Origin of the sequence: Streptomyces sp. 2A115, assembly GCF_052245575.1 — a bacterium.
Classification (GTDB): domain Bacteria; phylum Actinomycetota; class Actinomycetes; order Streptomycetales; family Streptomycetaceae; genus Streptomyces.
In genome coordinates, this window is sequence record NZ_JBQQCG010000028.1 from 1 (window position 1) to 57,671 (window position 57,671).

General features: G+C 70.4%; 47 protein-coding genes and 2 pseudogenes (1 of these 49 running past the window's edge). 29 read left to right on the forward strand and 20 right to left on the reverse strand.

Annotated features, from left to right (window positions below; translation table 11 throughout):
- Positions 1 to 43: 43 nt before the first annotated feature.
- Both ACTWQR_RS24055 and ACTWQR_RS24060 read right to left on the reverse strand, forming a co-directional pair.
- Positions 44 to 1,408, reverse strand: coding sequence for an alpha-lytic protease prodomain-containing protein (locus ACTWQR_RS24055; protein WP_443229213.1), 1,365 nt, complete (start codon positions 1,406 to 1,408; stop codon positions 44 to 46).
- Between the two features lie 231 nt (positions 1,409 to 1,639).
- Positions 1,640 to 3,310: an alkaline phosphatase D family protein gene (locus ACTWQR_RS24060; RefSeq protein WP_443229214.1), complete on the reverse strand. Its 1,671-nt coding sequence runs from the start codon at positions 3,308 to 3,310 to the stop codon at positions 1,640 to 1,642.
- 499 nt (positions 3,311 to 3,809) lie between these two features.
- Here ACTWQR_RS24060 and ACTWQR_RS24065 point away from each other — a divergent pair, with 499 nt between their 5' ends.
- The 5 genes and pseudogenes from ACTWQR_RS24065 to ACTWQR_RS24085 all read left to right on the forward strand — a co-directional run bounded on the left by ACTWQR_RS24065 (position 3,810) and on the right by ACTWQR_RS24085 (position 9,559).
- On the forward strand, positions 3,810 to 5,312 hold the full coding sequence (locus tag ACTWQR_RS24065; protein ID WP_443229215.1) for an ABC transporter substrate-binding protein: 1,503 nt from the start codon (positions 3,810 to 3,812) through the stop codon (positions 5,310 to 5,312).
- A gap of 14 nt (positions 5,313 to 5,326) precedes the next feature.
- A complete protein-coding gene (locus ACTWQR_RS24070; protein ID WP_443229216.1) occupies positions 5,327 to 6,253 on the forward strand; it encodes an ABC transporter permease in 927 nt (308 codons plus the stop codon).
- 29 nt (positions 6,254 to 6,282) lie between these two features.
- Positions 6,283 to 7,203 (forward strand): annotated as a pseudogene (locus ACTWQR_RS24075) (ABC transporter permease); the annotation flags it as partial.
- Positions 7,204 to 7,506: 303 nt separating this feature from the next.
- A complete protein-coding gene (locus tag ACTWQR_RS24080) occupies positions 7,507 to 8,496 on the forward strand; it encodes an ABC transporter ATP-binding protein (protein ID WP_443229316.1) in 990 nt (329 codons plus the stop codon).
- Between the two features lie 43 nt (positions 8,497 to 8,539).
- Complete coding sequence (locus ACTWQR_RS24085; protein WP_443229217.1) at positions 8,540 to 9,559, forward strand: ABC transporter ATP-binding protein; 1,020 nt, start codon at positions 8,540 to 8,542, stop codon at positions 9,557 to 9,559.
- A gap of 123 nt (positions 9,560 to 9,682) precedes the next feature.
- Here the strand turns inward: ACTWQR_RS24085 and ACTWQR_RS24090 are convergent, their stop codons facing one another.
- The 5 genes from ACTWQR_RS24090 to ACTWQR_RS24110 all read right to left on the reverse strand — a co-directional run bounded on the left by ACTWQR_RS24090 (position 9,683) and on the right by ACTWQR_RS24110 (position 15,591).
- Entirely contained in the window at positions 9,683 to 10,981 is a 1,299-nt protein-coding gene (locus tag ACTWQR_RS24090; RefSeq protein WP_443229218.1) for an MDR family MFS transporter, read from the reverse strand.
- The gene (locus ACTWQR_RS24095) at positions 10,978 to 12,111 is read right to left on the reverse strand and encodes a PLP-dependent cysteine synthase family protein (protein ID WP_443229219.1); all 1,134 of its coding nucleotides are present in this window, start codon (positions 12,109 to 12,111) and stop codon (positions 10,978 to 10,980) included. The genes ACTWQR_RS24090 and ACTWQR_RS24095 overlap by 4 nt, the downstream gene beginning before the upstream one ends.
- Positions 12,112 to 13,596: 1,485 nt before the next feature.
- Entirely contained in the window at positions 13,597 to 14,241 is a 645-nt protein-coding gene (locus ACTWQR_RS24100) for a DUF305 domain-containing protein (RefSeq protein WP_443229220.1), read from the reverse strand.
- Positions 14,242 to 14,328: 87 nt separating this feature from the next.
- Positions 14,329 to 14,745 carry a DUF6153 family protein gene (locus tag ACTWQR_RS24105; protein ID WP_443229221.1) on the reverse strand — a complete coding sequence of 139 codons (417 nt, stop codon included), beginning with the start codon at positions 14,743 to 14,745 and terminating at the stop codon, positions 14,329 to 14,331.
- An 81-nt stretch (positions 14,746 to 14,826) separates the two neighbouring features.
- A complete protein-coding gene (locus ACTWQR_RS24110; protein ID WP_443229222.1) occupies positions 14,827 to 15,591 on the reverse strand; it encodes a sugar isomerase domain-containing protein in 765 nt (254 codons plus the stop codon).
- A 268-nt stretch (positions 15,592 to 15,859) separates the two neighbouring features.
- Here ACTWQR_RS24110 and ACTWQR_RS24115 point away from each other — a divergent pair, with 268 nt between their 5' ends.
- The 6 genes from ACTWQR_RS24115 (at position 15,860) to ACTWQR_RS24140 (ending at position 25,452) form a co-directional block, all read left to right on the forward strand.
- Positions 15,860 to 16,744, forward strand: coding sequence for a MurR/RpiR family transcriptional regulator (locus ACTWQR_RS24115; protein WP_443229317.1), 885 nt, complete (start codon positions 15,860 to 15,862; stop codon positions 16,742 to 16,744).
- A 239-nt stretch (positions 16,745 to 16,983) separates the two neighbouring features.
- Positions 16,984 to 21,279: a glycoside hydrolase family 38 N-terminal domain-containing protein gene (locus ACTWQR_RS24120; RefSeq protein ID WP_443229223.1), complete on the forward strand. Its 4,296-nt coding sequence runs from the start codon at positions 16,984 to 16,986 to the stop codon at positions 21,277 to 21,279.
- Between the two features lie 80 nt (positions 21,280 to 21,359).
- A complete protein-coding gene (locus tag ACTWQR_RS24125; RefSeq protein WP_443229318.1) occupies positions 21,360 to 22,016 on the forward strand; it encodes a peptidyl-prolyl cis-trans isomerase in 657 nt (218 codons plus the stop codon).
- Positions 22,017 to 22,157: 141 nt separating this feature from the next.
- On the forward strand, positions 22,158 to 23,528 hold the full coding sequence (locus tag ACTWQR_RS24130; RefSeq protein ID WP_443229224.1) for an extracellular solute-binding protein: 1,371 nt from the start codon (positions 22,158 to 22,160) through the stop codon (positions 23,526 to 23,528).
- A 2-nt stretch (positions 23,529 to 23,530) separates the two neighbouring features.
- Positions 23,531 to 24,577: a carbohydrate ABC transporter permease gene (locus ACTWQR_RS24135; RefSeq protein WP_443229225.1), complete on the forward strand. Its 1,047-nt coding sequence runs from the start codon at positions 23,531 to 23,533 to the stop codon at positions 24,575 to 24,577.
- A complete protein-coding gene (locus ACTWQR_RS24140) occupies positions 24,574 to 25,452 on the forward strand; it encodes a carbohydrate ABC transporter permease (protein WP_443229226.1) in 879 nt (292 codons plus the stop codon). Before ACTWQR_RS24135 ends, ACTWQR_RS24140 begins: the two co-directional genes overlap by 4 nt.
- A 27-nt stretch (positions 25,453 to 25,479) precedes the next feature.
- Here ACTWQR_RS24140 and ACTWQR_RS24145 read toward each other — a convergent pair.
- From ACTWQR_RS24145 to ACTWQR_RS24155, 3 genes and pseudogenes are all read right to left on the reverse strand, one after another.
- A pseudogene (locus tag ACTWQR_RS24145) lies at positions 25,480 to 27,711 on the reverse strand (glycoside hydrolase family 3 N-terminal domain-containing protein).
- Positions 27,712 to 27,916: 205 nt separating this feature from the next.
- The gene (locus ACTWQR_RS24150) at positions 27,917 to 28,972 is read right to left on the reverse strand and encodes an N-acetylglucosamine kinase (protein ID WP_443229227.1); all 1,056 of its coding nucleotides are present in this window, start codon (positions 28,970 to 28,972) and stop codon (positions 27,917 to 27,919) included.
- Complete coding sequence (locus ACTWQR_RS24155) at positions 28,962 to 29,348, reverse strand: hypothetical protein (protein WP_443229228.1); 387 nt, start codon at positions 29,346 to 29,348, stop codon at positions 28,962 to 28,964. The genes ACTWQR_RS24150 and ACTWQR_RS24155 overlap by 11 nt, the downstream gene beginning before the upstream one ends.
- On the opposite strand from ACTWQR_RS24155, the gene ACTWQR_RS24160 reads away from it, so the two are divergent.
- Complete coding sequence (locus tag ACTWQR_RS24160) at positions 29,328 to 30,308, forward strand: glycoside hydrolase 5 family protein (RefSeq protein ID WP_443229229.1); 981 nt, start codon at positions 29,328 to 29,330, stop codon at positions 30,306 to 30,308. The genes ACTWQR_RS24155 and ACTWQR_RS24160 overlap by 21 nt on opposite strands.
- Positions 30,309 to 30,396: 88 nt before the next feature.
- Here ACTWQR_RS24160 and ACTWQR_RS24165 read toward each other — a convergent pair whose 3' ends face one another.
- Positions 30,397 to 31,890, reverse strand: coding sequence for a glycoside hydrolase family 3 N-terminal domain-containing protein (locus ACTWQR_RS24165; RefSeq protein ID WP_443229230.1), 1,494 nt, complete (start codon positions 31,888 to 31,890; stop codon positions 30,397 to 30,399).
- A 233-nt stretch (positions 31,891 to 32,123) separates the two neighbouring features.
- Here ACTWQR_RS24165 and ACTWQR_RS24170 point away from each other — a divergent pair, with 233 nt between their 5' ends.
- Complete coding sequence (locus tag ACTWQR_RS24170) at positions 32,124 to 32,483, forward strand: DUF779 domain-containing protein (RefSeq protein WP_443229231.1); 360 nt, start codon at positions 32,124 to 32,126, stop codon at positions 32,481 to 32,483.
- 83 nt (positions 32,484 to 32,566) lie between these two features.
- A complete protein-coding gene (locus ACTWQR_RS24175) occupies positions 32,567 to 33,796 on the forward strand; it encodes a phosphodiester glycosidase family protein (protein ID WP_443229232.1) in 1,230 nt (409 codons plus the stop codon).
- A gap of 66 nt (positions 33,797 to 33,862) precedes the next feature.
- Here the strand turns inward: ACTWQR_RS24175 and ACTWQR_RS24180 are convergent, their stop codons facing one another.
- The 6 genes from ACTWQR_RS24180 to ACTWQR_RS24205 all read right to left on the reverse strand — a co-directional run bounded on the left by ACTWQR_RS24180 (position 33,863) and on the right by ACTWQR_RS24205 (position 39,212).
- Positions 33,863 to 34,057 carry a hypothetical protein gene (locus ACTWQR_RS24180; RefSeq protein WP_443229233.1) on the reverse strand — a complete coding sequence of 65 codons (195 nt, stop codon included), beginning with the start codon at positions 34,055 to 34,057 and terminating at the stop codon, positions 33,863 to 33,865.
- 123 nt (positions 34,058 to 34,180) lie between these two features.
- Entirely contained in the window at positions 34,181 to 35,047 is an 867-nt protein-coding gene (locus ACTWQR_RS24185) for a phosphatidylinositol-specific phospholipase C/glycerophosphodiester phosphodiesterase family protein (RefSeq protein ID WP_443229234.1), read from the reverse strand.
- A gap of 198 nt (positions 35,048 to 35,245) precedes the next feature.
- Positions 35,246 to 36,331: an acyl-CoA dehydrogenase family protein gene (locus ACTWQR_RS24190; protein ID WP_443229235.1), complete on the reverse strand. Its 1,086-nt coding sequence runs from the start codon at positions 36,329 to 36,331 to the stop codon at positions 35,246 to 35,248.
- On the reverse strand, positions 36,328 to 37,509 hold the full coding sequence (locus ACTWQR_RS24195) for an acyl-CoA dehydrogenase family protein (RefSeq protein ID WP_443229236.1): 1,182 nt from the start codon (positions 37,507 to 37,509) through the stop codon (positions 36,328 to 36,330). Before ACTWQR_RS24195 ends, ACTWQR_RS24190 begins: the two co-directional genes overlap by 4 nt.
- A complete protein-coding gene (locus tag ACTWQR_RS24200; RefSeq protein WP_443229237.1) occupies positions 37,506 to 38,492 on the reverse strand; it encodes an NADPH:quinone oxidoreductase family protein in 987 nt (328 codons plus the stop codon). Before ACTWQR_RS24200 ends, ACTWQR_RS24195 begins: the two co-directional genes overlap by 4 nt.
- A gap of 93 nt (positions 38,493 to 38,585) precedes the next feature.
- A complete protein-coding gene (locus tag ACTWQR_RS24205) occupies positions 38,586 to 39,212 on the reverse strand; it encodes a helix-turn-helix domain-containing protein (RefSeq protein WP_443229238.1) in 627 nt (208 codons plus the stop codon).
- A 77-nt stretch (positions 39,213 to 39,289) separates the two neighbouring features.
- On the opposite strand from ACTWQR_RS24205, the gene ACTWQR_RS24210 reads away from it, so the two are divergent.
- From ACTWQR_RS24210 to ACTWQR_RS24230, 5 genes are all read left to right on the forward strand, one after another.
- The gene (locus tag ACTWQR_RS24210; RefSeq protein WP_443229239.1) at positions 39,290 to 40,255 is read left to right on the forward strand and encodes an NAD(P)/FAD-dependent oxidoreductase; all 966 of its coding nucleotides are present in this window, start codon (positions 39,290 to 39,292) and stop codon (positions 40,253 to 40,255) included.
- 345 nt (positions 40,256 to 40,600) lie between these two features.
- Positions 40,601 to 42,148, forward strand: coding sequence for an ATP-dependent DNA ligase (locus ACTWQR_RS24215; RefSeq protein WP_443229240.1), 1,548 nt, complete (start codon positions 40,601 to 40,603; stop codon positions 42,146 to 42,148).
- On the forward strand, positions 42,145 to 42,612 hold the full coding sequence (locus ACTWQR_RS24220; protein WP_443229241.1) for an NUDIX domain-containing protein: 468 nt from the start codon (positions 42,145 to 42,147) through the stop codon (positions 42,610 to 42,612). Before ACTWQR_RS24215 ends, ACTWQR_RS24220 begins: the two co-directional genes overlap by 4 nt.
- A gap of 116 nt (positions 42,613 to 42,728) precedes the next feature.
- Complete coding sequence (locus tag ACTWQR_RS24225) at positions 42,729 to 44,114, forward strand: NADP-dependent succinic semialdehyde dehydrogenase (protein ID WP_443229242.1); 1,386 nt, start codon at positions 42,729 to 42,731, stop codon at positions 44,112 to 44,114.
- A 25-nt stretch (positions 44,115 to 44,139) separates the two neighbouring features.
- The gene (locus tag ACTWQR_RS24230) at positions 44,140 to 44,379 is read left to right on the forward strand and encodes a DUF6213 family protein (protein WP_443229243.1); all 240 of its coding nucleotides are present in this window, start codon (positions 44,140 to 44,142) and stop codon (positions 44,377 to 44,379) included.
- Positions 44,380 to 44,445: 66 nt separating this feature from the next.
- Here the strand turns inward: ACTWQR_RS24230 and ACTWQR_RS24235 are convergent, their stop codons facing one another.
- A complete protein-coding gene (locus ACTWQR_RS24235) occupies positions 44,446 to 45,150 on the reverse strand; it encodes a transcriptional regulator (protein ID WP_443229244.1) in 705 nt (234 codons plus the stop codon).
- Between the two features lie 180 nt (positions 45,151 to 45,330).
- Between ACTWQR_RS24235 and ACTWQR_RS24240 the strand changes: the two genes are divergently transcribed.
- The 3 genes from ACTWQR_RS24240 to ACTWQR_RS24250 are packed head-to-tail and all read left to right on the forward strand — an operon-like array spanning position 45,331 to position 48,154.
- Positions 45,331 to 46,416 (forward strand): type III polyketide synthase, encoded by a 1,086-nt coding sequence (locus ACTWQR_RS24240; protein ID WP_443229245.1) that lies wholly within the window; start codon positions 45,331 to 45,333, stop codon positions 46,414 to 46,416.
- 2 nt (positions 46,417 to 46,418) lie between these two features.
- Positions 46,419 to 47,627, forward strand: coding sequence for a cytochrome P450 (locus ACTWQR_RS24245; RefSeq protein ID WP_443229319.1), 1,209 nt, complete (start codon positions 46,419 to 46,421; stop codon positions 47,625 to 47,627).
- Positions 47,624 to 48,154, forward strand: a complete 531-nt coding sequence (locus tag ACTWQR_RS24250; protein WP_443229246.1) for a cupin domain-containing protein — start codon at positions 47,624 to 47,626, stop codon at positions 48,152 to 48,154. The genes ACTWQR_RS24245 and ACTWQR_RS24250 overlap by 4 nt, the downstream gene beginning before the upstream one ends.
- Before the next feature lie 104 nt (positions 48,155 to 48,258).
- Here the strand turns inward: ACTWQR_RS24250 and ACTWQR_RS24255 are convergent, their stop codons facing one another.
- Entirely contained in the window at positions 48,259 to 49,488 is a 1,230-nt protein-coding gene (locus ACTWQR_RS24255; protein WP_443229247.1) for an acyl-CoA dehydrogenase family protein, read from the reverse strand.
- A gap of 169 nt (positions 49,489 to 49,657) precedes the next feature.
- Here ACTWQR_RS24255 and ACTWQR_RS24260 point away from each other — a divergent pair, with 169 nt between their 5' ends.
- A complete protein-coding gene (locus ACTWQR_RS24260; RefSeq protein WP_443229248.1) occupies positions 49,658 to 50,302 on the forward strand; it encodes a TetR family transcriptional regulator in 645 nt (214 codons plus the stop codon).
- A 173-nt stretch (positions 50,303 to 50,475) separates the two neighbouring features.
- On the opposite strand, the gene def is transcribed toward ACTWQR_RS24260, so the two are convergent.
- Positions 50,476 to 51,015, reverse strand: coding sequence for a peptide deformylase (gene def / locus ACTWQR_RS24265; RefSeq protein WP_443229249.1), 540 nt, complete (start codon positions 51,013 to 51,015; stop codon positions 50,476 to 50,478).
- Between the two features lie 155 nt (positions 51,016 to 51,170).
- Between def and ACTWQR_RS24270 the strand changes: the two genes are divergently transcribed.
- From ACTWQR_RS24270 to ACTWQR_RS24295, 6 genes are all read left to right on the forward strand, one after another.
- A complete protein-coding gene (locus ACTWQR_RS24270) occupies positions 51,171 to 52,409 on the forward strand; it encodes a MurT ligase domain-containing protein (RefSeq protein WP_443229250.1) in 1,239 nt (412 codons plus the stop codon).
- A 50-nt stretch (positions 52,410 to 52,459) separates the two neighbouring features.
- Positions 52,460 to 53,188 (forward strand): type 1 glutamine amidotransferase, encoded by a 729-nt coding sequence (locus ACTWQR_RS24275; RefSeq protein ID WP_443229251.1) that lies wholly within the window; start codon positions 52,460 to 52,462, stop codon positions 53,186 to 53,188.
- A 164-nt stretch (positions 53,189 to 53,352) separates the two neighbouring features.
- Positions 53,353 to 54,378 (forward strand): 6-phosphofructokinase, encoded by a 1,026-nt coding sequence (locus ACTWQR_RS24280; protein ID WP_443229252.1) that lies wholly within the window; start codon positions 53,353 to 53,355, stop codon positions 54,376 to 54,378.
- A gap of 208 nt (positions 54,379 to 54,586) precedes the next feature.
- Complete coding sequence (locus tag ACTWQR_RS24285) at positions 54,587 to 55,540, forward strand: cytochrome c oxidase assembly protein (RefSeq protein ID WP_443229253.1); 954 nt, start codon at positions 54,587 to 54,589, stop codon at positions 55,538 to 55,540.
- Between the two features lie 211 nt (positions 55,541 to 55,751).
- Entirely contained in the window at positions 55,752 to 57,125 is a 1,374-nt protein-coding gene (locus tag ACTWQR_RS24290) for a DUF6777 domain-containing protein (protein WP_443229254.1), read from the forward strand.
- Between the two features lie 33 nt (positions 57,126 to 57,158).
- A protein-coding gene (locus ACTWQR_RS24295) for a protein kinase domain-containing protein (protein ID WP_443229255.1) crosses the window boundary here: on the forward strand, positions 57,159 to 57,671 show its beginning. The gene runs 1,470 nt beyond the window's last position; 513 of the gene's 1,983 nt are visible here — the first part of the coding sequence; its start codon is at positions 57,159 to 57,161; its stop codon lies beyond the right edge, outside the window.

Here is a 57,671-nt window from a genome sequence, read left to right on the forward strand (position 1 = left end):
CCCCCCCCCCCCCCCCCCCCCCCCCGCGGCATCATCGTGGTCGTCAGACACGCTGCCACAGGGCCGGAGTGAGGGCGGGCCGCCACGCACCCTGCGCCTGATGCGCCTGCACGCACCGGTACGAGACGCCGTCAAGAGTCACCCGGGCTCCGACCTCGTAGACCCGGCTCGCGGCCCAGCCACCCGTCTGGCCGTCCTGGGGAGCCGGCGTACCGCTCTCCCCCGTGCTGGTCTTGAGGGTGAGGCCGTACGCGCTGAGCAGCGGGTTGATGGGCTGGTAGAAGGTTGTTCCGCCGCTCTCGCAGTCGCCGGAGCCCCCCGACGTGACGCCCTGAGCCTGGGTTCCCGAGACGTACGAGCCGCCGGAGTCGCCCGGCTCCGCGCACACCGTCGTGCGGGTCACGCCGTCTACGGTGCCCTCGTTGTAGTCGACGCTGGTGTCGTGCTGCTCGATCGTTCCGCAGTGCCAGCCGGTGGTGGAACCGGACCGGCAGATCGCGGCGCCCGACAGAGCCTGCGCCGAGCCGGCGGTCTGAACGTTCTTGTCACCCTCCCCCTTGACGTGGGGCGTTGCGGTCCAGTCGCTGTTGACGCCCACCCACGACATGTCCTGACCGGGGAAGACGGCGGCCTGGAAGGTGCCCTGGTCGACCTTGTTGAAGCCGGCGGTCTTGGCGCCCGCCTGCCCGCAGTGGCCGGCCGTGGCGAACCCCTGCTGGTCGCCCTTGGTGACGGCGAATCCCACGGAACAGCGGGCGGTGCCGTCGATGTAGTAGGCGTCACCACCCCGGATGTCGTGCAGGGCGCGAGGCCGTTCCGCCGACACCCTGACGGTGACGAGCCCGCGGTCGACGCGGGCGGCCGCGATGAGCCTGTCCGCGGCGGCACGGCTCGTGGCCTGCACCGTCACCCGGTTGGTCCGCACGTCGACGTACCGAACCGGCGTGTCGAGGGCCTTGCCGGTCACGGCGCCGTCCAGCTTCGCCTTGGCGGCCTTCAGGTCCGCCAGTCCGTTCCTGACGACCACCGCCTTGGCCCCACCGGCCTTGATGGCGGGGACGTTCGCGGCGTCGGTGGTCGCGACGGTCAGGTCGGCGGAGGTCGCCCCGCCCACCCAGGCTCCCGCGAAGTGCTTGCCCAGCGCGTTCTGGAGCCGGCCGGCGCGCGTGCCCGCCTCTGCCTCGTTCACCAGGCGCTTCCTGGCCTGTGTGTCCGTCAGGCGCAGGTCACGCATCAGCGCGTGCAGAACCGCGGACGACGGTTTGTTGGCGCCGAGCGTCTCGGCGGCGGAAGGCGCCGGTGCCGGCGCGGGGGGCTCGACGGCCGCGGCCGCGGGTAGCCCCGTGAGCGCGAGCGCGCCGAGCACGGTCAAGGCGGCACAGCCGGCTCCGGCGTGTCTGTGGACCATCAGGTGTCTCCTCGGTTTCGGTGGCGGGAAGGGCCTCCAAACCCTAGGTTTCGCCGATGAAGACTCAGAAAATGCTTATTTCCTACTAGTTCCGCGCTTTGGGAGACATGAAGGGCCCGCCCGGCGGAGTACAGGATGCCGAGGGACCGACGTATCAGGTAACTGGCGCTCGGCGACCGCCCCGGAGGCAGGACGTCGACGAGGAGAGTCGGCGAGGAGAACTGCCCTTCCTCACGCGGGCTTGAGGCCCGGGTCGCCGGCTTCGGTCACGAAGGACGCGGCGGTCGTGATCGGCGCGCCCGGCTTCGTCACGGCGGTCACGGTCCTGAAGTCGGCCCGCGCCGTCTGCCGGTCCAGTCGGACCCTCACATAGCCGCGCCGCCCGTTGTAGAACTTGAGATGCGGGTTGGCCTTGAGGTAGGTGGCCCAGTTGGGGGGCTTCTCGGCGCCGTCCCTGCCGCTCGCGACAGAGGTGGCGACGATCTCCGTACCCAGGGTCTTGGACTCCGGATCGTCGAAGTCGTCCTTGATGTCGAAGGCGTACCCGACGTGCACGTCCCCGGTCATCACCACCAGGTTCTCCACCCCGGCCGATTTCGCACCGTCGAGGATCCGCCGCCGCGAGGCCCGGTAGCCGTCCCAGGCGTCCATGGACATCTTCGCGTTGGCGTTGAGGTCGAGTTTGCGCTGCGAGAAACAGACTTGTTGCGGCATCACATTCCACAGGGCCTGCGAGTCGCGCCAGCCGTCGATCAGCCAGTTTTCCTGCGCGGCCCCCGTCATCGTGCGCGCCGGGTCGTCCGACTCGGCGCCGACAAGAACGTGTTTGGTGTCCCCGTGCAACTGGTCGGAGCGGTACTGCCGGGTGTCGAGGACGTCGAACTGAGCGAGCCTGCCCCACTGGAGCCGACGGTAGAGCTGCATGTCCGGACCATTGGGCCGCTGTGCGCCGCGCAGCGGCTGGTTCTCCCAGTGCGCCCGGTAGGCGGCGGCGCGACGCAGCAGGAACGCCTCCGGCGGGTCGTTGTTCTCGCTGATGGCGCCCGCGTAGTTGTTCTCGGTCTCGTGGTCGTCCCAGGTGACCACGAAGGGGTGTGCCGCGTGGACCGCCCGCAGGTCCGGGTCGCTCTTGTAAAGGGCGAAGCGCAGCCGGTAGTCCTCCAGGGTCATGGCCTCACGGTTGAAGAGGTCGGGCAGCTTGCGGTCGGTGTAGTTTCGCGCGCCGCCCACGGAGTTCACGGCGTACTCGTACAGGTAGTCGCCGAGATGGAAGACCATGTCGACGTCGTCGTCCTGGGCGAGATGGCGGTGCACCGTGTAGTACCCGTCCGTGTAGGCCTGGCAGGCGACGGCGGCGTAGGTGAGCTTCGCGGCGGCGGCAGTGGTGGCAGGCGCCGTGCGCGTACGGCCCGTCTCGCTGATCCAGGTTCCGGTCTTGAACCGGTAGTAGTAGACACGGTCGGGCTCGAGGCCGTCGACGTCGACGTGCAGGGTGTGGTTGTACTCGGGATAGGCGATGGCGATGCCGCTGCGGGCGGTCTCCCGGAAGCGCTCGTCGGTGGCCACCTCCCACTCGACGACGACGAACTGCCGGGGCAGACCGCCGTCCGGCTCGTACGGGGCGGGGGCGAGCCGGGTCCACAGCAGCACGGAGCCGGGCATCGGGTCTCCGGAGGCGATGCCGAGCGTGAACGGATCGGTGGAGATCTTCGCCGCGTCTAGTTCGGCGGAGCCTGCCGCGCCCCGGGCCGGCAGGTTGGTGGTGAAGGCAAGGGCGGCGGCCGCGGCGGTGACGGTGAAAAAGCGGCGGCGCCCGAAGTGCCGGGCGGCCGCGCGTAGTTGGGGGTCGTGTCCTGAAGCGGTGTACTGCCGCAGAGATCTACGACGGCCTGTCGGGGCCATGGGGCCTCCTCTCGCGGTTGATTGCATGAGGACCGATGTGTCGCGTGCGACAAAGTCGCATGAAGCGAACTTCTGAATGCTAAACAGATAAAGATCACAATCACGGCAGGCGCGAGATCCCGAGAGCGTCGGGGCCGCCTCAGCGACGGCTCCTGCGCGGCGGCCGGCGCCTCGATGGCCAGGCCGGTGCGGTCGACGGGTTCATATACGCGAACCCCAACGACGCGCGGGCATGTGGATGTCCGGGTTCTCGCTGCATACCCCTTGACGCGTTCAGCGCTGCCGATCCAATAATGAGCGTCCACATATCTAAACCATGTTTTCGCTTGTGGACATGGATCCTGATTGCGCTCGGCTCGGGCCTGCCTCACCCACAGGGGCAACTGGTCCGTCGGCAGCGGATTCGTACCTTGAACAGCGCGGAGGAACAGTGATCGGTCCAGGCTCGGTGCGAACTCGTTCGACCGCCCGTCTCCGCCGGGGGCGAACGGCGGGCGCGTTGACGTCCGTCATCGCTCTGCTCGCCGTCTCCGGATGCTCTGTGGCGGGCGCCGACCCCATCGGTGAAGGCCCCGACACCTTGCGCGTCGTCCTGCCCGAGGAGCCACCGACCCTCGAGCCCTGCGACGCCTCACTCACCGCGACGGGCCGGGTGACGCGCGCCAACATCACGGAAGCGCTCACCGAACGCGACGCGTCCACCGGACGACTGGAACAGGCGCTGGCCACCAAGTGGACACGCGCCTCACCCACTTCATGGACCTTCACCCTCCGCGAGGGGGTCAAGTTCCATGACGATTCCCCGCTCACGGCCGCGGCCGCCGCGTTCTCGATCAAGCGCGCCACGGATTCGGACCTCAACTGCAACGTCAACGGATACATCTTCGCGGACAGCAAGGTCACCGCCACGGCGGTCGACGACACGACACTCGAGGTCACCACGGCGAAGCCGGACCCGATCCTTCCCTTGCGCCTGTCCTTCGTCGAGATCGTGCCGACGAGTACGGATCCCAAAGCCAGGGTGCGCAAGCCGATCGGCACCGGGCCGTACCGGATCGACGAATGGAGCCAGGGCCGCTTTCTGCGCCTGAAGCGCTTCCCCGGGTACTGGGGCAAGGCCCCCGAGTACGCCGCGGCCAAGTACGTCTGGCGGGCGGAGGGCAGTGTTCGCGCGGCGATGGTGACGAACGACGAGGCGGATGTCGCGATCGGGCTCGCTCCCGAGGACGGGGCCGGCGACCGGGCGGTCGAGTACGTCACGAACGAGGTCTCGTACCTGCGGATGGACGCCGCGAAGGCGCCTCTTGACGACATCCGGATCCGCCGGGCCATCAACTACGCCATCGACAGGGAAGGACTGGTCACGGCGGTCTTCTCGGGCCGGCCGAGCGGGCAGCTCGTGTCGAAGGGCGTCACCGGACACAACCCGCGTGTCCAACCGTGGCCGTACGACCCTGAGCGCGCCAGGCAACTCGTGGCCCAGGCCCGCGCCGACGGAGTCCCGACCGACACCACCATCACCATCATCGGCCGCAACGGCATCTACCCGAAGGCCGCCGAGGCGATGGAGGTGGTGCAGGACGGCCTGCTCAAGGCCGGACTGAACGTCAAGATCAAGATGCTGGACGTCAATGCCTGGCTGGAGTACCTGCTGCGGCCCTTCCCCACCGGCACCGGCCCCACCCTTCTCCAGGCTCAGCACGGCAACCAGGCAGGAGACGCCGCGTTCACCATGGGACAGATCTACGGCAGCAAGGGTGCCCAGAGCAGTTACGGCACCCCCGAACTCGACGCGCTGACAGAGAAAGGGCAGCTGGCCTCGGGCGACGCGCGGCAGAAGGCGTTCGCGGACGCGTTCGCCCACCAGAACGACAAGGTCGTACGGGACGCCGTGATGGCCAATATGACCGGCATCCTGGCCCTCTCCTCGAGCGTCCGATACCGACCGGACTCGGCCACCAATGACGAGATGCGACTCGCCGACATGCACCGCGCGAACTGAGGGAGGAGCGACCGATGTTCACCATGCTGCGCCGCCGCGCGGTCTCCAGCGTCATCCCCCTGCTGGTCGTGGTCCTCGGAGTGTTCTTCCTGGCCCGCCTCACCGGAGACCCCGCCAATCTGTACCTTCCGCTCAGCGCGACGCCCGAGATGAGGGACGAGTTCTCCGCCCGCAACGGCTTCGACCAACCTCTGTTCACCCAGTTCGGTGACTACCTGGTCCAGATCGCCCACCTCGACTTCGGCGAATCGCTGCGCACCGCCCAGTCGGCGAGCGACGCGGTGCTGCGGGCCTTCCCCGCCACCCTCCAGCTCGCCGGGTGGACGATGCTGCTCGCCATCGTCGGTGCCGTGGTGATCGGCAGCCTCGCGGCGTACCGCCCGAACTCGGCGACCGACCGGGTCGCGAGCTTTCTCTCCTCGACGGCCGCCAGCGTCCCCGACTTCTGGTTCGCCATCATGGGGGTGCTGATCTTCGCGGTGACGCTTGGCTGGCTCCCCACCTCCGGGACGAACGGCGGGGCGGCCTGGATCCTGCCCGTGGCCACCCTGCTCATCCGTCCGTTCGGAGTGCTGGTCCAAGTGGTGCGCGGCGCCATGGTCTCCGCGCTCTCCGCCCCCTACGTCAAGGTGGCGCGCAGCAAGGGCGCTCGCGAGTCGCGGGTGGTTTTCGGGCACGCGCTGCGCAACGCGGCCGCACCGGCGCTCACCGTCGCGGGTGACCTCGCCGTCGGGCTGGTCAACGGGGCCGTCGTCGTCGAGACCATCTTCGGCTGGCCGGGCATCGGCAAGCTCATGATCGACTCAGTTCTTCAGCGTGATTTCGCGGTACTGCAGGCCGCCGTACTGCTGACCGCTCTGGTGATCTTCGCGCTCAACATCCTGGTGGACATCTGTCACGCGCTCCTCGACCCGCGTGTGCGGCAGCGGGCGGCGGCGTGAATCAAGGAAGTGACATGCTCCAGAAGCACATGGACAACGGCCACGAAGACAACGGCCACGAGGACAACGGCAAGGGCGACGGCAAGGACATCGACCCGAGCCCCGGTCCCGGAGCCGACGGGGCGGCGGCGCGGCGGAAGTGGTCCGCCCTGCTGCTCGAGGACCGGTTCGCCACCGCGGCGGCCCTCGTTCTGGTCGTCGTCGCGGTGGGCGCCGTGCTGGGCCCGCTGCTCATCGGGGACCTGGCAACGAGCCAGAACCTGCGCGATCCCAACCGGCCGCCCTTCAGCCTGGATCACGGCTGGGCCTTCGTGTTCGGCAGCGACTCCCTGGGCCGCCCCGTCGCCGCCCGGCTGATAGCCGCGGCCGGGACCACCCTGTCGGTGGCCGTGCCCGCCGTGCTGTGCTCACTCGTCGTCGGCTCGGTGTGGGGCATGTGGGCGGGATATCACGGCGGTTGGCGCGAGAACGTGTCCCTGCGGATCGCCGACGTGATCCTCAGCTTCCCGTCTCTTCTGCTGGCCGTGGTCGTGCTGTACGTCTTCTCGCCGAGCGCCGCCAACATCGTTCTGGTGCTGGCCGTCGCCCGGATCCCCGTATATCTGCGCACCGCGCGGGCCGAGTCCGCCGAACTGCGCAGCCGGCTGTTCATGGACGCGGCCCGCACCTTCGGCACCGGCAGTTGGGCGACCATCCGGCGCCATGTCGCTCCCACGGTGCTGCCCACCCTGCTCACCGTCGCCGCGCTCGACTTCTGCTTCGTGATGCTGACCGAGTCGTCGCTGAGCTTCCTGGGAATCGGCATCCAGCCGCCGGACGTGAGCTGGGGACTGATGGTGGCGCAGGGACGGCAGCAGTTGCAGAGCGCGTGGTGGATCGCGGTCTTCCCCGGCCTCGCCATCGTCATCACGACCGTGTCGGCGACCGTACTCGCCGCCTGGGCCCGGCTCGCGACCGACCCGGGGCAGCGCTGGCGGCACGGGCTGCGGCGCGGCGGCCGACGCCCGTGGCGCCGTGGTCCGGCGACCGGTCGCCGTCCGGCGATCGAACCGGACTCGGCCGTAGCGGGGACGGGGACCGAACCGACCACCACCCTGGCCGGATCGGCCGTCGAACCGGACCCGGCCCCAGCCGGGACAGGCGTCGAACCAGACCCAGCTGAAGCGGGGACGGGCGTCGAACCGACCTTCGCAGGGACGAAGGTCGAGCCGACCCCAACCGCCGCAGGCACAGAGCCCGAACCGACCTCGACCATCCCACCGACGCGGGCCGACACCCTGGCAGTGGACGGTCTGTCGGTCGACATCCGCACCCCCGCCGGACCCGTCCCCGTCGTACGCGGCGTCAGCTTCGCCGTGCGCTCGGGCGAGACGCTGGCCCTGCTGGGCGAGTCCGGCTGCGGCAAGAGCATGACCGCCCATGCCGTCGCCGGTCTGCTCGACCCGGTCGCCGAAGTCGTGGGCGGGCAGGCACGGTTGGACGGTGAGGACCTGCTCGGGCTCGGGGCACGGGCCAGGCGCCGACTCGCGGGACCCGGCCTGGCCATCGTCTTCCAGGACGCGCTCAGCGCACTCAACCCCGTCGTCACGGTCGGGGCACAGCTCGCGGAACCGTTCCGTATCCACGAGAAGGTCTCCCGGCGCGCGGCCAGGGCCAGGGCGGTGGAGCTGATGGAGCGTGTCGGTATCCCGGAGGCGCGCTCACGCGCCAACGCCTACCCGCACCAGTTCTCCGGGGGTATGCGCCAGCGGCTGCTGATCGCGATGGCGGTCGCGCTGCGGCCGAAGGTACTGCTCGCCGACGAGCCCACGACGGCACTGGACGTCACCGTCCAGGCCCAGATCATGGACCTCCTCGCCGAACTGCGCAGCGAGCAGCAGATGGCGCTGGTCCTCATCACCCACGACCTCGGGCTGGTCGCCGAGCACGCGGACCGGGTCGCCGTCATGTACGCGGGTACGGTCGTGGAGACCGGACCGGTGGCCGAGGTGTTCGGCAAGCCACACCACCCGTACACCCGGGGGCTGCTGGAGTCGGTACCGGCCGAGCAGTTCAAGGGCTCCCGGCTGAGCTCCATCCCCGGAAGCCCGCCGGACCCGCGCTCCGTGCCCGCCGGCTGTGCTTTCCGTGCGCGCTGCCCGATGGCCCGCGACCTGTGCGCCACGCACCTGCCGACGCTGGCCGGTACGGGCGCCGACCGCGCCGCCGCCTGCCACTTCGGGAAGGAACTGGCCGATGCCTGAGCCCGGAACGAACGCGATGAACGGAACAGACGACACAAACGGCATGAACAGGACACCCTTGCTGGAGGCCACCGGCCTGGCCAAGAGCTTCACGGTGCCGCGCACGGCGAAGGGCAGCACCAGGCTGCGCGCGCTCGAAGGGGTGGATCTGAGCCTGGCACGCGGGGAGACACTCGGCCTGGTCGGCGAGTCCGGCTGCGGCAAGACCACGCTGGCCAGGGTTCTGCTGATGCTGGAGCGTCCCGACGAGGGCACCGTACGGTTCGAGGGAGTGGACCCGTTCTCGTTGTCGGGTGCCAAGCTGCTCGCCTGGCGCCGCAAGGTTCAGATGGTCTTCCAGGATCCGTTCGGCTCGCTCAACCCCCGGCTGTGCGCGGCGGATCTGATCAGCGAGCCCTGGTTCACCCACCGTGACCTCGTGCCCGGCCCGAAGCGAGCGGCGCGCGTGGGCGAACTGCTGGAGATGGTCGGGCTGCGCGCGTCCGACGCGCGCCGCTACCCGCAGGAGTTCTCCGGAGGGCAGCGGCAGCGGATCGGGATCGCCCGCGCCCTGGCGCTGGAGCCCGATGTCATCGTCTGCGACGAACCCGTCTCCGCGCTGGATCTGTCGGTCCAGGCGCAGGTGCTGAATCTGCTGGGCGATCTGCGGGACGAGCTGGGGCTGTCGTACGTGTTCATCTCGCACGACCTGTCCGTGGTGCGGCACGTCGCCGACCGCGTCGCCGTGATGTACCTGGGCAAGATCGTGGAGACGGGCCCGGCGGAGGAGCTCTTCGAGCAGCCGCGGCACCCCTATACCGCGGCGCTCCTGTCGGCGGCCCCGTCCTTGGCGGCCAGGGGCAAGGCGAAGAGGGAGCGCATCCTGCTCACCGGTGAGATCCCTTCACCGGCCGACCCACCGTCCGGGTGCAGGTTCAGGACCCGGTGCTGGCGTGCGGAGGACGTATGCGCCGAAGCCGTCCCCGCACCGCCGCTCGGAGCACCGCTCCACACGGCGGCATGCCACTTCCCGTTGGAGGAGACGCCCGCAGTCACGGCCGGTCACCGGGCAGGGTCCGCCTGAACAGGCAGGGCCCGCACCTCAGGCGTCTCCATCCGCCGCTTCGGAGCGGGGTGGGAGGCGACTGGTCGCGGGAAGCGGGGCGAGCGGCTGGATGCCGCCCGCCCCGCGCGGGGATGTGCTCGGTCAGGCCGCGGCGGGCTGGGGTTCAGGGACCGCGCGCGTCAGGTGGCCGGTTCGGTGCAGACCGTAGAGGGATCCGGCGCAGGCCAGGCCGAGGACGAGCAACGCCAGCCAGGGCAGCGCGGACATGCCGGCCGACCGGGCGGCGTCGAGGGCGGCTCCGGTGAGGAGGTTGCCCAGGGTGATACCGATGCCGCAGATGGTGTTGTACAGCCCGTAGTGGGTGGCGACGAGCCGGTCACCGGAGAGCCGGACGATGGTGTCCATCTCGAAGGGGTACGCGATCATCGTGCCCAGCGCCAGCAGCAGCGCGGTCAGCGTCGGCGGCACGGCGGCCAGTACCCAGCGCCCGATGCCCTCGGCGGGAACAGGCACGGCCGTCGCCACGAGCAGCGGTACGAACGCCACTCCCATGCTCAACAGTCCCCAGACCAATGCCTGTCCGGGCTCCAGCCGTTCCTTGCACCATGCGGTCACCCGGGTCTGGCCGAAGATCGTGGCCAGGCCGGACGCGGCGAAGAGCAGAGCGACGGCGGCCGTCCCGAACTCCCCTTCGCCGCCCAGGCGTCGTACCTCCAGCGGCAGCGCCAGGTAGACCTGGAAGGACAGGACGTACGAGCCGATCATGGCCACGGAGAAGAAGAGGAACGCGCGGTTGCGCACGATGCTCCGCCACTGCGCCAGCACACTCTCCCGCTTGCCGACGTTCTCGCCGCCGGAGTCGTCCGCCCTGCGGGCCGGGAGTGCCCGGATCTGCACGATGCTCAGCACGGCGAAGATCGCGGCCGAGACAAGGCAGGTGACGCGGAAGTCGAGGCCGGTCAGCAGCATTCCCACCAACGGGCCGAGCAGGATGCCCGCCTGGTAGAAGACGTTGAACAGTGCGAAGGCCTCGACTCGGCGCTCGCCCGCGTCGGCGGCGAGATAGGCGCGTACGGCCGGGTTGAACAGCGCCCCCGCGAAGCCGGTGGCCGCCGAGGCCGCGAGCAGCGCGGGAACCGAGTCGACCAGACCGAGCGTGGCGAAGCCGAGGGTGCGCAGCACGCACCCGGCGACGATCAGCGGCTTGTAGCCGAACCGGTCGGCGAGGGTGCCGCCGATCAGGAACATGCCCTGCTGGCTGAAGTTCCGTACGCCCAGGACCAATCCGACGAGCCAGCCGGCCATGCCGAGGGTGCCGGACATGTGCTGGGCCAGGTACGGCATCAGCATGTAGAAGCCGAGGTTGATGGTGAACTGGTTCACCAGGAGCAGTTGGACGCTCCGGTCGTACGAGCGGGCCTGTGCGAGTGTCGTCCTCACCGCGCACCCTCTTCCGCACCGGCCGACGCGCTGGTCGCCGCGCCGGTCGTCTCCGCCAGCGGGGAGAGCGGGTCACTGACCGTCGCGCAGCGGGTCCAACGAGTGAACTCCTTCTCGTCGGGGCGTCCCACGACCTCCGGTTCGGGTGCCGGGGGCAGGCCCGACAGTCCGTGTTCGACGCAGTAGGCGTCGTCGTAGATCGTCTCCAGATAGCGCTGGGGCCCGTCGGGGAAGATCGCCGCGATCCGGGTGCTCCGAGGCGTCGTACGGGCGAGCCAGCCCGCCACCAGCGCCACCGCGCCGACGCTCCAGCCTCCCGTGGCGTAGTGCGAGGTGGCCAACTGCCTGCAGGCCCAGACGGATTCGGCGGGCGCCACCCAGTGCACCTCACTGAAGTTCTCGTACGCGACGTTGCGCGGATAGATGCTGGAGCCGAGTCCGCGCATGAGGCGGGGCCGGGCGGGCTGGCCGAAGATGGTCGAGCCGACGGTGTCGACGCCCACCAGTCGCAGCCCGGGGTACAGCTGACGCAGAACGCGCGAGATGCCTGCCGAGTGGCCGCCGGTGCCGACGCTGCAGACCAGTATGTCGATGTGGCCCATCTGCGAGGCGAGTTCGAGGGCGAGCGGAGTGTAGGCGGTGACGTTGTCGGGGTTGCTGTACTGGTCGGGACACCAGGCGCCGGGCTGCTGGGCCAGCAGTTCGGTGACCCGGTCCCGGCGGGCCTGTTGCCAGCCTCCGGTCGAGTGCGGCTCGGGCACCATGTCGACGGTGGCGCCGTACGCGGTGAGCAGGCGGGTCATGGACGGTTCGAGGCCGGGGTCGGTGACGAGGGTGACGGGGTGTCCGTAGACCATTCCGGCCAGGGCCAGGCCGAGGCCGAGGGTGCCGCTGGTCGACTCGATGATCGGGTCTCCGGGCCGCAAGTCCCCCCGCGTGCGGGCCCGTTCGACCATGTGCAGTCCCGGGCGGTCCTTGATGCCACCGGGGTTGAAGCCCTCCAGTTTCGCCCAGAAGCCGCGGTCGGGCGGAGTGAAGGGCTGGGACACATGCAGAACGGGGGTGTTGCCGACGAGCCCTTGGAGGCTGGATCCGGCGGGGATGGAATCACTCATGGTCAGGGAGTGCATCGATTCGCTCTCATTCGGTTGATGCGTGCGGATGCTCATCTCGCGCGCCGCCTGCAAGGCAGGGCGCGCGCGGCGGATCGGACGGGGCCGACCGCCGACCGGCGGCTATATGCGCCACCGGCAGATGGCGATGAGAGCGGGCCGGCCACCCGTGAGCGGCAGTCTTCGTGACGCGTTGGAGGGGGCGAGCGTGAACGTGCCCGTCGGCGGCGCGGCGGTGAGGTTGGGCGGTAGCACGCGAGCGGACGACGGTGAGAACGCGACGGATCCAGGACCAGGGTCATGACACTGGTCCGGGGATTCGGCGGCCTCGAGGATGTCCTCCTTGAAGCTCTCCAGCGGTAACGGGACGTCATGCGACGCATCGGCCGAGCGGCCGTACGACTGTTCCGAGACGTAGAGCTGATCGCCGAAGCAGGCCGGCGCCAGGAACAGCAGGACGAGATACAGCGTGGTGCGGACGGCTCCGACCTTCAGGATCTTCCGGAGCGATCCGGCCCAGGGGGCAGAGACAGAAGCCCGGGAGGCAGGAGCAGAAGGCGAGGCAGGGCAAGGCGGCACAGATCCTCCGCGCGGTGACTGCCCTGGCCGGAACACTCACGGCGCGGGGCAGCGATCAGTGGGGCGTGGTGGAACGAGTCGTCGACCATCCCCGCGTCGCACCGTGGAACGCCACGCGCAGGAGGTCAGACGCCGTGAACCGATCGCCACGGAGGCGGGCGGCACGACCTCGGCTTCGAGCCGAGTCGGCCGGTCCCCGTAACGTGTCGACCGGTTCCGGAGGCGCTGACCTAGATCCGCAGAACCGCGGTCTGAGCCGCGTGCGCTATGGGGGCCGCGAGGTCCCTCGCCGCGGAGTGACGGGCGTGCGCCGACACGGCCGTACCGTCACCCGCGTCCGAACTCGAATTCAGCAGCCAGAGGCAGGGCATCCCCACATCAGGACCCTGCGGAGGCTGCGCCAGCGCGCAGTCCTCCCCGGCGGGATGCACCCCGTGCCCATCGTGGCGCGACTCCGAGGAGTCATCCGCAGACAGCTCGTGCGTGGCACTCGCAACCTTCTCGGATTCGACCTGGGGCTCAGGGAGGACGTCGCACTCCGAGACGGGCTTCCCCGAAGTGAGGTGACCCACAGTGGCATTGGGGCTGGCCGCGTGCGTATACAGCAGACCTACGAGGAGCAGGCAAAGGCCCAGCACACGCCACAGAGCCGCTGCTGAGCGGCTCCGTCGCACACCGGAGGGTGACCAGGCCGTAATCACGCCGTGATGCTAACCCGATTCGTAGTCCGCCTGCATTTCGAACCGCCAGAACACGGCGTGATCAAGCCATAAGCGGGAGCACGTGCCACCCGGTAGGCCCAACCGCCCGGAAGGAAAGGGCACTTCACCGATTGCAAACAGATCGGCCGGCATCGACGAAGGCACAGAAACGGTGGGCCGACAGGACCTCGCCCCGGTCGACCCACCGTTGTTTGATGATGTGTCAGCTCTTGCCGAGCATCTTGTTCATCTGCTCGATCTCGGCGGTCTGGGCCGTGATCACGTCGTCCGCGAGCTTGGTGGCGGGACCGTGTTCGCCGTTGGCCTTCTCGGTCTTGGCCATTTTCACGGCGCCCTCGTGGTGCTCGACCATCATCTCGAGGAACATCTTGTCGAACTCGGCCCCGGAGGCCTTCTCCATCTTGTCCATGTCCTCGGTGCTCATCATGCCGGGCATGGACGACATGTCACCCATGTCGTGGCCCTCCATGCCGGACATGTCCGCGGGGACGTCCTCGCCCCAGGACTTGAGCCAGCCGGACATGGTCTTGATCTCCGGGTCCTGCGCGCCCTTGATCTTCGTGGCGAGGTCCTTGACCTCCTTCGAGGAGGCACGACTGTCGGCCATTTCGGCCATGTCGACGGCCTGACGGTGGTGGAGGATCATCTCTGTGGCGAAGGCGACGTCCGCGTCGTTGTAGTCGCCGGTCTTGGCCGGCGCGGTCGCGGACGGCGAGTCGGACTCGGAGTCGGACCCCATGGATCCCATGTCGTGGCCGCCCCCGCCGCACGCGGACAGCACGAGGGCGGCCGTCGCGGTCGCGGCGGCCAGGGCGGTACGGCGGATGAACCTGCGGTGTGCGGTCATGGTTGAGCTCCTGGTGTGGATCGGTGAAGGGCATGCCGAAGACGTGGCGCCGCGCCCAGGTGGGCGTATGGCGTCGCGCGGGCCGCTCTAGATCCGCAGGAGCTGGAGTTCGGAGAGTGAGGGCGGCGCCCGGCCGCCGTCGGGACCGCTGCCGGTCGGGGAGGTACGCGCGTCCGGCACCCCGGCGGGGGCCGCCACGTCGGGCAGCATGACCGGCATCACGGCGGGAGACCCGGCGACAGACGCGGTGACACAGGTCGGATCCGCGTGATCGGAGTGCCCCGGGCAGCCGCCCTCGCCGTGATCGCACGGGTCCGGCACCGACACCGTGACACCCATCGGCGCGGCCGCCGCCACCGTCGGGCCATGTCCGGAGCCCGCGGAGGCCGCCGGGTCCGGTCCGAGGGCGTGCATGCCGATCAGACCCAGCAACAGAGCGCACACGAGCAGCCCACAGGACCGCAACGGGGATTGCGGCCGAGCGAGCTGATCAAGGCGTGTCACGACCTCATCGTATGCACACGCCCGTGTCCATACCGGCCGGGCACCCCTCCACCCCGCTCACTCACGGTGCTCGCTCACCCGTCAGCTGGCCGTACGGCGGATGCGACCCTCGTAGCGCTTTTCCAGTTCCAGGTTGCCCTCGAACCCGCCGGGCACGTTGGCCGAGACGTAGACCGGCGGACGCACGCCGGCGGTGAGCAGGAGAGCGGCGGTTTCGGCCACGGCCATCTGGACGAGCATCACCCCGGTCAGGGTGGACAGTGCGCAGACGGAGCCGCCACCGGGGAGTTCGAGGAGTGCGTCGCCGCGCGGCGCGGCGTTGTCCAGGACCACGTCGGCGATGTCGGCGAGCTTCTTGCCGCTGGGGTGGGAGGCGGCGACGGCCCGGGTGTGGCTCAACGAGGTGATGGCCACGACTCGGTGGCCGTGGCCTTTGGCGCGCAGTGCCATCTCCACGATCACATTGTTGACACCGGAGTTGGAGATGATGACGAACAGGTCCTCCGGCCGTGGCGCGGCGAGGTCGTAGAGCCGATCGGCGACACCTGGCTCGCGCTCCAGCAGCGGATCGGCGAGGACGCTCGGATCGTCGCCGCCGTACAGGACGAGGTCGGCGATGCTCAGCCGGTTGGTGGGCACCAGTCCCCCGGCGCGTCCGGCGAGTTCGAGGACCAGGGCCTGGGAGTGCCCGGTGCCGAACGCGTGGATGACGCCGCCCGCACTCACACAGTGGGCCATCAGCTCGGCGGCCCGCCTCACCTCGTCCCGGGCGGATTCGGTGATGCGGTTCAGGACGTCCAGGCCCTCGCGCGCAAACCCGTTGGCGTTCACAGAGTCGACGGACACGCGGCACTCCCCACCGGTGGATGAAACCACCATCCTTTGCGAGCTTACTTGAATGAATAAATCACACGTCGCGAACGGCATGCAACGCCGGACTGATCGACGCCCGACCGTTGCCCGGGTGGCCGTCCGGCATCGACACTGGTCGGTCCTGCGATTCAATCTTCAAGATGATCGGTGGCTGCTACATTCTCAGTGCCACACGAACCGCCGCACATCAGCCACCGAGGAGATCGGGTACCCCATGGAACGGACCGGCGTCGGCAGCGGAATGCCCCCGACGGACGTCACCACACTGATCCGTACCGAACTGCCCCGACTGGCCGGGTCCCTCCGGAAGGTGGGCGAGCTCATCCTCGAGGACCCCGCGGCCGTCACCCACTCCTCCGCCGCCGAGCTGGGACGCCGCACCGGCACGTCGCAGGCCACGGTGACGCGGTTCTGCCGCGCCATCGGTCTCGACTCCTATCAGCACCTGCTGATCGAGCTGGCCCAGGAGCGCGGACGCGGCGAGGTGTCGGACTGGGGCAGTGCCGAGATCGGCCCGGACATCTCCCCGGACGACGATCTCGAACGTGTCGTCACGGTCGTCGGCAGCGCGGACCTGCGCGCGGTCCAGCAGACGATCGACCGGATGGACTTCGACGCCCTGGAACGCGCGGCCCAGGCCGTCGCGCGCGCACGGCGCATCGACGTCTACGGCGTCGGCGGCAGCGGAGCGGTGGCTCTGGAGACCGAGGTACGGCTCTTCCGCATCGGCTGCTCGGTGCGCGGATGGAACGAGGTGCACGCGGCGGCGACCTCCGCGGCGCTGCTCACCCCGGCGGACGTCGCCATCGGCATCTCGCACTCCGGGGCGACCCGCGAGACCATCGAACCCTTCGAGGGCGCCAAACAGCGCGGCGCCACCACCGTGGCGATCACCGCCGACCCCAAGTCGCCGCTCGCGCGGGCCGCGGACGTCCGGCTCATCTCCTCCTCGTCGGAGACCAGCTTCCGCACCGAAAGCATCGGCGCCCGGCACTCCGTGCTGTTGCTCATCGACTGCCTCTACGTACGGGTCGCCCAGCTGTCGTACCAGCGGGCGAGCGCCTCGCTGGCGCTGACCGACCACATCGCCGGGCAGCACTCGGTGAAGTCACGCCGGACCCGCTGAAACCCGGACCCGCTGAAGTCCGTCCGCACCCGCTGAGATCCACCCGCACTCGCCGCTCCGCCCGGCATCGAGCCGCCCAGCTCCCGCTGGGCGGCTTTCGCATGCCCGCCACCCCTGCCCGCCACCGCGCGGACAAACGACTTCTGCATAGATGAACCACCGAAAAACACGTGAGTGGTTGTTTGAACCAACCGGACAGTGCCACGATGGGTCCCCGCCGATCACCTCGTAGGAGACCCATGCGCGTCACCTCAGCCGAGTCGACCGAGCTCTTCGTCGGCACCCGTGAGCGTCCGTCGCAGGTGCTCGTCGCCGAGATCAGTCACGTTCCCGGCCGAACCGTCCACCTCACCGCCGCGGGCCCGGGCGTCCGCAGCGACGGGGAGATCCGCGCGACCGTCGACGACGCCGGGACCGTACGCGCCGAGATACCCATGACCGGCGGCCTCGCCCCGGGCGACCGGTGCCGGGTGACGGTCACCGCGCGGGACGCGGCCGATCCGACGCGGTCAGCCGAGCTGGCCTGTGACTTCGTCGCCGCCGAGCCGGGCTGGACGATGTTCATGGTCAGCCACTTCCACTACGACCCCGTCTGGTGGAACACCCAGGCCGCGTACACCGAGACCTGGGACGTCGCCGACGACCCGGCGTCCAGCGGTCTGCCCGCGCGCACCTTCGACTCCCGTGGCCAGTCCGGGATGAGTCTCGTACGGGCGCACTGCGACCTGGCGCGGCGCGATCCGGCGTACCGCTTCGTGCTCGCGGAAGTCGACTATCTCAAGCCGTACTGGGACTCCTTCCCGGAGGAGCGCGCCTTTCTGCGGGAGCTGCTGCGTACCGGCCGGGTCGAGGTCATGGGCGGCACGTACAACGAGCCCAACACGAACCTCACCGGCGCCGAGGCAACGATCCGCAACGCCGTATACGGGGACGGCTTCCAGCGCGGCGTCATGGGGGCGTCGCCGGAGACGGCCTGGCAATTGGACGCCTTCGGGCACGACCCGCAGTTCCCCGGGCTGATGGCGGACGCGGGGCTGTCCTCCAGTTCGTGGGCGCGCGGCCCCTTCCACCAGTGGGGGCCGACCCTCTCCGTCTTCGGTGAGGAGCCCCGGGATCCGCAGCGGATGCAGTTCCCCGCGGAGTTCTGCTGGATCGCTCCGTCGGGGCGCGGGCTGCTGACCGCGTACATGGTCAACCACTACGGCGCGGGCTGGGCCATCGACAACGCGCCGACGCTGCGCGAGGCGGAGGCAGCCGCGTTCAAGCTGTTCAAGGGGCTCAAGCAGGTCGCGCTCACGCGCAACGTGCTGCTGCCGGTCGGCGGGGACTACGCGCCGCCGTGCCGCTGGGTCATGGACATCCACCGCGACTGGAACGACCGTTACGTCTGGCCACGCTTCATCAGTGCCGTGCCGCGCGACTTCTTCGCCGCCGTGTGGGCCGAGCTGGACGCCGACGGGCGCAAGGCCTCGCCGCAGACCCGGGACATGAACCCGGTCTACACCGGCAAGGACGTCTCGTACATCGACACCAAGCAGGCCCAGCGGTACGGCGAGACACTGCTCGCGGACGCCGAGGCCTGGGCGACGCTCGCCTCGCTCGTCACGGGTCACGCATATCCGGACGCGGCCCTCGACAAGGCCTGGCGACAGCTGATCTACGGCGCCCACCACGACGCCATCACGGGTTCGGAGTCCGACCAGGTCTACATCGACCTGATGACCGGCTGGCGCGAACTGGCCGACCTCGCCGAGACCGTGCGCGGCGATGCGACCGACGCCCTTGCCCATCACGTGACCCCGCTGCCCGGCGGCGGCCCGGACCTGGTCGTCTTCAACTCCGCCACCTGGAAGCGACGCGACGTACTGACCGTCGACGACCCCGGGCTCGTACCACTCGACGACACCGGCCTGCCGCTGCCCGCCGTGCGGGAGGACGGCGAGCTGCGCGTGGTCGTACCGCGGGTGCCCGGCATGGGGCTGAAGGCGCTCCCGCTCGCGCGGGGCACCGTCTCCGAGTGGACGCCGGGCGAAGGCACCACGATCCGCAACGAGTTCTACGAGCTGACCGTCGACCCGGAGCGCGGCGGCGGGGTCAGTCGGCTGCGCGCGCTCACAGAGGGCGTACGGGACCTGCTGCGTGCCGGCGACATCGGCAACGAACTCGTCGTGCAGGAGGAGTACCCGAGGCACCCGCGCTTCGGCGAAGGCCCCTGGCATCTCACCCCGACCGGCACGACCACCGCCCGCAGCCGTGATGTGACAGCTCAGGCGAATGTGGAACACTCCCCGGCCGGCTCCCGCGTCACCGTCACCGCCGACCTCGGCCTGTTCCGGTACACGCAGCGGCTGTGCCTGTGGAAGGGGGTCGCGCGCCTGGACCTGTCCACCACCATCGACGGCTACGACGGGGCGGACCGGCTGATCCGGGTCCGCTGGCCGTCCGACGTGCGGGGCGGGCTGCCGGTGCACGAGGTGGCCGACGCCGTCATCGGGCGCGGGTTCGGGTTCGTGGAGGTGGACAGCGAGCGGTTCCCCTGGACGCTGGACAACCCGGCCAACACCTGGTTCGGGCTCGGGTCCACGGCCCGCGCCGAGATCCGGGACGACACGGGGACGCTCCTCGGCCACCGTTCGATCGGCGTCGCCGAACTCGTCTACGCCTCCTGGGACGACGCCGGCGAACTCGGCACCCCGCTCGCGGCGGCCCTGGTCCGCGCGGGCGTCACCGCGACCTCGACGATCGCCGACGGGCCCCGCTACGGGGACCTGGAGGTCGACTCCAACCTGCCCGACATCCGCATCGCTGTCGGCGCCCCCGACCGCAACGCCGTCGTCGCCGAAGCGCTCAGCTGGGATCCCGCCGCCGGACGCGAGCTACGGCGGCAGCTGGCCGAGCGGGGCGTGGCGGCCGTGTGGGTCGCGCCGCGCGCGAGCCTGCGCGAGGAGTGGGTGCCCGGAGCCGACCTCCGCGACCTCGAACGGCTGCCGCTGCTCGTGGTGGCGGGCGCCCGCCCGGAGGACGACGCCAAAGCGGTCGACGCCCTGGTGGCCGACCTGGACGACGCGGTCCTGGAGGCCACGGCGGCCGGCGGCGGCGAGGCCCTGCCGCCCGGTGACGCATGGGACGGCCGCAGCTTCGCCGTCCTCAACCGCGGCACGCCCGGCTGCGTGGTCACCTCTTCGGGCGACCTCTACATGTCCCTCATGCGCTCCTGCACCGGCTGGCCCTCGGGCATCTGGGTCGACCCGCCTCGCCGTACCGCTCCCGACGGCTCGGCCTTCCAACTCCAGCGGTGGTCGCACACCTTCGAGTACGCCGTGGTGGGCGGCGAGGGCGACTGGCGCGAGCTGGGGTTGCCCAGGACCGGCCACGAGTACAACCATCCGCTCACCGCACGTCTGCGCGACGGCGGCGAATCCGGGCCGGGCCCGGTCCTGCCGAGGCAGGCGACTCTCCTCGCGCTCGAACCCGAGGGTGAGGTGCTGCTCGACGCGCTCAAGCCGCTCGGCTCCCCGCTCGCCAGAAGCAGCGTGGCTCCGGCGGACCCGGGGCGCGGTGTCGTCGTTCGGATGCACGAGGTGTCCGGGCGGCCGGTCCGGGCCCGCGTGCGCGGACCACGGGCGTGGACGACCGGAGCCCGCGCCGACGTCGTGGAGACACCGGGCGCGCCGCTGGCCCCGGACGAGGACGGGGTTCTCGACGTCGGCCTGACCGGATTCGAGGTCGCGACGGTGCTGGCGACCCCCGAGGACATGCCCGAGGGCACGGCCACACCCACCGGCCCCGGCGTCGCCGCACACGAGCCCGCGCAGCCCGTCCACACCCGGTACTGGCTGCACAACTCCGGCCCCGCCCCGCGCGGCAACATGCCCGTGGCGGTGTACGTCTCACCGGCCGCGCTCACCCTGCCGCCCGGACGACCCGTGACCGCGACGGTCCGCGTCAGCTCGGAGCTCACCGACGCTCCGGTGTCGGGCACCGTCGCCCTGCGAGTGCCGCCCGGCTGGTCCGCCCATCCCGCCGAACTGCCGTACGCGCTGGGGCCCGGCGGATTCACCCTCGCCGAGGTCACCGTCACGCCCACGCCCGACGCCGCGCCCGGCCGGCACTGGCTCGCCGCGCGGCTGTCGTACGGCGGTCAGACGTACGAGGACGTCGTCGCCCTCGACGTGCCGGGCACCGTCCCGGAGGGCGAGCCCGACGGGCGTACGGGCCCAACTCTCGTAGCCCGGCCGGGAGTCGAGCGGATCAGCGTGCGCGCGGGCGAGCGGAGCCGGGTTCCGGTGACCGTGCACAACACCACCCGCGGTCCGGTCGGCGGCACCCTGTGGGCCGTGTCGTCGTGGGGCACCTGGGCCGGGGTGGCCCCGGGCTGCCAGGGCTTCAGCGTGGCCGCCGGGGAACGGCTGGAGTGCGCGATCGAGGTGGACGGCCGGGCGGTGCCACCGGGCTCGTACTGGCTGCTGGTGAAGACCGCCTGGCACGGCAACGTCGCCTACACCGAGGCCATACCCATGGAGGTGATGCCGTGAGCGACCAGGAACACGCGCATCCACATCCAGCCGACGGCTCCACGCAACCGCACACATCCGACGACTCCGGGCACACCCAGCTGCCCGACGGCGCCGCCGCGTTCGTACACGGTGACGCCCTCTCCTCGGCGCGCGTGGACGCGTTCCTGGAGGTCGTACCGCCGCGCGATCGCGAGACCCGTCCCGAGTCCTTGGCGCGGGCCGAGCGGCAGCGGCGGCGGTGGGCGACTCAGGTGGTCGTCGCGGACGAGCTGGCCCGCCGCGCCTGCGCCGAGCGGGGGCTGAAGCCTCCTGAAGAGGTCCGGCCGGCGCAGGTGCTAGCCGTGGCCGAGGAGGATGTCGCCGACCTGGGCAGCATCGTCGCGGCGGTGCTCGCCCACTCCCCGGCGGCACGCGTGCTGCTCGCCGAACTGGAGGGCGAGCAGCACGTATCCGAGTCAGCGGTACGGGACTACTACGACCGCAACCGGGACCGCTTCCTCACCCACGATGCCCTGCGGCGCGGTGTGGATCCCTTCGGTGGGCCGTTCAGCGGGCCCTTCGACGAGGACGGATCCTCCTCGGATTTCCTGCCGTACGCCGACGTACACGAGGGCATCGCCCACGAGTTGCGGCGGGCGGCGGGCCGGCGTGCCTTCTTCGCCTGGCTCGACCATGCCCGCACCAAAGTGGTGTACGCGGACGGGCACGAGCATCCCGGCGACCCCTCCCATCCGGACCACGAGCACCGGCACTGATCACCGCACTGATCGCGGCCGGAACCTAAAAGCAACACGGCACCCCATTGACCTCCGATGAATTCTGGTCCACATTTTCATCAATCGGAGTCGAAGTTGGTGAATTGAACCAGCATCAGACTGGGTCTCAGGAGGGCAGCAATGCGCGCAAGAAGACTGACCGGATCCCTGGCCTGTCTCGTCGTACTGACGTTGACGGCCGCAGGCTGCGGCCTCTCCGGCGGCTCCGACGACGGCGAAGCCACGGCCGGTGGCTGCAAGGTCGACGAGGGGAACGTGGGATCCGGCAAGCTCACCGGGGACGTCAAGGGCAAGATCACGTTCCAGACCACGAACTTGAAGAAGGACTTCGGGGGCTACTTCAACCCCGTCATCAAGGCCTTCGAGAAGGAGCACCCGGGCACCAGTGTCAAGTGGATCGACGACCCGGGCGACGCCACGTTCACCCAGCGCCTGGTCGCCGACGCGCAGGGCTGCACGCTGCCGGACGTGGTGAACATCAACGTCAACACGGCGATCGCGCTGACCAAGAACGGCTACCTGGTGAACCTCGACGAGAAGGCGCCGGACGCAGGCAAGCCGTTCAGCGAGGCGATGTGGGACTCCAGCGCCTACGCCGACGCCGAGGGGAACAAGGTCCACAGCGTGCTGCCCTGGTACTCCGGCGGCATCGTGCAGACCTTCAACACCGAACTGATGAAGAAGGCGGGCCTGGACCCGGCCAAGCCCGCGACGACGATGTTCGACCTGTTCGCCGACGCCGAGAAGATAGCCAAGGTCTCGAACGGCGACTACTACGCCTTCCTCGCCAACCCCTTGCTGCGCCTCCCCGCCGACTGGCAGCAGATGGGGGTCAAGGTGCTGTCCGCCGACGGCAAGTCCTTCACCTTCGCCGACGATCCGAAGACGGCCGAGTGGGTCGACTGGATGACGAAGCTGTACAAGGCCGGGGCCATGCCGAGGGACTCGATCTCCTCCAACCAGGACCCGTCCACGGTCTACGGCCAGGGCAAGCTGGTGTACGGCCAGACGAACCCCAACTTCCTGCGCTTCATCCAGCAGAACAACCCGAGCGTCTACAAGACGACCGGCGTCGCCCGCTACCCGCTGGACGACCTCGGGCACACCGTGGGCGCCCCGCAGTACATCGGTGCCGCGTCCACCAGCAAGAACGCGGTAACGGCCCTGGCCTTCGCGCAGTTCCTCACCAACGCCGAGAACCAGCTGGAGTGGGCGAAGGACCCGAACGTCGTCATCTTCCCGTCCACGACCGAGTCGCTGAACGACCCCTTCTTCCAGTCGGTCAAGGGCGACGACCCCTTCGCCGAGGCCCGCAAGATCGTCGCCAGTGACCGCAAGACCGCCACGGCCGACGAAATCGCCCTCACCCCGGGCGAGTTGAACGCCATCACGGCCCAGGTGCAGCTCGCGATGCAGGGCAAGAAGAGCGCCCAGGACGCCCTCGACGAGGCCCAGTCCAAGGCCAACGAGCTCATCGAGCAGGCGGGCTGACGATGGATCGGCGAGCCGCGCGCACCACGCTCGAACAGGCACCCGCCCCCGTTCCCACGGGGGCGGGTGCCCCGCGCCCCGCCGCGCCTTCGGCCCCTCCGGGACCGCTGCGCCGCGTCCTGCGCGCCGTCACCCCCGGCCCCACCTCGGACGCGGGGGGCGCGGCGCTCTACCGCCGCTGGTGGCTGCCCTGGTTGTGGATGGCACCGGCGGTCGTCGGCGTCACGGTCTTCGGGCTGTGGCCGTTCATCAACACGGTCATCCTGTCCTTCACCGACGCCAAGCCGCTCGGCGGCACGTTCAACGTGGTGGGCCTGGACAACTACACGCGGATGTTCGGCGACGACGACTTCTGGCTCGCCACCCGCAACAGCGTGCTGTACGCGGTGATCGTCGTCCCGCTGATGGTCCTGCTGCCCCTGCTGCTCGCGGTCCTCGTCGAGAAGAACCTGCCGGGCATCGGCTTCTTCCGCTCCGCGTTCTACACGCCCGTCCTCGCCTCCAGCGTGGTCGTCGGCCTGAGCTGGCAGTGGCTGCTGAGCGACGAGGGCCTGGTCAACACCTGGCTGGAGAAGTCCCATCTGATCAAGGACGCCATCCCCTTCCTGTCCGACTCGTGGCTGATCCTGCTGTCGGCGATGGGCCTGACCCTGTGGAAGGGCCTCGGCTGGTACATGATCTTCTACCTGGCCGCGCTGGGAAACGTGCCGAAGGAACTCCACGAGGCGGCCTCGGTGGACGGCGCCGGCTCCTGGCGCCGCTTCTGGAACATCACCGTGCCCGGCGTACGCCAGTCGATGATGCTCGTCGGCACCCTGACCGGCATCGGCTCGCTGCGGGTCTTCACCGAGATCTACATGCTCGGCGGCTCCACCGGCGGCCCCGGCGGCGCCGACCGCACGCTCCCCTTCTACATCCGCGACGTCGGCCTGGACCCGCTCACCGGCAACGCCGGCTACGGCGCCGCCGTGAGCGTCGCCCTCTTCGCACTCACCCTGGGCCTCACGCTGCTCGCGCAGCGCCTCACGAAGGAGGACGACGAGGCATGACGACCGCTGTCGAGAAACGCCGACGCCTGATGCCCCGCTGGCGCGACTACGGCCGCCCCCGCGAACTGGTCGTCCGTTACCTGCTGTTGGTGTTCGTCCTCCTGATCACCGTGGGCCCGCTCGTGTGGCAGTTGCTGTCGTCGCTGAAGGGCGCGGGCGAGGACGTGTTCGGCGCGGGCGCCTCGCTGATCCCCCGTCATCCGTCCCTGCGGGCGTACCGCGAGATCTTCGACCAGGTCCCGGTGTGGACGTACATCAGGAACAGCCTGTTCGTCGCCGTCATCTCCATCGCCAGCCAGCTCGCCTTCTCCACCATGGCCGGCTACATGCTGTCCAAGCCCGGCTGGAAGGGCCGCAAACTGGTGTGGGTGCTGCTGTTGGCGTCCATGATGTTCCCCTTCGAGTCCATCATGGTGTCGCTGTTCCTGAGCATCCGGGACATGGGCCTGGTCGACAACCTGGTCGGTGTCTGGATCCCCGGCTTCGTCGCCGCCATCAACGTCCTCATCATGCGGGCGGCGTTCCTGGCCGTCCCGCGCGAGATCGAGGACGCGGCGATGCTGGACGGGGCGGGCGAGTGGAAGCGGTTCCGGTACCTGTATCTGCCGTCCGCCTACGGCGCCATCCTCGTCGTCACCATCAACACCTTCATCAGCGCATGGGACGACTTCCTCTGGCCCCTGATCGTGCTGCGCTCGGAGGAGCAGTTCACCCTCACACTCGGGCTCGCGCGGCTGCAGACCTCGTCATTCGGCTACGACCAGCGGATGGTGATGGCGGGTTCGGTGATCTCCGTGATCCCCGTGCTGGTGCTGTTCGTCATCACGCAGCGGTGGTTCTACCGGGGTGTCGCGTCCGGGGCCGTGAAGCTCTGAGCCCTGTCACCGAAGCGCTGAGCCCCGTCACCCCTCGATGCGCAGCATCGCCGGTACGGCCGTGAGCGCGGCCCGCGCCGACTCGGCGACGCGGATCTCGAGGGTGCCGGGCAGCACGGCCGTCTCCAAGTCGGCGCCGACCTGCGTGAGTTGGTCGGCGCCGAGCGGGATGGCGATCGTGCGGCTCTCTCCGGGGGCGAGCTCGACACTCCGGAAGGCGCGCAGTTCGAGGGTGCGCGGCCAGAGGGGCGTGAGAAGTCGGCGGATGTAGAGCTGGACGACGGTACGCCCGGTCCGCTCCCCCGTGTTGGAGACATCGACCTCGCAAGTCACAGCGGGCGTACGGGCTTTGACGGTGTCCTGGGAGAGCCTGGGGCCGCCGTACTCGAAGCGCGTGTACGACAGCCCGTGCCCGAAGGAGTAGAGCGGCGCGGCGCTCTCATCGACGTAAGCCCCGTACTCGGTGTCCTTGTGGTTGTAGTAGACGGGCAGTTGGGCGGCCGACCTCGGGACGGAGACGGGGAGCCGGCCCACGGGTTCCGCGAGTCCCAGCAGAACCCCGGCGATCGCCTCGCCTCCCCAGGGACCCGGATACCAGGCGGTCAGCAGCGCCGCCGCACGGTCCGCGGCCTCCGGGACGGCGTGCGGGCGCCCCTGCACCAGGACCACCACCGTGGGTGTGCCCGTCGCCGTGACCGCGTCCAGCAGGGCGTGCTGGGCTCCGCCGAGCCGCAACCCGGCGAGGTCGACACCCTCTCCGCAGGTCATCTCGGAAACGGCGCCCAACGCGGCCCCGTTGGCGGCGAAGTCGGTCTCGGGGGTACGGGCGCTGCTGCCGCCCAGGACGAGCACGGCGAGGTCGGAGCCGCCTGTCAGGGCGATGGCCTCGGGGATGGCCGAGAGGTCACCGCCGGTGAGGGCGCAGCCGCGGGCGTGGCGGACGTCCACGCCGGGCGGGACGAGCCGCCGCAGCCCGTCGAGGACACTGGCGCCGGTGCCGGGGCGCTGGGGAGCCGTGTAGTCCCCGAGTTGATGGGCGGTGGTGGCGGCGTGCGGGCCCAGGACCGCGATGCGCGAGACCGTCGGACGGACGGGCAGCACGCCGCCGTTGTCATGGAGGAGGGTGACCGCGCCTCGGGCCAGGGCGGTGCTCAGCTCCTGGCCACGGGTCGCGGACGGAATGGTCAATCGGCCTGTGGCACAAGGCTGTTCAAACAACCCGAGCCGGAACTTCAGGCCCAGCACCCGCGCTACAGCGGCGTCGAGCACGTCCTCGCGTACGAGGCCACGCTCGACTGCCTCCTCAAGGTGGGTGAAGCCGTGGTCCCACAGGCTGAGATCGACGCCCGAGTTCAGGGCCAGGGCGCCTGCCGAGACCAGGTCGCCGGTGATCCGGGCCAGCCGGTCCACGGCCAGGCCGTCCGCCATGACCAGCCCTTCGAAGCCCCAGCGGCGGCGCAGCAGCCCGTCGAGGAGGGCGTGATTTCCGGCGCAGGGGACGCCGTCCACCTCGTTGTACGCGGCCATGACGGCGGCGGCTCCCGACCGGACTCCGGCCCGGGCTGCGGGGAGGTGGATCTCGTGGAGTTCCCGCGGGCCGAGTTCGGACTCGGCGGAGTTGCGGCCGCCGACGGTGGCGCCCTGTCCGGCGAAGTGCTTGAGCACCACAGCGGCCTTGTCGTCGGCGAACTGCCCGCCCGCGCAGCCGAGTTCACCCTGCATGCCCCGCACCAGCGACTCGGTGAGACGGGCGGCCAGGTGCGGGTCCTCGCCGAAACACTCCTAGGTACGGCCCCAGCGGGGGTCGCGCGCGATGTCGAGGGCGGAGACGAGGGCGACGTGGCCGCCGCGGGCCCGCAGTTCGGCCGCGGCGTGGGCGGCGGCACGCTCGTACAGCTCGGGGTCCCAGGTGGCCCCCACGGCGAGGTTGACCGGGAGGACCGTGCCGTCCAGGGCCATGAGGCCGTGCGGGACCTCCTCGACGAGCAGCGCCGGGATGCCGAGGCGGCTGCGTTCCATGACGTGGCGCTGCACCATGTCGGCCAACGCCGGGCCGTCCTCGGCGCCTGGTCCCGTGGAGTGGTCGACTCCTGACCAGGCGTCGGCGCGGAGAAGTCCGTACAGGGCGCCCAGTCCGGCGAAACGCTCGGTTTCCGCGTACAACGCCTGGGTCGGTTCGAAGCCGTCCGGTGTGCGGCGGTAGGCGTCCCAGCCGTACATGCGCTGGTTGAGCTGGCCGACCTTCTCGCGCAGCGTCATCCGTGCGAGCAGGTCGCGGACGCGGACGTCTACGGAGGCCCGCGGGTCCTGGTAGTGGGAGTGGGAGGTGGGGGTGCGCACGTCGTGGTCCCGGGAAGCCTCGGGCGTCTGCTCGGCCTGGACGGCCGCGTGTTCCGGAGTCGGCATGCGGCCGTTCCCTTTCCTGCTGTCGTGACAGTCGCCTGCGGCTTCGGTCGGGTCTGGGTCAGGTGGCCCCGGAGGAGCGCGCGTACCCAAGTCGCGCGAGGGCCACGGCGCCCCGGCAGCCGTCCGCCACCCAGTCGAGGTCCGGACCGAGGGCCTGGAGGCGATCGCTCAGGAGAACCGTCAGTGGTCCGTCGGGGCCGAGCAGGCCGCCGGTGGCGACGACCCGCTCGCCCGGGCGGGGCTCAAGCGCGCGGACCGTGTCCATCAGGTGGTCCACGGCCTCTTCGAGGATCGCTTGCGCGACGGCGTCCTTGTCCTGGGCCGCCTCGGCCACCAGCGGAGAGAGCCGGGCGAGCCGGATGGGAGGGTCCGCCATGACACGGGGCAGCAGGTGCATGCGGTACGCCGCGCGCTGCGGACGCGACCACTCCGGCGCCGCCGGACGTCGCGGCAACGCCTCGACCGGCACCCCCAGCGCGCGCCCGACCGTGTCGGCCAGCACCGTGGGAGCGCCGCGGCCGTCCGCCATGCGCAGCGCCGCCCGTACCGCGCTGCGGCCGATCCAGAAACCGCCGCCGTCGTCTCCCAGCAGCCAGCCGTCACCGCCGACGGTCGTCGCACAGCGGCGGTCGCTGATGCGCATCGCGACCGCGCCCGTGCCGGCCACCAGAGCCAGCCCGTCGGCCGGGGTGCCGGGCGCGGAGGCGAAGGCCGCCTCGATGTCGCTGCTGACCCCGACCCGGTCCGCCGCGATGCCCAGCCGCCCCAGCGCTGCGGTGAGCGCGGCCAGGGCGTTGAGCCGGCCGGGCTCGTCGGGAAAGGTCTCCGAGGCGCCCGCGAACCCCCCGGCCACGGCCACGACGTTGCCGCGCACCCGCTCCGGCACCGCTTGGGCGATGGCCTCGGCGAGGTGGTCGGTGAGCTGCGGCACCGGGACGGTCAGGGCGTTGCCCGGTCCCGCGACGCCCTCGCCGAGCGAGCGTGCGTCCCCGACGCCGACCCCGGCACCGACCAGGACGGCGCGGGTGCGGGTGCCGCCCGCGTCGAGGCCCACCACGAGATCCCCGTGCAGATCGAGGCCCTGGCTCAGATCCTGGTTCAAATCATTGTTCATCGCTGACCATGGTGGTTGATACATTCGCCGAGGACAAGCCCCGACCGCGCGTCGGGACAGAATCCGACCGACCCTCGGTCGGGACTCCGAGGAGGCCCTCATCAGCACTCCCCCCGCACCCCGCTTCGGCGTCAACTACACGCCCCGCCGCGGCTGGTTCCACACCTGGCACGACTTCGATCCGGCACAGGCCCGCGAAGACCTGGCCCAGATAGCCGGGCTCGGCCTGGACCACGTCCGCGTCTTCCATCTCTGGCCGCTGCTCCAGCCCAATCGCACGCTCATCCGTACGGCGGCCGTCGACCAGCTGGCGCACCTGGTCGACCTGGCGGCCGAGGCCGGCCTCGACGTCCTCGTGGACGGAGTGCAGGGCCATCTGTCGAGCTTCGACTTCTATCCGGAGTGGACCCGCAGCTGGCACCACCGCAACGTGTTCACCGACCCCGAGGCCGTCGAGGCGCAGGCGGAGCTGCTGCGCGTCCTGGGCCGCGCCCTCGCCGACCGCCCCAATCTCATCGGGCTCCAACTCGGCAACGAACTCAACAACCTGGTCGAACACAACCCGGTGACGGTCGAGCAGGTGGACCACTACCTCGACACGCTCCTCGCCGCCGCCCGGGAGGGTCTGTCCGCCGCCGCGCCAGGCCGCCTCGCCACGCACTCCGCGTACGACGCGGTCTGGTACGGCGACGACCACCCGTTCACCCCCGAGGCCTCGGCCCGCAAGGGCGACCTGACCACCGTCCACCCGTGGGTGTTCTCGGGCGACTGCGCGCGCCGCTACGGCCCCCGCTCCCCGCAGGTCCTGCACCTCGCCGAGTACGGCGTGGAGCTCGCCAAGGCGTACGCCGAGGACGTGACCCGGCCGGTATGGGTGCAGGAGACCGGGGCGCCCGAGCCGCACATCCCGGCGGCCGACGCACCGGAGTTCGCGCGCGCGACCGTGCTGAACTCCGCCGAGTGCGCGCAGCTGTGGGGCGTGACGTGGTGGTGCTCCCACGACGTGGACCGTTCCCTGGCCGACTTCCCGGAACTTGAGTACACCCTGGGCCTCTTCGACTCCGGGGGCCGTGCCAAGCCGATCGCGACGGCGCTCGCCGACACCATCGTCGAGCTGCGCGCCAAGCCCCGGCCCGGTCAGCCGCGCGATGTGGCGCTGGTCCTGGACTGCACCCCCGCCACCCGGTCGGTCTCAGGTCCGGGCGGCTCGTACTTCGAGGCGTGGATGCGGCTGCGCGTCCAGGGCGTCCGTCCGGCGGTGGTCCTGGCCTCGCGGGCGGACGACACCGCCTACCTGGCGGCCCGGGGGATCACAGAGCTCGTACGACAGCCGTGAACGCGGAGCTCGTACAACAGTTGTGGAGGCGGAGTCCGTACAGCGGCTGTGCGGGCGACGGACGGATTGCGCCGGCGGCGAGGAGCCCTCACCTGCCCGCCAGCACCTCCGCCATCGCCCGCAGGTTGACGCGCCCGCGACCGTACGAGCAGACGTCGTCGCCGTCCTCGGGCAGTCCGGTCGAGACGCGTACGGCGTCCGGCCGCCCAGCCAGGAGAACGTCGCGGAGGCGGGCCTGCCAGGGGTACAGCCCGGCGTCGGACGTGGCGACGACCAGCGGGGAGCCGTCGGCCCTTCGCAGGATTCCGGCGACGCATGCCGCCCGGTCCGCCGGCTCCTCGGTGACCGCCGTCCCCGTGGCCGCGGGGTCGACGGCGCGCAGCTCGGTCAGCAGGTCCTCGCCTCCCCAGTTGAGCGCGGGGTGCGGCGGCGGGAAAAGGTCGACGACGTGGGCGCCGGGCACGGGCCGCGGCGCGGGCCGACCGCGTACCGCCCGGCGTGCCGCCTCCATGCCGGCCCCGGCGTCCCACCCGGCGATGTCGCCCGGGTCGGCCGGAGTCGCGTACCGCTCGGCGAGTCGGCGCACCCGCTCCGCGGCCTCCCGTACGCGCTCCTCGGGCAGGATGCCGCTGCGCAGCGCGCCCAGTACCGCGTCACGGCAGGCGAGCGTGGTCTCCAGGTTGGGTACGGCGACGATGACCTGGTCGGCTCCCGCGGCGAGGGCGATGCGCGCCCCGGCCGCCTCGCCGTAGCGGTCGGCGATCGCCTTCATCTCCAGGGCGTCGCTGACCAGCACCCCGTCGAAGCCGAGCTGGTGGCGGAGCAGATCGCGCAGGATGCGGCGGCTCAGCGTGGCCGGGCGGTTGGGATCGAGCGCCGGGAAGACGACATGGGCACTCATGACCATCGGCACGCCGACGGCGACGGCCGCGCGGAACGCTTCGAGGTCGGGGAGGAGTTCGTCGTACGACCGCGGGTCGACGGCCATGTCGTGGTGGCTGTCGGTCACGGTGCCGCCGTGTCCGGGGAAGTGCTTGGCGCAGGAGGCGATGCCGCGCGCTTCGGTGGCGGTGATCCAGGCCCGCAGATGACGGGCGACGAGTCCGGTGTCGGCGCCGAAGGAACGGGTGCGGACGATCGGGTTGTCCGGATGGTGCTGGAGGTCGGCGACGGGGGCGTAGGAGGCGGTGATGCCGAGGGAGGCGAGGTGTCCGGCCAGCGCGTCGGCACAGCGGGCGGTCAGTTCGGTGTCGTCGACGACACCGAGCGCGAAGTTGCCGGGGACGCCGGGCGCGCCCGCGCTCACCAGATGGCCGATGCCGCCGCCCTCGTTGTCGATGCCCACCAGCAGGTCGGGGCGGAGGGACCGCAGTTCGTCGGTGAGCCCACGCACCTGTGCGGCGTCGCGCACGTTGCGGGTGAACAGGATGACTCCGCCGAGGCCGCGGTCGATGAGCCGCTTGAGGGTGTGGGGCACGCTCGTGGTGCCGTCGAAGCCCGCGACGAGACAGCGGTGGGCGGCTTCGTCCAGGTCGACGGGCAGCCCAGGACCGTCGTACTCGGCGGGCTCGGTGTGGGTCACGTCGGGTGTCCTTCGGTCACGACCGGATGATGGAAGCCACCAGATGATGGGAGCCACCAAAACATAACCCCAAGATGAATCAATCAACCAGCCACCGGCCCCTCAACTGCTCGCGACGACCGAAAACGATCTCCTGCGGCGGGCCGGACGAGTGCTCGTCGGCTCGGTAGTCTTCCGCACCAACGGCCAGGACCCGATCCGGTACGCCCCGAAGCGATGAGGAGTGATGCACGGTGACCTCACCCGCCCCACGTGTGGAGCTGACACCCGCCGCCGCCGACCTGCTGCGCCGACTGCGCGCCGCCCACGGGCCACTGATGTTCCATCAGTCCGGCGGCTGCTGCGACGGCAGCGCGCCCATGTGCTACCCGGAGGGCGAGTTCCGGACCGGCGACTCCGACATCCTGCTCGCCTCGCTGGCGGTCGAGGGCGTCGACGAGCCGGTGACGTTCTGGATGTCGAAGAGCCAGCACGAGGTGTGGAGTCACACCCGGCTGATCGTCGACGTCGTGGCGGGCAGGGGCAGCGGTTTCTCGTTGGAGGCACCCGAAGGGGTGCGTTTCCTGACCCGTTCGCGTCTCGTCGGCACGTAGTCATCGTCACGGCAGCCGCCCTGTGCTGAACTCCCCTGTGTCATTGGCACTTTGAGGACACAGCGGAGACAGCAGGGGGCAGCGTGACCCGTCGCAACGGACGACTCAGAACCGCACTGACGGTCTTAGCGGCTTGGAGCACGCTGGCCGGTGCAGCCCTGGCAGGGGCGGCACCGGCCAGCGGCGCACCTGACTTCAACAGGGTCGCGCCAGGCGTGACATACACAGAGTTCGACATTCCGGCGGCCAAAGGCGTGGCGCACGCACATGTGGTCAGCGTCGATCTGCACAAACCCGGGGTGAGTGTCGATCTGCTCCACCCCGGCGCGGTGGCGGCCCGGGCGACCACCTCGCGGCTGGCCGACGCGCGAAGTGCCGTCGCGGGCGTCAACGGGGACTTCTTCAACATCACCGAGACGCAGCATCCCGGAGTCGAGGCGACCGGCGCGTCCGTCGGGCCGGCGATCGCGAGCGGACACACCCTCAAGGCGGCGGTGCCGAACGGTCAGCGCTTCGGTCCCGCCCTGCCGCCCGACACGAGCACCCAGGACGTACTCGGCGTGGGCACCGACGGCCGGGCCCGCCTCGACAGCCTGGCCCTCGACGGTTCGGTCAGCACCACCGAGACGCGGCTTCCGCTCGGCGGCCTCAACCAGTACGCCCTGCCCGTCGGCTCCGTCGGCGCGTTCACCTCGGACTGGGGCAGCGTCTCCCGGGTGCGTGCCACATGTGGCACGGACACCGATCGGGCGGCGCCCTGTAGTACGGACACCTATGAGGTGACGGTCGAGGACGGCCGGGTCGTGTCATCGGCCGACACACCGGGCAGCGGACCTATTGGTCCTGACACCACAGTTCTGGTCGGCCGGGAGGACGGCGCCCAGCAGTTGCGGAAGCTGTCCGTGGGCGAGCAGGTCCAGGTGCGGCACCAACTGGTCGCGGCCGCCTCGAAGATCCCGTACCGGTTCGCGGTCGGCGGCTACCCGGTCCTGAGGGGCGGTCAGCCGCTCGCCGGACTCGACAACGCGACCTCGGCGGTGCGGACCGCGGCGGGCGTCGCGGACGGCGGGAGACGGCTGCTGCTGCTCGCGCTGGACGGGGCGGCCGGGTTCCGCAGCGGCCTCACCATCGCCGAAGTCGCCGACGCGATGCGGCAGTTGGGTGCCGTCGACGCCTTCAGCCTCGACGGCGGCGGCTCCACCACGCTGGTCGCCCGGGAGCCGGGCACGACGGCCGTGAGCGTGCGCAACCATCCAAGCGGCGGGGCCGAACGGCCGGTGCCCAACGGGATCGGCGTGTTCTCACACCCGTGACGTGCGAGCCCGGCCCCATGGCGTGCGAGCCCGGCCCCATGACGTGCGAGCCTTCCCCGCAACGGCTCACGGCCTGAGACTGCTGACGATGTCGGCCGTCGCCGTGAGCCCGTTGTGGATGGTCGGCGCCAAGCTCGTGCTCGCGAGATAGAAGCCGAGCAGCACGCAGACCATGGCGTGGGAGAGCTTCAGCGCGCCGTTGCGCATGAAGACCACTGCCAGGATCACGAGCAGCAACACAACAGAGATGGAAATGGCCACCGTCAACCTCCTCCGCCACGTCCACACCGCGGCTTTCGGCCGCAAGTGTGACGTAGCGGGGGGTTCGTCCGTGCGGCTGACGTGTCCGCCGAACGTGTGTTGACTGCGCGTGAAGGGTTTGGGCTACGCCCGCTCGGAAGCGTCCAGGAAGGCTTCGAGTCCGGCGAGGTCGTCGGTGTTGAGGTAGTCGACGTCGGCGGCGATGAGTTCGCCCCAGACCGCGTCACGGGCGGGCCCGGCCAGGTCGGGGGTGGCCCAGAAGCGGACCTTCTGCCCGCGGGAGTGCGCCGCCGAGACGATGCCGCGCAGCTTCTGCCGCTCGGCTTCGGGGAACGGTCCGACGCCCTGCCAGGTGAAGTTGAGCGTCCAGTTGTCGCTGATCAGCGGGACGAAGGAGGCGGGGGCCGGGACGGGAGCCAGCAGGTCGAGGAGGCGGCCGTCGTAGAAGGCGCGCCGGACGGTCTGGGCCTCCATCGGGATACGGGCCGCGCGGTCGCCGGAGATCACGGCCGTGACCGGACCGGGGTGGACACGGCCGTGGGCGTACGTCGTGAACAGGTGGCGGTAGCGCCTCAGATGGCGGTCGAGTTCGAGGTACGTCGAGGAGCCCTCGGTCTTGATGTCGATGAGCAGCTGGATCGGCTTGCGGTAACCCCTGTACACCGAGCCGTGGTTGGCCTTCACCCGGGCGGCGAGGGACTCGAGGTAGAGGGATTCCAGGGTGCGGGCCGGGTCGAGGTCGATCGCGTCGTGGGCGACCAGGAGCTGGTCGCCGACGAGGAAGATGTCGGCCTCGAGACTGCCGAAGCGGTGGTCGAGGGCGTCGAACAAGGGCCGGGGGTGCAGGTAGTCGTTGTGCGCGTGCGCGCGCCACAGCGGGCGCGGGCCGCGCTTGCGCTCACTGGCCTGCGCGTGCGCGGGCACGGCGACCGAGCCCGCGAGGGCGCCGCCGAGGATGGTGAGGGCTCTGCGACGGGTGGTGAGGGCCATGCGCTGCCTCCCTGAGGATGCCGTAAGGGAACAACCTCAGCGAGTATGCGGTGCGCGTGGTGCCAAGGAGCAGTGCCATGCCGGGAGTTGGCCGAACTGCCGATGCGTGTTCATTTCAACCATGCGGAGCACACCGAAAAGCCCGCCCCAGGTGGGGCGGGCTTCTCACCGGTGCGACCCGGTGCAAGCAGGTGTACGTCAGGGCGCTTGGAGGTCGACCAGTTCGGCCAGTGCCTCCCGGTGGCCGCCCGCGGTGCCGTACGCGATCGAGTCCGCCTTGGCCCGCTTCAGGTACAGATGCGCGGGATGCTCCCACGTCATGCCGAGACCGGCGTGCAACTGCACTGCCTCCTCGGCGGCATGCACGGCGACGGGCGCCGCGTACGCCTGGGCGACGGCGACCGCCACATCGGCGTCCGCGCTCCCGGTGGCCAGCGCGTCGGCGGCGTTGCGGGCCGCGGCACGCGCGTTGACGACCTCCAGCCACAGCTGCGCGAGCCGGTGCTTGAGCGCCTGGAACCCGCCGACGGGCCGGTTGAACTGCTTGCGTTCCTTCAGGTAGCGGACCGTCTCGGTCAAGCACCAGTCGGCGAGGCCGAGTTGCTCGGAGGCGAGAAGCCCGGCTCCGGCGCGCAGGGCCCGTCGTACGGCGGGTTCGGCGGGGCCCAGCCGGCGTGCCCGCACCCCGTCGACGGTGACCGTCGCGACCGGCCGGGTCAGGTCGAGGGACACTCGCGGCGTGACCGTCACGGCGTCGGCGTCCACTGCGTACAGCGCGCCGTCCGCCGCGGGAACCAGCAGCACATCGGCGCTCGCCGCGTCCGCGATCCCCGTCAACTCCCCGTACAGAAGGCCGCCTTCATTTCGTACGTCCTTGTAGGCGCCGCCCGGCGCCACGGACAGCGCGACGGCGAGCGCGCCCACGGTCCGCCCGGACGCCAGCTCCGCCAGCAGTTTCCTGGCCTCGTCGCCCTCGCAGGCGAGCAGCGCCTCGGTCGCGACGACGGCACTGGTGAGATACGGCACGGGCGCGACGGCGCGGCCCAACTCCTCCAGGACGACGCCGACTTCGCGATGCGTGGCGCCCTGGCCGCCCTGCGCCTCGGGCACGAGGAGACCGGCGAGGCCCATCCCGTCCGAGAGCGCCTTCCACAGCTCGGGGTCGTGCGGCCCGTCCGACTCCGTACGGGCGATGACGCCGGCCGGATCGCAGTGGTCGGCGAGGAGACCGCGGACGGCTGACCGCAGCGCCTCTTCCTCCTCCGAATACAGCAGATCAGTCATCGCGCCAGGTCCTTCCATGCGACGTCCTTGTCGCTGCGCGGCTCGGACGGCAGGCCCAGCACGCGTTCGGCGACGATGTTCAGCAGGACCTCGCTGGTCCCGCCCTCGATGCTGTTGCCCTTGGAGCGGAGGTAGCGGTAGCCGGCGTCGCGGCCGGTGAAGTCGACGAGTTCGGGGCGCCGCATCGTCCAGTCCTCGTACAACAGGCCTTCCTCGCCGAGGAGTTCGACCTCCAGACCGCTGATCTCCTGGTTGAGCCGGGCGAACGCGAGCTTCAGGCCGGAGCCCTCGGGGCCGGGTTGGCCCGCGACGAGCTGCTGGCGCAGCCGCTCACCGGTGAGGCGGGCGACCTCGGCCTCGACCCACAGCTTGAGAAGGCGCTGGTGCAGGTCATGGGTGCGCAGGTCGGGGCGCTCGCGCCAGGTCTTCGAGACCGGGCCGATCATGCCGCCCTCGCGGGGAATGCGCATGCCGCCGATGGAGACCCGCTCGTTCATGAGCGTGGTCTGCGCGACCCGCCAGCCGTCACCGACCTCGCCGAGGCGGTGGGCGTCGGGGATGCGGACGTCGGTGAGGAACACCTCGTTGAACTCGGCCTCGCCGGTGATCTGGCGCAGTGGCCGCACCTCGACGCCCGGGTCGGTCATGTCGCAGACGAAGTAGGTGATGCCCTGGTGCTTGGGCACGTCCGGGTCGGTGCGCGCGATGAGGATCGCCCAGCGGGCCAGGTGGGCGCTGGACGTCCACACCTTCTGGCCGTTGACCACCCATGAGTCGCCGTCACGGACGGCCCGCGTGCCGAGCGCGGCCAGGTCGGAGCCGGCGCCCGGCTCGCTGAACAGCTGGCACCAGACCTCCTCGCCCACCCAGAGAGGCCTGAGGAAGCGGCTCTTCTGCTCGTCCGTGCCGAAGCCGAGGATCGTCGGCGCGGCCATGCCCAGGCCGATGCCGATGCGCCGCGGATCGTTGTCCGGCGCTCCCGCGGCCTCCAACTCGGCGTCCACGACGGCCTGCAGGGAGCGCGGCGCACCGAGTCCGCCGAGGCCCTCCGGGTAGTGCACCCAGGCGAGACCGGCGTCGAAGCGGGCCTTGAGGAAGTCGAGGCGGTCGGTCGTGGCGGGAGGATGCGCGGCGAGCAGCTCCTGGGTGCGGCGGCGCAGTTCGGCGGCGTCGGTCATACGGCTGCTCGCCTCTCGGACGTCTCGAGAGAGGGCACCACGGTGACGCGGCCGGTGGTGACGCCGTCGGCGACCCGCTGGACGGCAGCGGCTGCGCCGCTCAGCGGCACCCGTTCGCTGACGAGCGGCTTGATCGCACCCCGGGCGGCCAGCTCGGTCAACTGCTCGTGGCAGCGCAGGACCAGCTTCGGGTCCTTGGTGTTGTACAGGCCCCAATGCAGGCCCATGATCGAGTAGTTCTTCACCAGCGCGTGGTTGAGGCCCGGGCTCGGGATGCTGCCGCTCGCGAAGCCCACGACGACGATGCGGCCCTCGAAGGCGACGACCTTGGCGGACTGCGTGTAGGCCTCGCCGCCGACAGGGTCGTAGACGACGTCGACGCCGCGCCCTCCGGTCGCCTCCTTCACGGCGGCGACGACATCCTCGGCACGCCGGTCGACGACCACGTCGCAACCCAGCTCGCGGGCGACGACCGCCTTGTCGGCGCCGCCCACGACGCCGATGACCTTGGCGCCCACAGCCTTGCCGAGCTGGACGGCGGCCGAGCCGACGCCCCCGGCGGCCGCGTGCACCAGCAGCGTCTCGCCCGCTTCCAGGTGTGCCCGGCGGTGCAGTCCGAACCAACCCGTCTGGTAGCCGATATGGAGGGCGGCGGCCTCAGCGTCGTCCAGCGACTCGGGTGCGGGCAGCACGGCCGCGGCATCCGCGACGGCGTACTCGGCGAAACCGCCGTGCGGCAGGGCGGGGTTGGCGACGACCCGCCGGCCGTCCTCGGTCTCGCCGCAGATCTCCACGCCCGGTGTGAACGGCAGCGGGGGCCTGACCTGGTACTGCCCGCGGCACATCAGGACATCCGGGAAGTTGATGTTCGCGGCACGCACCTTGAGCAGGACCTGCCCCTCGCCGGGCACCGGCCGCGCCACGTCGTCGAGCCGCATCACCTCACCCGGCTCACCGTTCCGGTGCACTTGCCATGCCTGCATGCGGGGCCTCCAGGACTGCGTCGTCTGAGCGGGCTCCACCGCATACTAAGCGGTCGCTTGCCGATCAGGGAACACTCGTGCCGGTCGCGTCCGTCACGAACGGGCCGGCCGCGCCCGTACGTGCATCCGCTCCCCCTGCGGCCCGAAGAGGCTCAGGAACTCCACCGGCCCCTCCCCCGTCGACCCGAACCAATGGGGCACGCGCGTGTCGAACTCGGCGGCCTCGCCGGCACCGAGCACGACGTCGTGCTCGCCGAGCACGAGACGCAGCCGTCCGGAGAGTACGTACAGCCACTCGTAACCCTCGTGTATCCGCGGTTCCGGTTCGAGTTTGCGGGCGGGTTCGAGCACCTTGAAGGCCTGGAGGCCGCCGGGCTGGCGGGTGAGCGGCCAGTGTGTGCGGCCGTAGCGGAGGATGGGCTTGGCACGGATCCTGGGGTCGCCCACCGGCGGGGCTCCGACCAGTTCGTCCAGGGGTACCTGGTGGGCCCTGGCGATGGGCAGGAGCAGCTCCAGGCTGGGTTTGCGCAGGCCGGACTCCAGGCGGGAGAGGGTGCTCACGGAGATGCCGGTGGCCGCGGACAGACCGGCGAGGGTGGCTCCGCGCTCCTTCCGGATACGACGCAGGCGCGGCCCGACCTCCGCGAGGACCTCGTCGGTGGCGGCGCCTGGACCGGTGTCGGTCTCCTCGTGCTCCTCGTACTCCTCGTGCTCACGCATGTTCATATTGCAGTTTCGGCAAAGAGGTTTGTCAATACGGCAGCGGTCGAGCGACCTTCTTGGTGGAGGTGGTCACCATGACCGTGAGGACCGAGAGGTACGACATGACCGACAGCTACGAAGTGGTGGTCGTCGGAGGCGGCGCGGCCGGGCTCTCAGCGGCGCTCGTCCTGGGCCGGGCGCGGCGCCGGGTACTCGTCGTCGACGCGGGAGAGCCGCGCAACGCGCCCGCCGCGCACATGCAGGGCTATCTGTCGCGGGACGGGATGCCGCCCGCCGAGTTCCTCGCCGAGGGACGGCGGGAGATCGAGCGGTACGGGGTGGAGCTGGTCCGGGACCGGGCGGTGGACGTCGTCCGGGACGACGCCGGGGAGTTCGACGTGGTCCTCGCGGGTGGGCGGACCGCGCACGGACGCCGGCTGATCATCGCGACCGGCCTGGTGGACGAACTGCCGCCGGTGCCGGGGGTCGCCGAGCGTTTCGGGCACGACGTGCTGCACTGTCCGTACTGCCATGGCTGGGAGGTCCGCGACCAGGCCTTCGGTGTCCTCGCCACCACGGGCATGAGCGCCCACCAGGCACTCATGCTCACGCAGTGGTCGAAGGACGTCACCCTGTTCCTGCACACGGTCGCCGAGACCGAACTCCCCGACGAGGACCTGCGCAAGCTGGCCGCGGTCGGCGTGAAGGTGGTCCCCGGCGAGGTCGCGGGTCTCGTCGTCGACGACGACCGGCTCACCGCGGTCCGCCTCGCGGACGGGTCCGCACACGAGCGTTCCGTGCTCTTCGTGGCACCCCGGTTCGTCCCGCGTACGGCGCTGCTGGAGCGGCTCGGCGCCGACATGGAGGAGACCCCGCTCGGCGTGTATCCGGCTGTCGACGAGACAGGCCGCACGAGCGTGCCCGGCCTCTGGGCCGCCGGCAACGCGACGAGCTTCACGGAACAGGTCGTGAACGCGGCCGGTGCGGGATACCGCGCGGCGGTCGCGATCAACGGCGAGCTGATCTTCGGTGACATCGAGGCGGCGGTGGCGGGGGGCTGAGGCATGTCGGCCCGCTGCTCAAGCGCCCCGTAAGGGGCGCGGGGCTGTCACATTATGCGGCTCCGCCGCGATGGGGGTCCCCCCACTCATGGGCGTCCCCCCGCTCATGGGGGTCCCCCCGCTCATGGGGGTCCCCCCGCTCGAGCGAAGTCGAGAGTGGGGGAGAAGCCGAGAGTGGGGGAGCGACCAGCCACATACGACCCGCAGTGAGCCACAAGCCCCCGGCCCTGGCCGCAGGCCGGGCGTAGGGGCCCTGCCACAGATACCGGGGTCAGGTCACAGGCAAGGGGCCAGGCCGGCTCCGTACCCTGGGCGCCCGGCGGCAGCGCGTTGCACCATGGCTGCATGCTGTTCGCCCGGCTTGCCCGTGTGTCCCAGGAGGTCGCCGCCACGTCGGCGCGGTCCCGGAAGATCGGTCTGCTGGCCGAGTTGTTCCGGGACGCGGAGGCGGAGGAGGCACCGGTCGTGATCCCGTATCTGGCGGGACGACTGCCGCAGGGGCGGCTCGGCGTCGGATGGAAGGTGCTGAGCCGGCCCGTCGTCCCGGCCGCGGAGCCCACGCTCACCGTGCTGGACGTGGATGCCCGGCTGACCGAGCTGGGCGCGGTGTCCGGCGCCGGATCACAGGCCGAACGGATGCGGCTGGTCGGTGAGCTGATGGCGGCGGCCACCCAGGACGAGCAGCGGTTCCTGTTCGGGCTGCTGAGTGGTGAGGTGCGGCAGGGCGCGCTCGACGCGGTCGCCGTCGAGGGGCTCGCCCAGGCCACCGGGGCGCCCTCGACGGACGTACGGCGGGCTGTCATGCTCGCCGGCGAACTCCGGACCGTGGCCGAGCGGCTGCTCGCCGACGGGCCGGAGGCCCTCGACGAGTTCCGGCTCACCGTCGGCCGTCCCGTCCTGCCGATGCTGGCGCACACCGCCTCGTCCGTCACCGAGGCGATCGACAAGCTCGGCGCCTGCGCGGTCGAGGAGAAGCTGGACGGCATCCGCGTCCAGGTCCACCGCGCCGGCGACGACGTGCGCCTCTACACCCGCACTCTGGACGACATCACCGACCGTCTGCCCGAACTCACCGCGGCGGCGAGGCAGTTGAAGGGCGAGCGGTTCATCCTGGACGGCGAGGTCATCGCGTTCGACGAGGGCGGGCGGCCCCGGTCCTTCCAGGACATCGCCGGCCGCGTGGGCTCCCGCGTGGACGTCGCCACGGCCGCCGAGGCCGTCCCCGTCTCCCCGGTCTTCTTCGACGCGCTGTCCGTGGACGGCCGCGACCTGCTCGACCTGCCGTTCGCCGCCCGCCACGCGGAGCTGGCCCGGCTGGTGCCCGAACCCATGCGCGTACGCCGCACTCTCGTGGCCGAGCCGGCCGACGAGGAAGCACGCGCCACCGCCGAGCGGTTCCTGGTCGACACGATCAGGCGCGGCCATGAGGGCGTCGTGCTGAAAGCCCTCGACGCTCCCTACAGCGCGGGGCGGCGTGGAGCCTCCTGGCTGAAGGTCAAACCCGTGCACACGCTGGACCTGGTCGTGCTGGCCGCCGAGTGGGGCCACGGGCGGCGCACCGGCAAGCTGTCCAACCTGCATCTGGGCGCGCGCGATCAGGACGGCTCCTTCGCCATGCTGGGCAAGACCTTCAAGGGCATGACGGACGCGATGCTGGCCTGGCAGACCGAACGGCTCCAGGAACTCGCCGTCGAGGACAGCGGCCACGTGGTGACCGTCCGCCCCGAGCTCGTCGTCGAGATCGCGTACGACGGCCTGCAGCGGTCCACCCGCTACCCGGCGGGCGTCACCCTCCGCTTCGCCCGGGTCGTCCGCTACCGCGAGGACAAGACCCCGGCGGAGGCCGACACCGTCGAGACCCTGCTCGCCGCGCACCCGGAGGTCACCCCGTGACCGCCGCGAAACGCAGCGCGGGCCTGCTGCTGTATCGCCACACCGACAACGGCACCGAAGTGTTGCTCGGCCACATGGGCGGACCGTTCTTCGCGCGGCGCGACGCCGGGGCGTGGACCGTCCCGAAGGGCGAGTACGACCCCGACGAGGCGGCCTGGGACGCCGCCCGCCGCGAGTTCCAGGAGGAGCTGGGGCTGGCGCCGCCGGACGGCGAGGCCGTGCCGCTGGGCGAGGTCAGGCAGCAGAACGGCAAGATCGTCACGGTCTGGGCGATCGAGGCGGACCTCGACGTGGCGACCGTGGTCCCCGGGATCTTCACGATGGAGTGGCCGCGGGGCTCGGGCCGCGTCCAGGAGTTCCCCGAATTGGACCGCGTGGAGTGGCTCGGCCTCGACCGGGCGAGGACGGTGATCATCAAGGCCCAGGCAGCGTTCCTGGACCGCCTGGAAGAGCATGCGGACTGAGGCGACTACGCCGGGCCTACGCGGATTCGACCATGTCCGGCGCGGTACTCGCGCCCCAAAGGGGCGCGAGGAACTGCGCGACCAGCCACAGACGGCCTGTATCAGGAGGTCAGCCAATGCCCATCGCGACGGTAAATCCGGCGAACGGCGAGACGCTCAAGACCTACGACGCCCTGGGCGCCGAGGAGATCGAGCACCGGCTCGCGACCGCCGAGGCCGCGTTCCGCACCTATCGCAAGGCGTCGTACGCCGACCGCGCCCGGCTCCTCGACAAGGCCGCCGATCTGCTGGACGAGGACCAGCAGGACACTGCCCGCCTGATGACCACCGAGATGGGCAAGCCGGTCACGCAGGCCCGCGCGGAGGTCGCGAAGTGCGCGAAGGCGATGCGCTGGTACGCCGACCACGCCGGGGAACTCCTCGCCGACGAGGAGCCCCCGGAGTCCGAGGCGAAGGACTCGGGCGCCTCCCGGGTGCTGGTGCGCTACCGGCCGCTCGGCCCGGTGCTCGCGGTGATGCCGTGGAACTTCCCGCTCTGGCAGGTGATCCGGTTCGCCGCGCCCGCGCTGATGGCGGGCAACGTGGGCCTGCTCAAGCACGCCTCGAACGTCCCGCAGACCGCCCTCTACCTGGAGGACCTGTTCCGCCGGGCGGGCTACCCGGAGGGCTGCTTCCAGACGCTGCTCATCGGTTCCGGCGAGGTGGAGGGCATCCTGCGCGACCCACGCGTCAAGGCGGCCACCCTGACCGGCAGCGAGCCGGCGGGCCGCGCGGTCGCCTCCGTCGCCGGGGACGAGGTCAAGAAGACGGTCCTGGAGCTGGGCGGCAGCGACCCTTACGTGGTGATGCCGTCGGCCGACATCGACCGGGCCGCGAAGACCGCGGTGACCGCCCGCGTGCAGAACACCGGGCAGTCGTGCATCGCCGCCAAGCGGTTCATCGTGCACACGGACGTGTTCGACGCCTTCGCCGAGCGCTTCACGGCGGGCATGAAAGCGCTCAAGGTGGGCGATCCCATGGACGAGGACACCCAGGTCGGGCCGCTCTCCAGCGAGCAGGGGCGCAGCGCTCTGGAGGAGCTGGTCGACGACGCGGTCGAGAGCGGCGCGACGGTCCTCTGCGGCGGCGAACGCCCCGACGGCTCCGGCTGGTACTACCTGCCGACCGTCCTCGCCGACGTCACTCCCGAGATGCGTATCCACCACGAGGAGAGCTTCGGCCCCGTCGCCACGCTCTACCGCGCCGCCGACCTGGACCAGGCGGTGGCCATCGCCAACGACTCACCGTTCGGACTGAGTTCCAACGTCTGGACCCGAGACGAGGCCGAGGTCGACCGTTTCGTACGCGATCTGGAGGCCGGCGGGGTCTACGTCAACGGGATGACGGCGTCCCACCCGGCGTTCCCGTTCGGCGGGGTCAAGCGGTCCGGTTACGGGCGTGAGCTGTCGGGACAGGGAATCCGCGAGTTCTGCAACATCACCACCGTATGGCACGGAGCGTGAGGGTTCCGCAGTTACGATCCCCTCTGTGAACCGCGAAGTGACCCTCCCTCTGATCGTCGACGACCGCGGCACGTTGCAGGTGGCGGCCGCCGACGTCAGCAAACTGCTGCGCACGGTGGGCGGCCGGTGGCTGCATCTGGTGGAGGCCGGGCAGGAGGGCCTCGACGAGGACACCGTCGCCACCCTCACCATCGAACTCGCCAAGCTCGCCGACCGCATCGACGTCGCCTGCATCGCGCACAGCAGTGGGACGACCCCCGACTGACCGAATGAACAACCGCGTGCTGAACAACCGCGTGCTGAACAACCGCGTGTCAGGCCTGCCCGTGCGTCAGGCCTGACGCTGGTCGAGCTCCCACAGCGCGTGCCAGAACCCTGCCTCGGACGTCTGCAGCAGGTTGCCGTAGCGGTGGACGCGTCCCTCCTCTATCCGTCCCGCGTCGAGCCCCGCCTGCACGGCTGCCAGCGCCTTCTGTTCGAGGTCGGGCGCGGGCTCGGCGAAGAAGTCGAAGAAGCCGCAGGCCTCGTCGTCGAAGCCGTACCGGCCGCGCAGGGCCTCGGCGATCCTGGCGCAGTAGCCGCCCCAGGCCGCGAAGTTGGCGCTCAGCGCGAGCACCACCTCGGCCGGCGAACCGTTCAGGGCGAGCCAGGCCACGTACGCGGGATAGGCCTGACAGTCCGTGAGCGGCTCGTACGCCGCCTCCTTGGCCTCGTCCACACCGCAGGCGGCGGCGTACGCACCGAGCCGTTCCTGGGCCAAGGCTTCACCCTCCGCGAGCATGCGGAAAAAGGCAGCGGATTCCGGCTCGGCGGGCTCCGGCTCGGCGGCCGGGCTTCCACCGGCCGACCGTTCGGCCAGATGGAGGAACGCCCGCCGGTCCGCGGCGATCACCTCGCGCTGTTCCAGGGCGAGGGCCGCGAGCGTGTCGCGCCGTGCCGCGCCCCGGGCGATCAGCGGCAGGAGGCGGTTGGCGTGCGGGTCCGGAGCGAGCTTTCCGGTGGTGGTCTCCAGCAGTTCCCTGGCCGTCCGCGTCATCGCGTACTCCTTCGGTTCGGCTGACTCGAGGCCCCTTCGACCAGGGTCCCACGCCTTTCCGGGGGTCCCCGATCTGGAGTAATCCGACGAGATATCCCCGCCCGGTGGGGTGATCGTGGTGAAACCACCCTTCCGCCGAGGAGAGGGAGTTCCCCGGCGGGCGAGAGAAGGCGCAGGCACATGGCGACTTTGTGCAGACCCGCGGTCTCTGTTCCGGAATACGTGATCACCATGGAGGAGACGCTCGAGCTGGCGCGCTCCCGCCATGCGGACCACCCCCAGCTGGCGCTCGCGCTCCGGCTGATCGAGAACACCGGCGTACGCACCCGGCACATCGTGCGGCCCATCGAGGAGACGCTGAAGCACCCCGGCTTCGAGGAGCGCAACAACGTCTACGAGGCAGAGGCGAAGGCCCGCGTCCCGGCGGTCGTCCAGCGGGCACTCGACGAGGCCGAGCTCCTCGCCGCCGACATCGACGTGATCATCTACGTGTCGTGCACGGGCTTCATGATGCCCTCCCTGACGGCCTGGCTGATCAACTCGATGGAGTTCACCAGCGACACCCGCCAGATACCCATAGCCCAGCTCGGCTGCGCGGCCGGCGGTGCCGCGATCAACCGGGCGCACGACTTCTGCACCGCCTACCCCGAGGCCAACGCCCTCATCGTGGCCTGCGAGTTCTGCTCGCTGTGCTACCAGCCGACCGACATCGGCGTCGGCTCGCTGCTGTCCAACGGTCTGTTCGGGGACGGGATCGCCGCGGCGGTGGTCCGCGGACGCGGCGGCGAGGGCATCAGCCTGGAGCGCAACGGTTCGTACCTGATCCCCAAGACGGAGGAGTGGATCATGTACGACGTGCGGGCGACGGGGTTCCACTTCATGCTGGACAAGCGGGTGCCGACCACGATGGAGCCGCTCGCCCCCGCTCTGCAGGCGCTCGCGGGACGGCACGGCTGGGACGCCTCCGAGCTGGACTTCTACATCATTCACGCCGGGGGTCCGCGGATCCTCGACGACCTCAGCAAGTTCCTCCAAGTGGCACCGGAGGCCTTCCGGTTCAGCCGGGCGACGCTCACCGAGTACGGGAACATCGCCAGCGCCGTCGTCCTGGACGCGCTGCGCCGGCTGTTCGAGGAGGGCGGCTCCCACCACAGGGCGCGCGGACTGCTCGCCGGGTTCGGCCCCGGCATCACGGCCGAGATGGCGCTGGGCCGCTGGCACCGACCGACCGAAGCACCGACCGACCGAAGAGATGGCGTGACATGACCATGAACGAAGAGACCACGACGGTACCGCCGGTACGGCACTGGCCCGCCCTGGATCTGACGGGGGTCGACTTCGACCCCGTACTGTCCGAGCTGATGCGCGAGGGTCCGGTCACCCGGATCAAGCTGCCCAACGGCGAGGGCTGGGCCTGGCTGGTGACGCGCTACGACGACGTACGGCTGGTGACGAACGACGCCCGGTTCAGCCGCGCGGAGGTGGTCGGCCGTCAAGTCACCCGCCTGGCACCGCACTTCATCCCCGCGCCGGGCGCGATGAGCTTCGTCGACAAGCCCGACCACGCCCGGCTGCGCAGGGCGGTGAACGCCGCCTTCACCACGCGGGGCGTGGAGCGGCTGCGCGCGAACGCCCAGGAGACCCTGGAAGGGCTGGTCGACGGGATGCTGCGGGACGGTCCGCCCGCCGACCTCATCGAGCGGATCCTCGCCCCCTTCCCGATCACCGTCATCTGCGAGCTGATGGGCGTCCCGGCCACCGACCGGCACACCCTGCACACCTGGACCCAGGCGATCCTCTCCTCCACCCAGGGCGCCAAGGCCAGCGAGCAGGCCAAGCGGGACATGGAGCTGTACTTCGCCAAGCTGATCGCCGAGCGGCACGGCGCGACCGGCGAGGACGTGACCTCGCTGCTGGGCGCGGCGGTGGGCCGGGGCGACATCACCGAGGAGGAGGCGGTGGCGCTCGCGGGGCCGATCCAGATCGGCGGCGAGGCCGTCACCAACAACACCGGGCAGATGCTGTTCATCCTGCTCACCCGGCCCGAGCTGTTCGACCGCCTGCGCGAGGAGCCGGAGCTGCGCCCACAGGCCCTCGACGAACTGCTGCGCTTCATCCCGCACCGCAACGCCGTCGGCCTGTCCCGCATCGCCACGGAGGACGTGGAGATCAGGGGCGTACGGATCCGGAAGGGCGACCCGGTGTACGTCTCGTACCTGGCCGCCAACCGCGACCCGGACGTCTTCCCCGACCCCGACCGGATCGACTTCGAGCGCGACCCCAACCCGCATCTGGCGTTCGGGCACGGACCGCACTACTGCGTGGGCGCCATGCTGGCCCGCCTGGAGTCGGAGCTGATGGTGAACACGCTCCTCGACCGGATCCCGACACTGCGCCTGTCGGTCTCGGCCGACGAGGTGCCGTGGCGGCGCGGTGCGCTGATCCGCGGGCCCGAGGCCCTGCCCGTCACCTGGTGACCGCGCTCACCCCGTCCGAGGGTCTGCTGGTGCTACCGGGCCACGGCCGTACGGTCCGCACCCCGGCCCAGCACGTGACGTTCAAGGTGACCGGCACGCACTCCCGGACGGCGTCCAGCTTCGAGGTGGTCGTACCGCCGGGCTTCGACGTCGGCGCCCACGTCCACACGCGCAGCGAGGAACTGTTCTACGTGCTCGAAGGCGAACTGGACGTACTCGCCTTCGAGCCGCGGGACCGAACCCCCGACAACTGGCAGCACTGGGAGTCGGCTTCCGGCAACCGCGTCGTACGCGCCACCCCGGGCACGGTCATCGTCGTGCCACCGGGGTGCCCGCACGCGTTCGCCAACCCCACCGGCGCCCCGGCGAAGATGTTCTTCCAGGCGTCACCGCCGCCGGACCACGAGCGGTATTTCGAGGAGTTGCTGGAGATCCTCGACTCCGGCGGCCCACCGGACTGTGCGGCGATCGAGGAACTGCGGGCACGGTACGACATCGAACAACTCACACCGCTACGGCACCGATGAGCCCCGACAGGGGCGCGGGGCTGTGACATCGTGCGGCTCCCCCGCGGGGCGCGGGGCTGTGACATCCGACCGGCGGTCCGAGTCGAACCGCACCCCCAACGGCGCTACCGAATCGGCATCCCCGCCAACGTCCGCGCGATCACCAACCGCTGAATCTCACTCGTACCCTCGAAGATCGTGTAGATAGCGGCGTCCCGATGCATCCGCTCCACCGGATACTCCCGCGTGTACCCATTGCCACCAAGGATCTGAATCGCCTGACCGGTGACCTTCTTCGCGGTCTCACTGGCATACAGCTTCGACATGGACCCCTCGGCCGCGGTGAACGGCTTGCCATTCACGGCCATCCAGGACGCACGCCACACCAGCAACCGAGCAGCGTCGATCTGGGTCCGCATGTCGGCAAGCTGAAAAGCGACACCCTGGTTGTCGATGATCGGACGCCCGAACTGCTCACGCGTCTTGGCGTACTCGAGGGCTTCCTCGTACGCGGCCCGGGCGGTGCCGACCGCCATCGCACCAACAGCCGGGCGAGACGCCTCGAACGTGGCCATCGCCGCGTTCTTCACGCGCTCCCCGTTGCCCGCCTTCGCCCGCTCACGCGCACGGGCAAGACGCTGGTCGAGCTTCTCCTTGCCGCCGAGGAGGCAGGAGCCGGGAACACGGGCGTTCTCCAGGACGACCTCGGCGGTGTGGGAGGCGCGGATGCCGTGCTTCTTGAACTTCTGCCCCTGGGAGAGGCCGGGCGTGTTCGGCGGGACGATGAAGGACGCGTGGCCCTTGGAGCCCAACTCGGAGTCGACGACCGCGACCACGACATGGACGTTGGCGATACCGCCGTTGGTCGCCCAGGTCTTCGTGCCGTTGAGGACCCACTCGTCCTTGGCCTCGTCGTAGACGGCACGCGTGCGCATGGAGGCCACGTCGGAGCCGGCGTCGGGCTCGGAGGAGCAGAACGCGGCGACCTTGACATCGTTGGCATCGCCGTACATCTGGGGGATCCAGGTGCCGATCTGCTCCTCGGTGCCGTTGGCGAGGACGCCGACGGCGGCGAGGCCGGTGCCGACGATCGACAGGGCGATGCCCGCGTCGCCCCAGAACAGCTCCTCCATGGCCATGGGTATGCCGAGGCCGGTGGGGTCGAAGTACTGCTGGGCGTAGAAGTCCAGGGAGTAGATGCCGACCTTGGCGGCCTCCTGGATGACCGGCCACGGCGTCTCTTCACGCTCATCCCATTCGGCGGCCGCGGGGCGGATCACATCGGCGGCGAACCCGTGGATCCAGTCCCGGACCTCCTTCTGTTCGTCGTTGAGCTCCATGGTGAACTCGGCCATGTCCCCTCCAACGCTGTACTCGCATGTTACTTGCGGTAACAGTAGCCTGTTACCGGCAAGTAGGAAAAGTCAACTCCCGGTCCTCGCTCGGCAACCCGTTCGAGGCAGAATCGCCTGCGGGTGTTACGTTGCGCAGGCGTCACCGAATCAGCACGGGTGGGGAGAGCTCATGGACACCACGCAGCGGACCGATCAGCAACGGTCCGCCGACCGCCGTCGGCGCGAGCTGCTGGAGGCCGCCGACCGGGTGGTGCTCCGCGACGGCCCCGGCGCCTCGATGAACGCCATCGCCGCCGAGGCGGGCATCACCAAGCCAATTCTGTACCGGCACTTCGGTGACAAGGGCGGACTGTACGCGGCCCTCGCCAAGCGCCACACCGACGCCCTGCTCGGAGCGCTGCGCGCCGCCCTGGACGCGCCGGCCGAGCGCCGGGAGCGGGTCGAGGCCACGCTCGACACCTATCTCGCGGCGATCGAGGCACGCCCGCAGGTGTACCGCTTCCTGATGCATCCGTCGGACGGTGTCTCACCGGGCGACCCGGGCTTCGACGTCGGGAAGCACTCCGCTCCGCTGCTGCGCCGCATGGGCGAGGAACTCGCCGAGGTCATCGAGGAACGCGTCGACCTCGGCCCGCACAGCCAGCAGCTGGCACGCGTCTGGGGACACGGCATCGTCGGCATGATGCACGCGGCCGGCGACTGGTGGCTCGGCGAACGCCCTTGCGCACGCTCTGAGTTGGTACGCGCACTGGCGGACCTGCTGTGGGGCAGGCTGGCGGCGGCGGGCGACAAAGTAGGCGGGCCCGGCTTCTGACTGGGGGCCAAGGGGCGGGCCCCGTCTTCTGACTCCGGTGCACGACAGAGCCCTCTCAGGGGCGCGGGGCTGTGGCATATGCGGCTCCGCCGCGATGGGGGTCCCCCCGCTCGAGCGGAGCCGAGAGTGGGGGAGCGACCAGCCACAACGAACCCGCAGCCGCCCAACAGAACTCAACGCCCCCAAGACGCCCGCGCAGCCTGTCTCATAACCCGGCGCCGGCGCCACCCACTGAGCCGATCCACATACAGCCCACCGTCAAGGTGATCACACTCATGCTGAAGGCACCGGGCGAACCACCCGGTCCCATGCACCCGCACCGGCTCACCATCCACCGTGGACCCCTCAACCACCGCATGGTCGTACCGCTCGGTCCCCGCCTCCAGCCCCGGCAACGACAGACACCCCTCAGGCCCGCGCAACACCACCCCGTCCGTCTCGACCAGGCGCGGGTTCACCACATGCCCCACGTGCCGCCGCTCCTCGTCGTCCGGGCAGTCGTACACAAAGACCCGCAGCGCCGTACCGACCTGATTCGCGGCAAGACCGACCCCCTGCGCCGCGTACATCGTCGCGAACATGTCCTCGACGAGACGTGCCAGTCGAGGCCCGAACTCCGTGACCTCTTCACACCGTGTGTGCAACACGGGGTCGCCGAGCAAAGACAAAGGAAGGACGCGCCCTTGGGCACCCGGGATCGAGCCGTGTCGCATAGCCGCAAGGGTACGGTCGTCAATAGTCGCGCGAGTGCGCGGTGGGGCCGCGGTGGTGCCGCGATTCGGGCCGGTGGGTGGATCTCGATAGGCTGAGGGCCACACGTTGCCGGGAACAGGGGCGCGGCGCCGTACGCAAGGAGGATCGGGAACTGATGGCAGGCAACTCGGACCCGCTGTCGCCGCGGGCCAAGCTGGCCGTGACGGCGGGCAAGGCGGTCGCAGCGGCGTCGCGCGCCGCGGGCCGTGGCAGCGGATCGGTGATCGGCGGCCGGGTGGCACTCAAACTCGACCCCGACCTGCTGGCCCGGCTGGCACAGCACCTGGACGTCATCCTGGTCTCGGCCACCAACGGCAAGACCACCACGACCCGCCTGATCGCGGAGGCACTGCGCGCCGCGGGACCCGTCGTCTCGAACGCGCTGGGCGCGAACATGCCCGCCGGCATCACCTCCGCGCTGGCCGGCGGCTCGGACTCGCGGTACGCCGTCATCGAGGTGGACGAGAAGTACCTCTCCGGCGTCGCGCGGGACACCGACCCGAAGTGCATCGCGCTGCTCAACCTCTCCCGTGACCAGCTCGACCGCGCCGCCGAGACCCGCATGATGGCCGAGCACTGGCGCGAGGGCCTGGCCGGCTCCAAGGCCGTCGTGGTCGCCAACGCCGACGACCCGCTGGTCGTGTGGGCCGCGTCCTCCTCGCCGAATTTGGTGTGGGTGGCCGCCGGTCAGATGTGGAAGGACGACGCCTGGTCCTGCCCGTCCTGCGGCGGTGTGATGCAGCGCCCGGGCGACGACTGGTTCTGCGGCGAGTGCGGCTTCCGCCGTCCGACGCCCAGCTGGGCCCTCGCCGGTGACCACGTCCTCGACCCGCACGGTTCGGCCTGGCCGATCCACCTCCAGCTGCCGGGCCGCGCCAACAAGGCGAACGCCGCCTCGTCGGCCGCCGTCGCGGCCGTCTTCGGTGTGCCGCCGCAGGTCGCCCTGGAGCGTATGTACCAGGTGCAGGCCGTGGCCGGACGCTATGACGTCGTGCAGTTCCTGCAGCGCGATCTGCGTCTGCTGCTCGCCAAGAACCCCGCGGGCTGGCTGGAGACCTTCTCCCTGATCGACCCGCCGCCGACCCCGGTCATCCTGTCCGTGAACGCGCGCGGCGCCGACGGCACCGACACCTCCTGGCTGTGGGACGTCGACTACACCCGGCTCAGCGGCCACCCGATCTTCGTGCTCGGCGACCGGAAGCTGGACCTCGCCGTGCGTCTGGAGGTCGCCAACCAGTCCTTCCAGGTGTGCGAGAACCTCGACCAGGCCGTGCAGATGGCGCCGCCCGGACGCATCGAGGTCATCGCGAACTACACCGCCTTCCAGGATCTGCGCCGCCGCGTCGGCAACTGATCACCCAGGCACGTACCCCAGGCACGTAAAGGACACCGAGGACACTGACCATGAGTGACAACAGCCTGCGTCTGGTGTGGATCTACCCCGACCTGCTGAGCACGTACGGCGACCAGGGCAACGCGCTCGTCGTGGAGCGCCGGGCCCGCCAGCGCGGTCTGGACGTGGCGCGTCTCGACGTACGCAGCGACCAGGCCATCCCCACCTCCGGTGACATCTACCTGATCGGTGGCGGTGAGGACCGGCCGCAGCGGCTCGCGGCCGAGCGGCTGCGCCGCGACGGCGGTCTGCACCGCGCGGTCAGCAACGGCGCGATCGTCTTCTCGGTGTGCGCCGGCTACCAGATCCTGGGCCACGAGTTCATCAACGACCTCGGCCAGCGCGAGCCGGGCCTCGGTCTGCTCGACGTGGTCTCCACGCGCGGCGAGGGCGAGCGGTGCGTCGGCGACGTACTCGGCGACATCGACTCGCGCCTGGGTCTGCCGCAGCTGACCGGCTTCGAGAACCACCAGGGCATCACCCACCTCGGCCCCACCGCGCGCCCGTTCGCGCAGGTCCGGCTCGGTAAGGGCAACGGCACGGGCGACGGCACGGAAGGCGCGTACAACGGAACCGTCTTCGGTACGTACATGCACGGGCCCGTGCTGGCCCGCAACCCGCTGATCGGGGACCTGCTGCTGAAGCTGGCGCTCGACGTCAACGCGCTGCCGCCGATCGACGACCGGTGGTACGAGGCGCTGCGCTCCGAGCGCATCTCGGCTGCTCAGCAGCCCGCCTGACCCCACGCGCACAGCCCGTCTGGCGGTGGTTCCGCTCACGTGTGCGGGGGCGTCCAGCAGGCGGACGCACGATGCGGACTCGCCCCCTGCCGCCGGTAGGGTGGCGAGGTCCTGCCGGACAGCGTGGTCCGGTTCCGGCCCACGCTGAGAAGGTATTTCGGGCTATGCGCATTGGTGTCCTCACGTCCGGCGGCGACTGCCCCGGCCTGAACGCCGTCATCCGGTCCGTCGTGCACCGCGCCGTCGTCGACCACGGCGACGAGGTCATCGGCTTCCGGGACGGCTGGAAGGGCCTTCTGGAGTGCGACTACGTCAAGCTCGACCTCGACGCCGTGAGCGGAATCCTGGCTCGCGGCGGCACCGTGCTCGGCTCCTCCCGCGTCCAGCCGGCGCATCTGCGTGACGGTGTGGAGCGGGCCAGGGGGCATGTCGAGGAGCTCGGGCTCGACGCGATCATCCCGATCGGCGGCGAGGGCACGCTCAAGGCGGCCCGCCTCCTGTCGGACAGCGGCCTGCCGATCGTCGGCGTGCCGAAGACCATCGACAACGACATCGCGGTCACGGACGTCACCTTCGGTTTCGACACGGCTGTGGGAGTGGCGACCGAGGCCCTGGACCGGCTGAAGACCACCGCCGAGTCCCACCAGCGGGTGCTGATCGTCGAGGTCATGGGCCGCCACACCGGCTGGATCGCGCTGCACTCCGGCATGGCCGCGGGCGCGCACGCCATCGTCGTGCCGGAACGGCCCTTCGACATCGAGGAGTTGGCCACCAAGGTCGGCGAACGCTTCTCCGCGGGCAAGAGGTTCGCCATCGTCGTCGCCGCGGAGGGCGCGAAGCCTCGCGAGGGGTCGATGGAGTACGACGAGGGTCGCAAGGACGTCTACGGGCACGAGCGGTTCGCGGGCATCGCCCGGCAGCTCTCCATTGAGCTGGAGGAGCGGCTCGGCAAGGAGGCTCGTCCGGTGATCCTCGGGCATGTGCAGCGTGGTGGTACTCCGACCGCGTACGACCGTGTTCTCGCGACCCGATTCGGCTGGCATGCCGTGGAGGCTGTGCACCGGGGGGAGTTCGGGAAGATGACGGCGCTGCGCGGGACGGACATCGTGATGGTGTCGCTCGCGGAGGCGGTCGAGACGCTGAAGACGGTGCCTGAGGAGCGGTACGCCGAAGCGGAGTGCGTACTTTAAGAAGTTTGGCGGCTGCGGGTTCGTCGTGGCTGGTCGCTCCCCCACTCTCGGCTCCGCTCGAGCGGGGGGACCCCCATCGCGGCGGAGCCGCACAATGTCACAGCTCCGCGCCCCTTGAAACTGCCCCCGGCGGCTGTCGCCGCCGGGGGCAGTTCTAGTCTGGTCCCGGACAGACAGCGCACAACCCGTACGAATCAGGAGCCGGTGGATGGATCACGGCGAGCACGGCATGACGATGGATCTGCCGCCGTTCACGCTGGGGCGGGGGCTCGAGTGGTCTGCCGACCCGTTCTTTCTCACCGCCTGCCTCCTCGGGCTGGCCCTGTACGGGTGGGGTGTGGTGCGGCTCGTACGGCGCGGTGACACGTGGCCCGTCGGACGGACCGTGGCGTTCGTCGTCGGTGTCCTGACCGTCGTGCTCGTGCTGTGCACCAAGCTCAACGACTACGGCATGGTCATGTTCAGCGTGCACATGGTGCAGCACATGGTGATCAGCATGCTGTCGCCGATCCTGATCCTGCTCGGCGCGCCGATCACGCTGGCGTTGCGCGCGCTGCCGGTAGCGGCCCGCAGGGGCGGCAAGGGGCCGCGCGAGCTGCTGCTCGCGCTGCTGCACAGTCGGTTCATGCGGATCATCACGCATCCGGCGTTCACGATTCCGCTGTTCATCGCGAGCCTGTACGCGCTGTACTTCTCGCCGATCTTCGACTTCCTGATGGATTCGAAGACGGGCCACATCGTGATGATGAGCCACTTCCTCGCCGTCGGCCTGGTGTTCTTCTGGCCGATCATGGGCGTCGATCCGGGTCCGCACCGGCCCGGGTACCTGATGCGGATGCTGGAGCTGTTCGCGGGCATGCCGTTCCACGCGTTCTTCGGTATCGCGCTGATGATGGCGTCCGGGCCGATGGTCGAGACGTACGAGAACCCGCCCGCCTCGCTCGGTATCGACGCGCTCTCCGACCAGAACGTGGCCGGCGGCATCGCCTGGGCGTTCAGCGAGATCCCCTCGGTGCTCGTGCTTCTCGCGCTGCTCTTCCAGTGGTACCGCTCCGAGCAGCGGCAGGCGCGGCGCGCGGACCGGGCCGCCGATCGCGACGGCGACAAGGAACTCGAGGCGTACAACGCCTATCTGGCCTCACTGAACACACACGGTCGCTGAGTCCCTTTTCTTCTTTCAGTCACTTCGTGCACTCTGGGAATTCCCCTTGACTGAAAGGCTTTTCCATTCAGTAGCATGATGCGCTACGCCCTGCTTCCGCTCTGCAGGGTGACGGGGGAAACCGCCGGGGGGAGCGGTCATGACAATTCACGCATGCTTGCAAAGGGCCGGGAAATCTGTGGCCCGAAGGCTCGCTGTTCTACTCGCTGCCGTGCTGATCCTCAGCGGATGCAGCGAACAGCGCCTGTTCACGGTGAAGGCCGTTGCCGCCGGGGTGTCGTCACTCGCACCTTTTTTCGAAGAGGACGGCTCGCTGGGCGAGGACTCAAAGGTCACGTCGCAGCAACCGCACAGCGGCCTGCAGCAGGGGAACAGCCCTGGTCTGTACGGGGGCACGTCGAAGCCGACGGTCTGTGACGTCGACCGGCTCAAGGATTTCCTCACTGACCCCGACAACCGGCAAAAAGCCCGGGAATGGGCCCGTGTCGTGGGCATTACGCCTGATCGGATCGAGGAGTACATCGACGGCCTCACACCTGTCCTCCTGCGTCACGACACGCTTGTGAAGAACCACGACTACAAGAAGAGCAAAGCAGTCCCCTTCGACGCATTGCTGGAGGCGGGGATCGCCGTATTGGTGAACGACCAGGGACTTCCCGCCGTGAAGTGCTCGTGCGGAAATCCGTTGCGGAGCTTCGACAAGGATCCCGAGAAGATCTCGGTCAAGTTCGAAGACGGTAACAAAGAGTGGGACGGTTACGAGAAGTCCTCCGTGGTCGCCGTCAAGCCCTCGCCCCAGCCGCTTGAGCGCATCGCGCTCGTGGACGTGGACAATCCGGACCGGGGCATCAACCGCCCGGTCGGCAGCGAGGGCGAGAGCGACACGACGTTCGACGCGACCGAGCAGCACGCGGTGCCGTCCGTGGCCGGGATGACCTTCAACCAGGCCAGTCAGCGACTGTCGGAGCTCGGGCTGGCAGTGGCGTACTCCGGCTCCGGGGACGAACTGCCGACAGGTGACGCGTCGGTGACAGGGTCCGATCCCGGTCCGGGGACGAAGCTGCGGTTCGGGGATGCCGTGGCGCTGAGCCTGGGCGAGGGCACGGAATCGGGCTCGGGCTCGGGCTCGGGCTCGGGCGGGGGCAGCACCGATCCGTCGCCGTCCGACGAGGAGTCGACGCCGGGCGGCGGAACGCCGTCTGAAACGGAGACGACACCGGGCGGCGGAACGCCCACCGAGACAGAAACCACACCCGGCGGCAGCACGCCCACCGAGACGGAAACCACACCCGGCGGCGGGACGCCCACCGAGACCGACTCCACGCCGACGGAGTCACCGACTCCCTCGGACTCGACCCCAACCGCGACCCCCACCGCGACGGCGACAGCGACCTCAACCCCGACCAGTCCGCCGTCCACGACCAGGCCCACATCCGTCAAGCCGACGCCCGCCGAGCCCACGCCCGTCGACCCCACATCCGTCGAGCCCCCGACGAGTGAACCGGCATCCAGCGAACCGGTATCGAGCGAACCCGTCTCGTCCAGTGAGCCGGCCACCGGCGATCCCGCCCAGAGCCCGGCGTGAGCCCACCCAGAGCAGAAACCCGGGAGGGACCGGATGCCAACAGGATCACCGCACTCGGGAGTCGGCCGGGTCATCGCCGGCCGGTACCTCCTGCTGAACCAGCTGGGCAGCGGCGGCATGGGCCACGTCTGGCTCGCCCACGACCAACGGCTGGCCTGCGAGGTCGCGCTCAAGGAGATCGTGTTCCGCGACCCGGGCGAGGCCGGACAGGACCGCTCGTCGAGGGTCGCCCGCGCCCGGGCCGAGGCCAGACACGCCGCCGGGCTGCGCGGCCACCCGCACGTGGCGACCGTGCACGACGTACTGGAGCACGAGGGCCTGCCCTGGATCGTGATGGAGTACGTGGCGGGCGCCCTCGACCTGCGGGCGCTGGTCACCCAGCGCGGAACCCTGGCACCCGCCGAGTGCGCCCGCATCGGGCTCGCCGTACTGGACGCGCTCACGGCCGGGCACGAGCGGGGTGTCATGCACCGGGACGTGAAACCCGCCAACATCCTCCTCGCCCCGGACCGCACGGGGTCGCCGTACGCCCGTGTCCTGCTCACC

Excerpts from the sequence above, each read along its gene's own strand:
- ACTWQR_RS24245 (WP_443229319.1), top strand. The coding sequence starts at position 46,419 with ATGAACGAAGAGACCACGACGGTACCGCCGGTACGGCACTGGCCCGCC.
- ACTWQR_RS24260 (WP_443229248.1), top strand. The coding sequence starts at position 49,658 with ATGGACACCACGCAGCGGACCGATCAGCAACGGTCCGCCGACCGCCGT.
- ACTWQR_RS24185 (WP_443229234.1), bottom strand. The coding sequence starts at position 35,047 with ATGGCCCTCACCACCCGTCGCAGAGCCCTCACCATCCTCGGCGGCGCC.
- ACTWQR_RS24140 (WP_443229226.1), top strand. The coding sequence starts at position 24,574 with ATGACGACCGCTGTCGAGAAACGCCGACGCCTGATGCCCCGCTGGCGC.
- ACTWQR_RS24120 (WP_443229223.1), top strand. The coding sequence starts at position 16,984 with ATGCGCGTCACCTCAGCCGAGTCGACCGAGCTCTTCGTCGGCACCCGT.
- ACTWQR_RS24095 (WP_443229219.1), bottom strand. The coding sequence starts at position 12,111 with ATGCACTCCCTGACCATGAGTGATTCCATCCCCGCCGGATCCAGCCTC.
- ACTWQR_RS24280 (WP_443229252.1), top strand. The coding sequence starts at position 53,353 with ATGCGCATTGGTGTCCTCACGTCCGGCGGCGACTGCCCCGGCCTGAAC.
- ACTWQR_RS24200 (WP_443229237.1), bottom strand. The coding sequence starts at position 38,492 with ATGCAGGCATGGCAAGTGCACCGGAACGGTGAGCCGGGTGAGGTGATG.
- ACTWQR_RS24130 (WP_443229224.1), top strand. The coding sequence starts at position 22,158 with ATGCGCGCAAGAAGACTGACCGGATCCCTGGCCTGTCTCGTCGTACTG.
- ACTWQR_RS24135 (WP_443229225.1), top strand. The coding sequence starts at position 23,531 with ATGGATCGGCGAGCCGCGCGCACCACGCTCGAACAGGCACCCGCCCCC.
- ACTWQR_RS24190 (WP_443229235.1), bottom strand. The coding sequence starts at position 36,331 with ATGACTGATCTGCTGTATTCGGAGGAGGAAGAGGCGCTGCGGTCAGCC.
- ACTWQR_RS24215 (WP_443229240.1), top strand. The coding sequence starts at position 40,601 with ATGCTGTTCGCCCGGCTTGCCCGTGTGTCCCAGGAGGTCGCCGCCACG.
- ACTWQR_RS24100 (WP_443229220.1), bottom strand. The coding sequence starts at position 14,241 with ATGACCGCACACCGCAGGTTCATCCGCCGTACCGCCCTGGCCGCCGCG.
- ACTWQR_RS24070 (WP_443229216.1), top strand. The coding sequence starts at position 5,327 with ATGTTCACCATGCTGCGCCGCCGCGCGGTCTCCAGCGTCATCCCCCTG.
- ACTWQR_RS24285 (WP_443229253.1), top strand. The coding sequence starts at position 54,587 with ATGGATCACGGCGAGCACGGCATGACGATGGATCTGCCGCCGTTCACG.
- ACTWQR_RS24085 (WP_443229217.1), top strand. The coding sequence starts at position 8,540 with ATGAACAGGACACCCTTGCTGGAGGCCACCGGCCTGGCCAAGAGCTTC.
- ACTWQR_RS24195 (WP_443229236.1), bottom strand. The coding sequence starts at position 37,509 with ATGACCGACGCCGCCGAACTGCGCCGCCGCACCCAGGAGCTGCTCGCC.
- ACTWQR_RS24115 (WP_443229317.1), top strand. The coding sequence starts at position 15,860 with ATGCCCCCGACGGACGTCACCACACTGATCCGTACCGAACTGCCCCGA.
- ACTWQR_RS24155 (WP_443229228.1), bottom strand. The coding sequence starts at position 29,348 with ATGGCCCTGCACTCCGTCCACGAGGACGTCGAGGCCGGCCTCGGCCGC.
- ACTWQR_RS24225 (WP_443229242.1), top strand. The coding sequence starts at position 42,729 with ATGCCCATCGCGACGGTAAATCCGGCGAACGGCGAGACGCTCAAGACC.
- ACTWQR_RS24210 (WP_443229239.1), top strand. The coding sequence starts at position 39,290 with ATGACCGTGAGGACCGAGAGGTACGACATGACCGACAGCTACGAAGTG.
- ACTWQR_RS24150 (WP_443229227.1), bottom strand. The coding sequence starts at position 28,972 with ATGAACAATGATTTGAACCAGGATCTGAGCCAGGGCCTCGATCTGCAC.
- ACTWQR_RS24275 (WP_443229251.1), top strand. The coding sequence starts at position 52,460 with ATGAGTGACAACAGCCTGCGTCTGGTGTGGATCTACCCCGACCTGCTG.
- def (WP_443229249.1), bottom strand. The coding sequence starts at position 51,015 with ATGCGACACGGCTCGATCCCGGGTGCCCAAGGGCGCGTCCTTCCTTTG.
- ACTWQR_RS24255 (WP_443229247.1), bottom strand. The coding sequence starts at position 49,488 with ATGGCCGAGTTCACCATGGAGCTCAACGACGAACAGAAGGAGGTCCGG.
- ACTWQR_RS24240 (WP_443229245.1), top strand. The coding sequence starts at position 45,331 with ATGGCGACTTTGTGCAGACCCGCGGTCTCTGTTCCGGAATACGTGATC.
- ACTWQR_RS24060 (WP_443229214.1), bottom strand. The coding sequence starts at position 3,310 with ATGGCCCCGACAGGCCGTCGTAGATCTCTGCGGCAGTACACCGCTTCA.
- ACTWQR_RS24055 (WP_443229213.1), bottom strand. The coding sequence starts at position 1,408 with ATGGTCCACAGACACGCCGGAGCCGGCTGTGCCGCCTTGACCGTGCTC.
- ACTWQR_RS24205 (WP_443229238.1), bottom strand. The coding sequence starts at position 39,212 with ATGCGTGAGCACGAGGAGTACGAGGAGCACGAGGAGACCGACACCGGT.
- ACTWQR_RS24235 (WP_443229244.1), bottom strand. The coding sequence starts at position 45,150 with ATGACGCGGACGGCCAGGGAACTGCTGGAGACCACCACCGGAAAGCTC.
- ACTWQR_RS24270 (WP_443229250.1), top strand. The coding sequence starts at position 51,171 with ATGGCAGGCAACTCGGACCCGCTGTCGCCGCGGGCCAAGCTGGCCGTG.